This is a genomic window from Isoptericola sp. NPDC060185 (assembly GCF_042728595.1).
Taxonomy (GTDB): domain Bacteria; phylum Actinomycetota; class Actinomycetes; order Actinomycetales; family Cellulomonadaceae; genus Isoptericola.
In genome coordinates this window covers 1-44,763 of record NZ_JBHWYY010000035.1, presented here as the reverse complement: position 1 = coordinate 44,763, position 44,763 = coordinate 1, and the positions used below count along the sequence as shown (strand labels likewise).

Genomic DNA, 44,763 nt, shown 5'->3' with positions numbered 1-44,763 from the left:
GTTGCGCACGTTCTGGAGGCTCAGAACGTGCGCAACCGCCTGTTCGGCGGAAGCAGCCGGATCCTGGATGCCCGCTGGGGGCGAGGTGCACGGGCCAGTACTCTCCGCGCATGGCCATCTTCGACAAGATCCTCGAGTCCAAGTTCGTGGACCAGTACGGCGCCGACCTCGCGCCGTCGTTCGGCTTCGTGAACTCCTCCGCGTCGGCGGAGGGTGAGCTCGCCGCGACCCCGGAGCAGGTGAACGCGGCCGTGCACGCCGTCATCGCCGCGAACGGGCACCAGCTCGCAGGGGAGAGCGAAGACAAGCGCGCGATCGCCCTGATCACCAAGAAGACGTGGCTGAGCTGGGAGCTCGCCACCGGCATCGACATCACGCCGTCCACGCAGGGCTCGCACGTGGACATCTTCCTCGCGAACATGCCCGGCCGGCCGACGGCGCTGCTCGACGGCAAGAAGAACAAGAAGGTCGCGCAGAAGCTGATCGAGCAGATCCGCGCTGCGCTCTGACCTCAGCGACCCGATCAGGTGACGTAGCGCCTGGTGACGGTTCCTTCGTGGGGACCGTCACCAGGCGCTACGTCGTTCTCAGCAGGTGCTGTGGCCGTCGAGGTCGTCGCACACGAGGCGGGTGCGGGCTTCGGTGACGGTGGTGGGGGTGGTGGTGCTGGTGGTGGTGAGGGTGCCGGGGATGTCGGTCCAGGTGCTGGAGCCTTGGACGCGGAAGCGGCCTTGCCAGGTGGTGGTGAGGGTGACGGTGACGTCGGTGCGGTAGGCGTTGCCGTGTTCGTCCTCGTGGGTGCCGGGGTCGGTGCCGGGAGTGCCGAGGCGGGTGTAGGTGTGTCCGACCCAGGTGGCATCGGGGAGCGGGTCGCCGGTGTGCCAGGGGTGTCCGGGGTCGGTGGTGACCAGGGTGGTGCCGCCGGCGGAGTAGGGGTCGTCGAAGTCCCAGGTGAATTCCGTTGGCTCGGCCCGGATGATCACGGGGACGGTGAGCAGCTCGACCTGGCGTTCCTGCGGCGCCGCGCTGGTGTAGGCGGGGTAGTGCACGTTGACGACCATGGGTGGGTTGCCCTGGAGCGTGGCTTTCGGGGTGGGGATCTTCATGGTGCGGAACTCGCGGCGGGCGGCGGCGGCGATGTCGGCGGGGGTGACGCACTGGTCGTCCGTGAGCTGCTCGGGCTTGTCGTAGGTGCCGTCCTCCCGCACGCGCTGAACCCATAACGCGTCGAGGGCATACTCGCCCTCCTTGCACGGCGTCGTGATCTCGGCGATGTCGGAGCCTTCCGGGCAAGCACCTGGAGCCTTGAAGACGTCCTTGAGCGAGTCCAATTCCTCGCCCAATGTCCCGCAGGTCACCGAGTTGGTGCGGGTGTAACGGTCCTGAAGTTCGTCCTTGACGGGCTCGCGGCCCTCAGTGCCCTGCTTCCAAGCGTTGCCGTCAGCGCTGACGTTGACGTTGTCACGGTCGTCATCGGCTGCACCTGCGATCGTCACTGGAGCCTTGGTGCTGGGCGAGGGTTCGGGCGTCTCTGTGATCACAGAGCCAGCGAGCGCCAGGATGACCCCTAGCGCGATCACGGCGCCGACACGAGCAATCGTCATGACTTCGGCTGGTCAGCGATGCCAACAATGCGCCATTGTTTGTCCGCTCGAGCGATCTCCACGCGGTACTTCGTGCTTGTGCGCGGATCGGAGAAGACATCAGCCCCGGATGGATCGGTGACCGAAACGGCAGCGATTGTGGCATCGATGTCGATGGGCCAGATTCCCGTGGTCGCATCTTGTTCGTACGTGTGCGTGACCCGGGCCGCCATTTCGCCGCCATGCCAGACGAGATCGTTGGCGGTGATCTCTCGAGCCTGGTCGACCCGGTTGGCGCAGAATTTGCAGCCTTTGAGCGACATCGACTCGTACTCGGTGGTGTCTCCCGTCTTCATGATGTACGGGTCGAGTTCGAGGAAGTACACCGCCGCAGCTTCGGCGCCGGCGGGGCCGTCGTCGTCCATCGCCTTGGGGCGTTCGGGGGCCTTGACGGTCGGCGTCGGGCTGGGCGTGGGGGATGCGGACGCCGTCGGGCTGGCGCTCGTCTGCGTGGGCTCAGGCGACGGGTCGGCGGGCTGGTCCGAGTCGCAGCCGGCGACGAGGAGCGCGGCGGCCGCGGCGATGGAGGTGGCGGCGAGGATGGCCCGGTTGCGGGTCATGGGAGCTCCCTGTCGGCGGTGACGTCGGGCGTCACTGTAGGCCAAAGGGTCAGATGGTTGCCCGGGTGTCTGTGGACAACCGTGTCTGCGCAGGTGGGCCCCCGGTCGCTCGTCGCCTTCGGGCCAGGAGCCGGCACCAGTTCAGCAGGAGGGGTTGCGCGTCTCCGAGGACCTGTGGTTCATTAGTCGAGTAATGAACCCCTGAACCACTGAACCTGTGTGAGGAGGTCCGCGTGTTCGACGGACCCGAACCCATCTACGTGCAGATCGCCCAGATGATCCGCGCGCAGGTGCTCGCCGGTGAGCTCGCGGAGGAAGAGCAGGTCATGTCGACCACACAGTTCGCCACGACGTTCCGCATCAACCCCGCCACCGCCGCCAAGGCCTTCGCCGGCCTGGTCGACGAGGGCGTCCTGTACAAGCGCCGCGGCCTGGGCATGTTCGTCGCCCCCGGGGCGCGCGAGCGGCTGCTGGAGCGCCACCGCACCGCCTACTTCGACGAGGTGCTCGCCCCCGCGCTCGCGCAGGCCGACATCCTCGGCATCTCGACCGACGAGCTCGTCGCCTACGTGCTCGGCACGAACGGCCACCGCAAGCCCACGACCACCACGGAGGAGTCATGACCCCCGCACCCTTCGGCGCCCGTCTCGACGACGTCGTCGTCCGGTTCGGAGCCCAGCGCCGCATGACCGCGGAGGGCACGACCGTCAAGAACGACGCAGGCACCGCGCTGGACGGCGTCACCCTCGACCTGCGGCCCGGCGTCATCACCGGGATCCTCGGCCGCAACGGCGCCGGCAAGTCCACGCTGCTGTCGCTGCTCGCGGCGTTCAACCGGCCCACCGCGGGCACGGTCCGCGTGGGCCCCGGCGAGCTCATGGAGGACCCGTGGGAGAACCCGTGGGCCACCGCCAACGTCCAGCTGGTGCGCGAGAGCGGCGACCTGATGGACGAGGAGCGCGTCGCGACGTCGCTGAAGTACTACGCCGACCTGCGGCCCTACTGGGACGCCGACCTCGCCGGCCGCCTGCTCGACCTGTTCGAGGTGGACCCGCGCAAGAAGCCGTCCGCCCTCTCGCGCGGCAAGCGGTCCGCCGTCGGCGCCACGATCGGCCTCGCGGCCCGCGCACCGCTGACCGTGCTCGACGAGGTGTACCTCGGCATGGACGCCCCCACGCGGTACGCGTTCTACGACGAGATCCTCGCCGACTACGCCGAGCACCCCCGCACCATCCTGCTGTCGAGCCACCTGGTCGAGGAGGTCGAGCGGCTCTTCGAGGACGTCGTCGTGCTGCACCGCGGCCGCGTGCTCCTCGCCGAGCCGGCGGAGGACATGCAGGCGCGCGGCTTCAGCCTCACCGGCCCGGTCGCCGCGGTCGAGGAGCTCGCCGCCGGACGCCGCGAGCTGCACCGCCAGCGCCTCGGCGCCACCGTGCAGGTGACGATCGAGGGCGCGCCCGACGCCGGCGCCGCCGCCGCGGCGCGCGCCGCGGGCGTCGAGATCGGCTCGCTGCCGCTGCAGGACCTGTTCGTGCGCCTCACCCAGCCGCGGGACGGCGACGGCCAGGTCGCGCCCGCCGCCGCGACCCGGCGCACCCAGGACCGGACGGAGGAGACCCGATGACCGCCGCCACCGTCACCCCTGCCGAGCACGACGCCTTCGCGGCCCGGGCACGCTCCCGCGCCGCGCGCCGCGTCGCACGGTCCGTCGGCTCGGCGACTCTCCTGATCGGCTCCGGGTTCTGGGGGCTCTTCCTCGTCGCCACTGTGGCCGTGCCCCTGGTGGTCCGGCAGGCCGGCGGCGTCATGGGCGGGGGAGCGATGACGGGCGCGGAGTACGCGGCGTCGTGGTTCGCCCTCTCCCTGGGCATGATCACCGTCGCGGGGCTCACCGTCCCGCACCTCGCCGCCGGCGGCACCCGCCGGTCGATGTTCAGCGGCGCGCTGTCAGCGTCCCTGGTCGCGGGCGTCGCGTACGGCGTCGCCTACGCGGTGCTGCTCCTGGTGGAGCGAGCACTCTTCGACGGTCTCGGCTGGACCTGGGACCGGGTTGGCAGCGGGCTGGACGCCGGCGGCGCGTGGGTGGTCGTGAGCGGCGCGGCGGAGGCGATCGGCGTCGTCGTGTACATGCTCGTCGGGATGGCGGCCCAGGCCTCCTACCGCACGCACGGCGTCTGGGCCGGCACCGCGCTCCTCGTGCCCGGCTTCGTCCTCGTCGTCCTGGTCGACCACGCCACGCGCCTGGGGACCTTCTCCGACGCCTTCGGCACTCTCGGCCTCGGCGGCGACCACGCGCCCGCCGCCCTCGGCCTCGCGCAGGCGCTCGTCGTGCTGGCTCTCGCCGCAGGGTGGCTCTGGTGGCAGCTGCGCGACGTCCGCCTGCGGCCGGCGGGGTGAGCGCGATGACCGCAGCCACCACCACGAGCGCGGCCCCCGCCATCGAGGCGCCCGCCCGCGCCCTGCACCGCCATGCGGTGCGCGCGACCCGACGCCGGTACCTGCGGATGCTCGCCTTCGCCGGCGGCTGGTTCTGGGCCGGCTGGGCCGCCCTGGTGATCGGCCTGCCCGTGATCGTCGACCGCTGGGGCGGCGTCGCGGACGGCCTCACCTACGACGCCGCCGGCGGCCCCGTGCGGTGGGTGGCCTTCGCCGTCGGCGTCCTCACGACCGCGAGCACGCTCACCGTGCACGTCGCGGCGGGCGGCACCCGCCGGTCCGTCCTCGAGGGCGGGCTGCGGGCCGCCGTCGTCGCCGGGCCCGTGTTCGGCGTCCTCGCCGTGGCGCTCACCCTCGCCGAGAAGTCGGTCTACGCCGACCTCGGCCGGTACTGGCAGGGCCCCTCCGCGCCGCTGGGCGTGGACACCGTCACCGGCGTCGTCGTCCAGGTGGTGGGAGAGTCGCTCGTCGTCGTCACCTACCTCCTCGTGGGCACGGCCGTCATCGCCGGGTTCCGGCGTGCGGGGATGTGGCGCGGCGCCCTGCTCGTCCTCCCGCTCCTCGTCCCGGCGGCCCTGGCCGACCTCGCCACCCGCACCGGCCTGTTCGGCCTCCCGCTGCGCGGCGGGTACGACTCCGTCGCCGTCGGCGCGGTCGCCACCGTCGTCGGCACCGTCGTCGCCGCGGCCCTCGCCGCCGTCGTCGCGGCGCGGATGCTCCGCGCCGTCCCGCTCCGCCCCTGACCAGCCCACCTGCTCGATCACAACGAAGGAGGCCCGACATGGCCGACCCCGTGGTGGAGGTGCAGCACCTCCGCAAGACGTACGGACCGAAGGTCGCCGTCGACGACGTGTCGTTCAGCGTCGCGGAAGGCGAGATCTTCGGGATCCTCGGCCCCAACGGGGCCGGGAAGACCACCACCGTCGAGACGCTCGCCGGCCTGCGCGACGCCGACGGCGGCACCGTGCGCGTGCACGGCATCGACACGCAGCGCGACCCCGCCGCCGTGCGGGACATCCTGGGCGTCCAGCTCCAGGAGGCCGCCCTGCACGACAAGATCACCGTCGGCGAGGCGCTCGACCTGTTCGCCTCCTTCTACGCCGACCCTGCCGACCCCGCCGAGCTCCTGCGCCTGCTGGACCTCACCGAGCACGCCGGCAAGCAGTTCGCGCGGCTCTCCGGCGGGCAGAAGCAGCGGCTGTCGATCGCGCTCGCCCTCGTGGGCAACCCGCGCATCGCGATCCTCGACGAGCTCACCACCGGCCTCGACCCGCAGGCCCGGCGCGCCACCTGGGACCTCGTGGAGCGTGTGCGCGCCACCGGCGTCACCATCCTCCTCGTCACGCACTTCATGGAGGAGGCCGAGCGGCTCTGCGACCGCCTCGTCGTCATCGACGCCGGCCGCGTCGTCGCCGAGGGCACCCCTGCCGAGCTCATCGACGGGCTCGAGGGCGGCCGCACCGTCGTCGTGCGCTTCGCCGCCGCCGACGTCGACCGCGGCCGCGCCGCGCTCGACTCCCTCGCCGAGCGCGACCCCGACGTGCACCGCGTCGAGGTCGTCGAGGGCACAGGCGGCGCCTCCGCGGAGGTCGCCGTCACCGGCAGCCGCCGCGTGCTGTTCTCCCTCGTCCCCGCCCTCGCCGCCGCCGACCTCGTCCCCGACGACGTCCGCACCGTCACGCGCTCGCTCGAGGACGTCTTCCTCGCCGTCACCGGACGCACCTACGACCCCGAGGCCGCGCCCGCCCTCGCCACCGAAGGAGCCCCGTCATGACCACCGCCGTCCCCGCCGCACCCGCCCGGCCCGCCGGCCGCGCCTGGCGCGGCTTCGGCCGCCTGCTCACCACCGAGGCGCGGGTGTGGCTCCGCGACTTCGCCGCCCCGTTCTTCGGGATCCTCTTCCCGACCGTCATCCTCGTCGGCGTCGGCTTCGCGATCCCCGGTATGCGGGACCCCATCACCGACGCCCCGCCGAGCTCCGTCTGGTACGGGCTCACCCCCATCGCCACCTACCTGCCCACCGTCGTCGCCATGGCCGTCGGCACCGCGTCCCTCACCGTCATGCCGGTGACCATCGCGACCTACCGCGAGAAGGGCGTGCTGCGCCGGCTCTCCACGACGCCGATGCGGCCGCAGGGCATCGTCCTCAGCCACCTGCTCATCAACGTCGGCACCACCGTCGTGGGCGTCGCCCTCGCGCTCGTCGTCGCCCAGCTCGCGTTCGGCATCGCCGTCCCGCAGCACCTCGGCGTCGTGCTCCTCGCGTTCGTCCTCGGGCTGTGCGCCATGTTCTCGCTCGGCATGCTCGTCGCCGCCCTCGCGCCCCGTGCGTCCGCCGCGAACGCCGTCGCCATGTCGCTCTACTTCCCGATGCTGCTGCTCGCCGGGCTCTGGACCCCCGGGCCGATCATGCCCGAGGTGCTGCGCCAGATCGGCCAGTTCACGCCGCTCGGCGCCGCCGCGCAGGCCATGACCACCGGGTGGTTCGAGTCCGGGTTCCCGCTGCTGCAGTGCATCGTCATGGTGGTGTGGACGGCGGTGCTGCTGCCCGTCGCCGTGCGGGTGTTCCGCTGGACGTAGCTCGTTGCCGGGTCCGCGGCTCTTGGCTGGGGTCGGGCGGGAGGGAAGTCCGTGTCGCGAGGCGTCCGTCCGGTCGCTCGTTCCTCGCGACCTCCCGCCAGGCCCGGCCAGCCTCGCGACGCGAGACTTGCCGGTAACGTGCGGCGGATGCGCAGAGTGGCAGAGCTGGCCGGCACGTGGTTCGCGGTCCTGGTGGTGCTGGGCGGGGTGGCGGGGCTCCTGGCCCCCACGGCGCTCGCGCCCATCGCGGCGCAGACGCCGCTGTTCCTCGGGATCATCATGTTCGGGATGGGGCTCACGCTGCGGGGCTCCGACTTCGGGCTGGTCGCCCGCCGGCCGTGGGCGGTGCTGCTCGGCGTGGTCGCGCAGTTCACGATCATGCCGACGCTGGCGTGGGCGATCGGGCACCTGTTCGGGCTCGAGGGCGACGCGATGATCGGCATGATCCTCGTGGGCGCCGCGCCCGGCGGGACGGCGTCCAACGTCATCGTCTACCTGGCGAAGGGCGACACCGCCCTGTCCGTCGCGCTGACGTCCGTGTCCACGCTGCTCGCGCCGTTGCTCACGCCGGCGCTCGTGCTGTGGCTCGCGGGGTCCGCGCTCGACGTCAGCTACGGCTCGCTCGTCACGTCCATCGTGCAGATCGTGCTCTTCCCCGTGCTCGCCGGGCTGCTGGTGCGGACCTTCGCCGGCGGGCTCGTCGAGCGGTACCTGCTGCCGTACCTGCCGCTCGTGTCCGTCGGGGGGATCGTCGTCGTGGTGGCCGGCATCGTCGCCGCCAACGCCGACGCGGTGCTGGGCACCGGGATCGCGGTGGCGCTCGCCGTCGTCGTGCACAACGGCCTCGGCCTGCTGCTCGGGTACGGCGCCGCCAGCCTCGTCCGCCTCGACGAGGCGTCGCGGCGGGCCGTCAGCGTCGAGGTCGGGATGCAGAACTCCGGCCTCGCTGCCAGCCTCGCCACCACGTACTTCACGCCCGCGGCGGCGCTGCCCGCAGCACTGTTCTCCGTGTGGCACAACGTGTCCGGGTCCGCGCTCGCGTCGTTCTGGGCGCGCCGCCCCACCGCCACCACCACCCGCTGACCCGGCCGGGCGGGAGCGAGCACATGAACGGCTCAGGCTCTGTGCGCGTCGCCGCGCACAGGGCCTGAGCCGTGCGATTCCGTGAGATGCCGGGTGAGCCGTCAGGGCGAGCGCGGGGTCACCGCGCCCGCCCCGACAGGTCTCACTTCGCGGCGGGGCCGGTGACGGACACCGACATCACGCCGTTGTTCTTGTTCACGGAGTTCACCGTGATCTTCGTGCCGGTGCCGCCCACGATCACCGAGCCGCCCGGGTTGGCGGGGTCGTAGTAGGCGTTCGGGTCGGTGTCGTCGAAGGTGCTCTTCGCCTTCGTGCCGCCCGCCTGCAGCGTCGTCATGCCGTTCTCGGTCTCCCGGTGCAGGCTGATCTTGTCCATCGTGCCGAGGCCGAAGGTCGCGTCGAACGACTGGATGCGGCTCCGGGCCAGCGTGCCGTCCGACCACGTGAGCGCCGCGGAGTTCGCGTCGACCGGCAGGGCCTGGCCGCCGCCCGGGTGCTTCGACGTGTTGTTGTCGGCGAAGAAGCTGTTCTTGTACCAGACGAGCAGGCCGTCCTGGTAGGGGAACTGCTCCACCGTGTTCGGCTTCGTGAGGGTCCAGCCGAAGTTGTACGGACCCTCCTTCAGCGTCGTGTCGTAGCCGGCGTACTGCCGGTTCTCCGCGACGTAGTAGTGCGAGAACTGCGCCTCGTAGGTGCCGTCCTCGCCGACGATCGTGAAGCCGTCGTTGGTCCAGCCCGCCGCGTCGTCCGCGAAGTCCTCGCTGAGCGCGTCGCCCACGGTGACGTCGTCGACCAGGAAGCCGAGCTCGTTCGTGCCCGGGTCGCTGGTGTAGCGGAACCGCACCTGCACGGACTGGCCGGCGTACTGCGACAGGTCGGCGGACAGGTCCACCCACGCCTTCTCCGACGAGCCGGTGATGCCGTTGTCGGCGTCCGCGGCCGAGAGGTTGGTGGGCACGGTCGCCCACGTCGACCCGCCGTCGGTCGAGACCTCGACGTAGGCGTAGTCGTAGTCCTCCTCGATGGAGTACTGCACCTTCGCGGCCAGGGCGCCGCCCGAGGGCACGGTGAACGCCGGCGAGGCGAGGGTGTTGTTGAGGTCGCTCGCGGAGCCGGAGAACGCGAACTTGCCGTCGATCGGCTCGACGCCGAGGTCGACGTCCCGGACGCCGTCGGGCAGGTTCACGACCACGGCCTGGTTCTTCTTCGTGGCGTGGTAGGACGGCCCGAGGTCGACGTCAGCCTTCTGCCCGGGCTGCACCGTGGTGTAGTCCAGCCAGCCGAGGAACATCTTCTCCGTGGCGCCCATGTGGTTGGGCGTGGTGCCGATCGTCCCGTCGCCGTGGCCCAGCCAGGAGCCGGAGCTCATGAGGTTCCAGAACGCGGTGCCGTTGTCGCCGCCGGCGGTGTCGTAGTAGTCCGGCAGCCCGAGGTCGTGGCCGAACTCGTGCGCGAAGACGCCGAGGCCGCCGTTCTCCGGCTCGGTCGTGTAGTCACGGATCCAGACGTCGGAGTCGCCGATCTTGATGCCGCCGACCTTCGGGAAGTCCGCGGGCCCGACCTTGCCGAGGCCGGCCTGGTTCACCGCCCAGCGGTGCGACCAGATGGCGGACTCCGGCGCGCCGGCCTCCTCGCCCTCTCCGGCGTGGATCGCCTGGAAGTGGTCGATGTAGCCGTCGGGCTCGTTGGTGATGCCGTCGCCGTCCAGGTCGTAGCGGTCCCAGACGTCGAACGACTGCAGGTAGGCGTCGATCTCGTCCTTGGTCTTGCCCTGGGCGATCTGGTCGGCGTACCAGGCGTCCGCCGTGTCCTGGATGAAGCGGGTCATGTCCTCCTGGGACTCGGTCTGCCCGTAGGAGGCCGAGCTGTAGGGGACCGTGACCCAGTCGGACACGTCGCCCTGCAGGTCGAACCGGCCCGAGGACATCTCGTCGTAGACGTCGGCGAACGACTCACCGCCCTGGTCCTTCAGCCCGGTGAAGAACATCTCCTTGTAGTGCTCCTGGGAGAAGTCCGACTCCCAGTAGGTGGAGTTGTCGTCCGCGTCCGGCTCCGCGATCTGGTTGTGCACGGGGCCGGAGGCCGGGGCGTCGGGGAAGCGGTCGTCCGCCTTGTCGCCGAAGTCGACGAGGAAGGTCAGCAGCTGCGCCGTCTCCTGGGTGCCGTACTCGACCCACTGGCCGCCCGGGACCTTGACCGCCTTCGACGCGTTGGCGCCCTTGCCGCGCGTCTGGACGGTGGCCTCGCCGGTCGCGACCCGGTCGACGGCGTCCTGCTTGAGGTCCTGCCGCTTCGCCGCGAGCGGGTCCGGGCGGTCGTCGTCCTTGACGTGCGCCGCGGGGTCGGACGGCGGGGCGTCGGCCGCCGGTGCCGCGGCGGCGATGCCAGGCACGAGGACGGCGGCGGTCAGCAGCGCTCCCGCCGCGCCGAACGCGCTGGTGATACGTGCTCTCACAGCTATTTCCTCCAGGGGTGTCGGAGAGGCCCGGCCGCCGTGGCCGAGCACCGAGTGGCCCGAGACGTGCCCGGGCGAACTGTGGCGTGCACAGGTAACCAGATTCACGTTTCAACCGCTCGACTCGTCCAGGTGTGTCGGGCGACACGTCTCCCGGGCGACCGTGCCGGGCCGCACCGACCGGATCGTGGACGCGGTGGACGAGAGGGGCGGGGGCGACGTACCGTCGTCGCCGTGAACCCCCGTTGGTATTGGCGCTTTACGCCGGCTCCGTGTGCGAAGTGCACGGTGCGGCGGGCGAACGCCTGACCGACACCCTTCCTCCGGAGCCAGCACAGGGCCTGGGACGCATCGCGCGTCCGGGCCCTTCGTCGTCAGACGGGCCGCTCCGGTCGGGCATGGACCCACGGTTCGTCGACGACGCCGAGCCCCATCCCGACCGCCCCGCCGCCGACACCCTCCAGGAGCCCCGCGATGAGCACCGCCACCCCCGCCACCCCGAGCACCACCGACCGCACCGCGCCGTCCGATACCGGCCGGCCGCATACTGACCTGATGGCAGAGACCTCCGACCTGCGGGTCCGCGCGCTCGACCCCCTGCCCGCGCCCGGCGAGATGCGCCGCGAGCTGTCGCTGGGCACCCCCCGCAGCGACCTCGTCACCACGTCCCGCCGCGAGGTGCGCGACGTGCTGCGCGGCGAGGACGACCGCCTGCTCGTCATCGTCGGCCCCTGCTCCGTGCACGACCCGGCGGCCGCGCTCGACTACGCCCGCCGGCTGGCGCCGGTGGCCCGCGAGCTGTCGGACGACCTGGTGGTCGTGATGCGCGTGTACTTCGAGAAGCCGCGCACCACGGTGGGCTGGAAGGGCCTCATCAACGACCCGCACCTGGACAGCTCCCACGACGTGCACCACGGCCTTCGCCTGGCGCGCGAGGTGCTGCTGGGTGTGCTCGACGCGGGCGTGCCCGCCGCGTGCGAGTTCCTCGAGCCGACCAGCCCGCAGTACATCGCCGACGCCGTGACCTGGGGCGCGATCGGCGCGCGCAACGCGGAGTCGCAGGTGCACCGGCAGCTGGCGTCGGGGCTGTCGATGCCCGTGGGGTTCAAGAACGCGACGGACGGCGACGTGCAGATCGCCGTCGACGGCTGCATCACGGCGGCGAGCGAGCACACCTTCTTCGGGGCGGACGCGCAGGGGCGCGCGGCGGCCGTCGAGACCACCGGCAACCCGGACTGCCACGTCATCCTGCGCGGCGGGCGCGGGGGCCCGAACTACGGCGCGAAGGACGTGGCCGACGCCCTGGCGGTGGCGCGCACGTCCGGCCTCGGCGGGGCCGTGGAGGCGGGTGTCGTGGTGGACGCGTCGCACGGCAACTCCGGCAAGGACCACGTGCGGCAGGCGGAGGTCGTGCGCGAGATCGCCGCGCGCCTCGCCGAGGGGGACCGCGACATCACGGGCCTGATGATGGAGAGCTTCCTGGTGGCCGGCGCGCAGAAGCCCGGCCCGCTCGACGGACTCGTCTACGGCCAGTCCGTGACGGACTCGTGCCTCGACTGGGACACCACCGCCGACCTGCTCGCCACCCTCGCCGCCGCCGTCCGCGCGCGCCGGGAGGGCTGAGGCCGGTCGACGTAGCACCTGGTGACGGTTCCCGGCACGGAAGCGTCACCAGGTGCTACGTCGATGCGCGAGTTGACGACCGCGGCCGTTGTCGATCCCTCGAGCGGGTGAAAAACGATGCCGGGGTTCCGCGGAAATGTGCCGTATCGATAGGTTCCGGACGGGCCTGTCCGGGAGGGGCGGCCCGGGCGGCCGCACGACGGCCGCCGCGTGCCGCGACGAACGGTGGACAACGGTGTTTCGACGACGTCAGGCCCTGGCCACGCTCGCGCTCGCGGGCCTTCTCGTGACGGGAGGGGTCACGTCGGCGGGCGCGACCGTCGCCGCCGCCTCCGCGACACCGAGTGGGTCGACGACGGTCGCGGCGCATGACGCCGCCCCGGTGACCCTCGACGGCATGCCCCGCGCGTGGACCGCGCTGCGCAACGGCCTGCCGGCGAGCGCGAGCGGGTTCGGGTTCGACGGGGAGCGGTTCGTCGGGCAGTGCGTCGGGGAAGGCGGTCCGGGGTGTGCGGCGTCGGGCGTGCAGCGCGTGGCCTACGACTTCGGCGACCTGGGCGACCCGGCGGCGCTCACCGACGGCTCCGTGGTCGCCGCCACGCTGTCGCTGCCTGTCGGTCAGGACCAGGGGTGCGGCGTGCCCGGGGTCCGGGTCGACGTCGTCCCGGCGGTCACGCCGGAGACGACCTGGGCCGGCACGGCGGCGAGCTGGCGCGCGACCGGCACGGACCTGTCGGCGGCCGGGTGCGGAGGCGACCGCGTCGTCGAGGTCGACGTGACCGCCGCCGCGCGGCAGGCCGCGCGGGCCGGCCGGCCCCTGGCGTTCGGCCTCGCGGGCGACGAGGACTGCCGCGGGTGCGGCCGGGCGTCCTTCGGCCCCGGGGCGACGCTCGCCGTCGAGCTGCGCCCGAGCGACACCGTCGTCGCGCTCGGGACCCGCGACCCGGAGACGCCGTGCGTGGTCGGCGACGACCGGCCGGCCGTGCGGAGCACGACGCCCCTGCTGGCCGCCGAGCTCTCCAACGACCGGGAGCCGTTCGCGACCGCGATGAGCGCGGTGTTCTCGCTGCGCGACCTGGCGTCCGGCGACGAGCTGTGGCGCAGCGACCCCACGACACCGCAGGCCTCGGGCTCGGTGCACACCGTGCGCGTGCCCGCCGGCGCGCTCCAGCCCGGCGGCACGTACGCGTGGTCCGCGCAGGCGGTGCTTCCGAGCGGCGCGCTCTCCGGGGAGGAGGTCTGCGAGCTCCGGGTCGACGTGCAGGGCCCGGGGGAGACGGTGGTGACACCGGTCGAGGGGTACCCCGCCCTCTATCTCGAGGACCAGACCGCGGGCGGGCTCTTCCAGACCGGCGGCTTCCGGTTCGACGTCCCTGGGTCCGAGGGCGTGGCGTACGTCCGCTACTCGTTCCACGGTGACGCGATGCTGGACCGCGCGGCACCCGGAGAGGTCGTCGAGTTCACGCCGGGCGCCGCCGGCTCGGTCGTCCTGTACACCCAGGCCGTCGACGAGGCCGGGAACGTCGGCCCGCGAGGCGCGTACCGGTTCGTCGTCGCCTCCCCGGTCGCGCAGGGCGGCACGTGGTGGTTCGACGAGCTGGCGGGTACGACGGCGGCCAGCTCGCTCCCCGCCGACCACCCGCTCGCGCTCTCCGGGGCGGACCTGTGGTCGCCGGGCGTGCTCGGGACGCCGGACGATGGTGCGCTGACCTTCGACGCCGGCACCGACGTCGCGACCACCGACGACGCCGTCGTCGACCCGGCGGGCAACGTCACGGTGGCGGCGTTCGTCCGTCCTGCGTCGGACGGGGGCGTGGCCCCCGTCGTCGCGCAGGGCAGCCCTGCCCGCACCGGCTTCGCCCTCGGCACGGTCGCCGACGGGTCCTGCACCTCGCCCACCGGCACGTGCTGGGCGTTCTCGGTGGCCACCGGCGACGGGTCGACGTCCGCCACGGCGGTGTCGACCGTCGCCCCCGAGCCGGAGGCATGGACGTTCGTGGTCGGGATGCGCAACGCGACGACCGGCACCGTGGAGATCTGGACGTGCCCGCTCTCCGGGTTCGGCGACGTCACGCGGACCGGCCAGGCCGCGGCCGCGTCGCTCAGCGGTGGCGCCGAGGGGCCCCTCACGGTCGGGGGCGGCGCCTGGCGGGGGAGCATCGACGGGCTGCGCGTGCTCGACTCGGTCCAGGACGTCTCGAAGCTGCGGCGCTGGTGCTCCGGGGCGCGCTGACGCTCAGGACCAGCCCTCGGCCCCCTGCACCCACGGGCTGACGCGCACGGTGGCCCCGTCGAGCACGTCCAGCTCGGCGGGGCCGCCGCCGTCGGGGTCCCGGGACGTGAGCCGGGCGGGGTGGGCGTCGGGGACGGGGACGACGTCGACAGCGGTCGTCACGTCCGGGTCGTTCGCGGTCGACATCGCGCGCCACTGCACCGTGGCCAGCGCCCGCTCGCCCGGGGGCACGACGACGCGGGCGGGGACGACGCCGGGGTCCGACGGCTCGACCGTCACCTCCTGAGGCGCGCCGTCGGCGTCGCGGAACACCAGGTCGGGGACGCCGTCGAGCGCGCACGGCCGGCCGGACACGTTCTCGGCGTGCACGGCAAGGTACCGGCTGCCGGCGGCGGCGTCCGGCGGGCCGAGCGTGAGGCGCAGGTCGTCCGCCGTGCAGCCCGGGGCGCGGTCGTCCGCCGGCCACGGGACGACGTCGCCGGGCACGGGCGTGGCGTGCTCCGCGGGCTTCGGCGGTGCGGCGTCCCCCACCCAGCCGTCGAGCATGGTCGCGTACCCCGGCTCGGCCAGCGAGTAGGCCACGGGACCGGCCAGCCCGGACGCGCGGGCCGGGTCCTCCAGCCAGCGCACGAGCTCCCGGGCCTCGGGTGACGACGTGGGCACGGCGAGGGCCACGGTCAGCCGGGGCGCCGTCGACGCGGCGAAGGCGGTGTGCGCGACGCCGCCGCGGCCCGAGGTGCGCGCGGCGAGCCCGACCGCGGCGACGTCGGGCACCGCGCCGTAGGAGTCGTACGTCACCGTCCCGTCGGCCGTCCCCAGCGACACCGGGAGGGACTCGCGCGCCGCGAGGCTGGCCAGGCCGGGCAGGCCGTCGGCGTCGGCCGCGTCGGCGGTCGCCGTGCCGACCCGCACCGCGCCCCCGTCCCGCAGGGTCACGGCGGAGGCGACGGCGTCCGTGGCCCGACGGGCCGCCCCGGGGGCCGCGTCCTCGGACAGGCTCGCGGCGGTGCCGCCCTGGATCTCGTCCCGGACGGGCACCGACACCGACACGGGCGGGACCGGGAGGCCGCCGAAGGACCGGGGCTTCCCGACCTCGACCTCGAGCGACGTCGCCAGCTCCGTGCCGGGGACGGCGACGTCCTCGACGACGCCGGCGGCCTTGCCGGCGGCGCGTCCGGCCTCGTCGGCGTCGAGCGCGTCGTCGAGCCGCACCGTCATCGTGGAGCGGGCCACGACGACCCCCAGGTGGGCCGACCCGGCGACCGCGTAGTCCGCTGTCGCGTCGACGACGCCCGGCACGCGCTCGATCTGCCGCTCGGCGGCGCGCAGCTCGTCGGGCACCGGGTCCCAGGGCCGCCAGACGGCGAGCAGCGTCGCGAGGCCGGTCAGCAGGAGGGCCGCCGCCACCAGGGCGGACGTGCGTCGTCGGGTCACGACGGGAGCCTGCCAGAGCAGCCGGGCGGACCTGGGCGCAGCCTGTGCAGATGCGCGGGAGGGTCAGCCCGCGAACGCCTCCAGCTCGGCGCGCGGCACCTTCCGCCGCGACCGGATGAGCTCCTCGACGTCGTCCATGCGGTCCCACACGTTGACGGCCATGCCGGCCTGCACCTCGCCGTCGCGCAGCCAGAACGCGACGAGCTCACGGTTCTCGGCCGAACCGCTGAGCACCACCTCGGTGTCGTCGGCGCGCGGGTCGACGAACCCCTTGTACTCCATGCCCACGTCGTACTGGTCGCTGAAGAAGTACGGCAGGACGTCGTAGGCGGCGTCGTCGCCGAGCATGGCGCGGCCGGCGTGCGCGCCGGTGTCCTGCGCCACGGCCCAGTGCTCCACGCGCAGCGGGCGGCCGTAGTGCGGCGACGGCACGGACGCGATGTCGCCCGCGGCGAAGACGTCGGGCGCCGACGTCCGCAGGGAGCCGTCGACGACGATGCCGCCGCCGAGCTCGCGGCTCCGGAGCTCCAGGCCGGCGGCCGACGCGATGCCGACGTTCGGCGTGACCCCGACGCCCATCACCACGAGGTCGGCCTCGAGGTGCGTGCCGTCCGCCAGCTCGACGCCGTTCACCCGGCCGGACTCGCCGGTGAAGGCGACCACGTCGCCGCGGTGCCGCAGCACCCCGCGCTCCTCGTGCAGGCGCCCGTACAGGGACCCGAGCTCCGCGCCGAGCGGCGCCTGCAGGGGGTGCTCCAGCTGGCCGACGAGGCACACGTCCAGCCCCAGCATCCGGGCGGAGGCGGCGACCTCGGTGCCGATCCAGCCGTCGCCGACCACGACGACCTTGCCCTCGCCCTCGAGCGACGCCGGCAGGAGGATCCCGGCGAGCAGGTCGGCGTCGTCCACCGTCCGCAGCGTGTGCACGCCGATGAGGCTGCGCCCCGGCACCTGCAGCGCGCGGGGCGTGGAGCCGGTCGCGAGCAGGAGGCGGGAGTAGCCGAGCGTCGAGCCGTCGGCGAACGTCACCTCGTGGTCGGCGGGGGAGAGGTCGACGACGGTGGTGAGCGTGCGCAGGTCGATCGCGTGGTCGTCCCACCACCCCGCCTTCAGGGGGTAGATGACGTCGGCCTCGGCCTGCCCCCGCAGGTAGTCCTTCGACAGCGGCGGGCGCTCGTACGGGCGGTGCCCCTCCGAGGTGACGACGACGAGGTCGACGTCGCCGTCCTGCTCGCGCACGGCCTCGACGGCCCGGGCGGCGGCCAGGCCCCCTCCGACGACGAGCAGGGGTGCGGTGGACGACTCGGGCATGGTGACTCCTGACCGGCGGTGACGAGGGCTCGACCCCGACATTTCCACAGTTCGGGGATGCTGGCGACCGTCCGCCCGGGCGAGGTCAGGGCAGCTCGCGGACCGTCGCCATCGTGCGCGCCATGAGCCCCGGGACGTCCGCGTCGCGGACCCCGTCCAGCAGCCACTGCCCGAGCTGGACGGAGGCGTCGACCACCGCCCGCACGCGGGGGGCGCGGCGCGCGGCGTAGGCGTCGAGGAGCGCGTCGTCCCAGGTGTCGGAGCCGGCGAGGAGCTCCGCGAGCACCGTGGCGTCCTCCAGGCCCAGCGCCGCACCCTGGGCGAGGGTGGGCGGGCAGCAGTGCGCCGCGTCGCCCACGAGGACCACCCGCCCGCGGTGCCAGGCGCCGTCCACGACGAGGCGCGAGAACTCGCTGTAGTTCACGGCTGCCGGGTCGGTGAGGGTGGCGGTGATCGCCGGCCAGTGGCCGCCGTACGCGCCGGCGAGGCCGCGCACGTGCGCGAGCGCCTCCTCGGGAGCGGGCAGGGCGCCCGGGTCCGTCACCAGGTACGCGTAGATCGACGAGGGCCCGGTGGGGCAGTAGCCCGCGATGTAGGCGGGCCCGCCGTAGGCAAGGTCCGTGCGGTCCAGCCCGTCCGGGCGCGGGGCGACGGCGCGCCACACCGCCATGCCCGTCGGCTCGGGGACGTCGGGGATGCCGACCGCCGCCCGGGTGCGCGAGCCCACGCCGTCGGCCGCGACGACGAGGGCGAACCGGCGCTCCTCGGTGGTCCCGTCGTCGCCGTCGAGCCGCACGAGGACCCCGTCGGCGTCCTGGTCGAGCACGTGCGCGCGCACGCCCTCGCGCACCCGTGCCCCGCCGGACCGCACCGCGTCCGCGAGGACCCGCTGCAGGCGCGGGCGCTCGGTGCCGAACGTCGCGGGCAGGTCGTCGCCGCCGGCCCGCACGCTCTGCTCCTCGAACAGCACCGTGCCGTCCGGGGTGGTGATCCCGGTGGTGTCGAAGCCGCACCCCGACGCCAGGACGTCGTCCCAGACGCCGACCTCGCGCAGCGCCCGCAGCGCGTTGCCCTGCAGCGTGATGCCGGAACCGGCGGCGGTCGCGCGTCGCGCCTCGACCAGCTCGACGTCGATCCCCGCGCGCCGCAGCAGCACGGCGGTGGCGCTCCCGGCGATCCCGCCCCCGACGACCAGGACGGTGGATGGCTGGCGCATGCGGGATCCCCTGACTCGAGCGGATGGGCGACCGAACCGGTCAAACAGAGGATAGAGGACAGAACGGTCGGACGGGTGGCTAGTGGGTGGTGACGGGAGCCGTGTAGAGGCCCGGTGTGCAGCCCAGCTCTCCGGGCTCCAGGAGGATCCGGTCGAAGTCGGTGAACCGCCACGTAGGTCCGCCGTCCGGCCGCACCGCCACGATGCAGTCGCGCGCCTCCGTGACGCCCACGGCTGCGACGAGCTCGTCCTTCGCACGATCCGCCCGGATGACGTCGACTCCGGGGAAGACCGCTCGGAGAGCCGCCTCCGCGTCTTCTGGGCTCGCGCCGTCGGGGAGCTCGTCCAGCACGCGCCGTGCCTCGTCGCTCGCTCTGACGTCGAGGGACGGTGGCGTCGTCGGCAAGGGTTGAGCAGGCGACAGGTCGGTCGGGCACTCGACCTCGTCGTAGTCGGCGACGTCGTCCGGGTCGGGGGCCCGGACGGCGAACCGCCAGCACGACGTCGAGCTGCCCGAGTCGCGACCCGCGTCGCCCATGACGCTGTCGATCTGCGCCACCTCCACCGAGACGGCGACGTCGATCAGCGCTCCGTCACGGTCGCCAGAGGCCCCTTCCCACGCCAGGGGGACGACCGAGAAGGTCACACCGACCTCGTCCTCCGGCAGCCGGGGCGACACCACGGCACGCCGCTGGACGATCGTGGCGGCGTCCGCGGGTTCGTCGTAGGACGGCTCGATGTCGTCGGCGATCCCGATCGCGATCCGCTCCCCGAGCTCCGCGGCCAGAGCGTCGCCGTCGTCCGCGACGAAGGCGCCGGCCGCGACGCGCAGGGGGCCGTTCACCGCTCTGTCCACGATGATGACGGTCGCGACAGCGGCCACGACCGCCAAGAGCGCGATGAGGCCCAGCATCTTCGCGACGAGGCCGGCCCTGCGACGTGTGCCCTCGGCGTCGATCACGCGACGATCCTGGCGGACCGGTGCCCGGAGCGCCAGCCCCCGCCCAGGTGCGGCTGCGCCCCGACCCGCGCGGCCCAGGCTTCTCCCGACACGTCACCCCCGACCCGCGCACGGACACTGCGGCGACGGTGCGGTGCCGCTGGGCGGCGCCGCACCGTCGCGGTCGGAGCCGGGCTCAGCAGCTCCTCTCGGGCACGGATCCCGGCCCGCACAGCGGCGGGTCGGCCGCGGGTGCGGAGTCCCGGACGCCCTGCTCCAGCAGGGTGTCGCGCATGAGCTGGTCGCCGTCGCCGTCGAGCCAGCGGTGCTCGAGCATGCTGCCGTCCGCCGGGTCCAGGACGATCACCTCGTGTCCCATCCCCTCGTCGGACGCGTCGCGCTCGATGGCGGTGCCGCGCCGGCCGGAGGCGGTGGTGGCCCGCCCGACCAGCTCGACGTCCGGGATCGTCGCCGCGACCTCCCACAGGGCGCGGCGCACGGCGGGCGGCGTGGGGCTGCTGCCCAGCAGGCTGATGGCCTGCACCCACAGGTCGTGCTCGCTGCCGTAGCCGGACGGGGGGATGCGGTCGAGGAGGTCGTGCCGCAGCTCCGTGGCGTCGGTCGGCAGGTTCTGGAGCTCGTCCCAGGTCAGGGACACCCCGTCGCCGTACATCGGGGCGCCGCCCGAAACCAGGTCCTCGACGAGCACGGTGCCGTCCTCGTCGGTGGACGACCCGTCGCGCATGACGCCGCCGTCGGGGGACAGCCAGATCTCCCTCGTGAAGACGCCGCGCTCGTCCGCCGTCTCCTGGCGCGAGTACCAGTACTGGCCGGGGCCGACCGCCGGCTGCTGCGCCGCGGCGGCCGCGGTCTCCAGGAGCACCGCCTCGGCCGACGACGCGGGCGTGGTGGTGAGCACCCCCGCCGTGACGACGGCCGCCACGGCGGCCGCGGCGGCGGCGAGCCGGACGCCGAGACGCCGCCGGGACGTCGTGCCGCGGCGGACCGTGGGCACCCCGCCGGTCCGTGGCGGGGCGGCCGTGATGCGCTGGAGGAGGGCCTCGGCCCGGATCGCCTCGGCGTCGGTGAGGGTGGGCGTGCCGGGCACGGGGTCGGCCTCGGCGAGCATGCGGAGGACGGGGTCGGACGTCAGCTGGGTGTTCACGGCTTGCCTCCGGGGGCGACGGCGTGCGCGGGGCGTGGTGCGGGGGACGGGTGCGGCACGGACGCGGCGGGGCCGGCGTCGACGTCGCCGACGAAGCCGCGGAGGCGGCGTCGGGCGCGGGTGAGACGGACGGAGAACGCGGCGCGCGTGCAGCCGAGCACCTGCGCCGCCTCCCGCCCGGTGAGCCCGTCCCAGGTGACGAGGGCGAGGACCTCGCGGTCGGCGTCGCCCAGCCGCCCCCAGGCGAGCCGCAGGTCCATGGACGCGGCGGCGGACGCGACGTCGTCCTCGGGCAGCGGGTGCTCGGCGGCGGCGCGCAGCTCGAGGCGGCGACGGCGGCCCTGTCGCCGGCGGTCGTCCGCGAGCAGGTTGCGCGCCACACCGAACAGCCACGGGCGCACCTCGCGCGGCACGCTGTCCCACCGGTCCCACGCGATGGTGAACACCTCGGCGGCGAGGTCCTCGGCGACCTGGTGCTCGACGCGGCGTCGGAGGTAGCCGAGCACGTCGGGATACGTGCTGCGGAACACCTCGCTGAACACGTCCTCGGGGCCCGGCGTCACGGGCTCATCTTCTTCGTCATACCCCTGCATGGTCCGGAGGCGCTCAGGTGCAACACAGGTTTCCTGCGCGGCGTCTCACGTGGTGTAGCCCACCGGCGTCGCACGCGGGCGCGGAGGATCATGCGGCCATGCGATCCGACGACCTCGACCTGGCGCTGCGGGCGGCGCTCTCCGGCGCCGCGCTCGGCCTGGAGTTCTTCGCGCACGTGCAGGACCTCGCGGTCGAGCACAAGCTCGACCGGTCGGTGGTGACCCGGGCCGACCTCGAGGTCGAGGAGGAGGTGCGTCGCGTGCTCCTCGCCGAGCGGCCCGACGACGCGTTCCTCGGCGAGGAGACGGGCGAGCTGGGGTCCGGCCGGCGCCGGTGGATCCTCGACGGTATCGACGGGACGCTCGTCTTCGTCGAGGGCGACGACCGGTGGCAGACGCTGGTCGCGCTCGAGGAGGACGGCGAGGTGACCGTCGGCGTCGCGATCGTGCCCGCGCAGCACCAGGTCTGGTACGCGGCACGAGGTCGGGGGGCCTTCGTCGCGGACGTCGCCGGCGGGACCGTGGTCCGGGAACGGCGCCTCCGCGTCGCCGAGCCGCCGCGGTCCCTCGGGGAGGCGCGCACCGCGGTGCTGCCGCCGGTCGCGATGGTGCCGGCTCCGTACCGGGCCGACGTCGACCGGCTGGTGCCCGCCGTCGAGCCGTCCGTCGACCCGTCGGGGTGGCGGGCGCACGGCGCGCTGCTCGTCGCGGCCGGCGAGCTCGACCTCGCGGTCCAGGTGGGCGGCAAGGTGTGGGACTACGCGCCGCTGTCGCTGATCGTCACGGAGGCGGGCGGCGAGTTCACCGGCGACCGGGGACAGCGGCACCCGGTCACCGGCACCGGCGTGTTCGCCTGCGACGACGCCACCGCCTCGGCCGCCCGCGCCGCCGTCGTCACGGGGTGACGTCAGCGGGTTCCGGCCCGGGCACGGCGTCCGGGGGCAGGGAGTCGAGGACGCGCCGGCGCAGGAGCTCGTACTGCTCCCGGTGGTACCGGGGGGCGTCGGGCGGACGGACGACGACCTGCCCGCCGACCACCGTCTCCTCCGGGCGGAACTGGTCCCCGGTCAGGTCCACGTCCGAGCCGTCCGGCAGCCTGTTCCAGTAGTGGTGCCCGATCTGCGCGCCGTCCACGTGCACCTCGGCGAGGACGAGGTCGCCTCCGAGGATGTCCTGCACGACCAGCGCCGTCATCCCGCACTGGTCGCGGGAGGGCGTGGCCGGGTCCCACTCGTCCTTCATGTGCGGGTAGCAGGTGTCCGGCCCCCAGGCCGCGAGGAAGAGCTCGCGAAGCTCGTCAACGGTGATCGTCATGCCCCGATCCTGGTGGCGGGCACCGACACGACCGCACCGGCACGACCTCACCGCCGCGCGCTGCGGCGTCTTGCTCGGTCCCAGACGAGGTAACCGGCCGCGAGCACCGCCGGGATGCCCGACGCGAGCTGCAGCAGCAGCGGCGGTCCCGGCACGGTGGGCAGGTCCGGCCACCAGGCGGTCAGCTCCTGGAGCCGGGGCACCTCGGCGATCACCTGCGGCACCACCCGGAGGAACGCGATCGTGAGGTTGATCAGCACCCCGACGACCAGCGCCGTCCACGCGGCGAGCCGTAGTCCTGTCTGCGGGTTGTCGTGCCCGCGGTCGACGCCTTCGTGCATCGTGACCTCCTCGGGACGGTCGCACGGTGCGCCGTCGAGGACGACGCTAGGCAGCGCGGAGTCGCGGACCCATCCCGCGCGATGCACTCTTCGTGGTGGTGCAGGCGCTACCTTCTGCCGCTCCAGGCCGTCCCGGCGGAGGTGTTCGCCTACCGTGTGGCGGGAGAGAGACGAGGGCTTCGTGCGGCGCGACACGACACCGTGGACCAGGGCGGCAGGGCGGCTGCTGCCTGCCGTCGAGCTCCTGGGCGGCGGGCTGGTCACGAACGTGCTGGCCTTCGGCGCCACGCTCCTCGTCGTGCCGGTCCTCGTGACGTCCCTGATCGGCATCGGGTACCTCGCCTGGCCGGCCGCGGCCGCCCTGCTGCGCCGTGTGAGCACCATCGAACGGTCCCGCATGGCGCGCGCGGGGGTGCTCGTCCCGGCGCCGTACGGCCTGGCCCGGACGGGCACCCCGCGGTCCGAGGCCGGTGCCCGCGCGTCGGTCGTCCGGGACCCGGCGACGCGGCGCGACCTCGCCTGGTGCGTGCTGCACGGGACGGTCGGGCTGCTGCTCAGCATCCTGACGCTCGTCATGGTCGTCCTCGCGCTGCGGGAGGTGAGCTTCGTGCTGTGGTGGCGCACGGTCCCCGCCGGCGAGGCCGGCACGGCGCTGGGCCAGCCCGTCACGACCTGGGGCGGGGCGCTCGCGGTGCTCGCGAGCGGGATCGCCTGGTCCGTCGCGGTGGTCGCGGTGACGCCCGGCGTGGCCGCGCTCCAGGTGCGGCTCGCGACGTCGCTCCTCGCGCCCGCGCCCTCGGTCGACGCCTCCCTCCGCGTCGCGGAGCTCACGCGCACGCGGGCCGACGCGCTGGCCGCGCACGCGGCCGAGCTCGAGCGCATCGAGCGGGCGCTGCACGACGGCGTCCAGAGCCGGGTCGTCGGCGTGAGCGTCATGCTCGGCCTGGCGCAGCGGCGCACGGCGGCGCTGGCCCCGGGCCCGGAGGTGGGGCCTGCCCTCGAGGCGCTCGTCGCCGCCCAGTCCGCGGCCGAGGACGCCCTGCAGCAGCTGCGCACCGTGGTCCGCGACCTGCGGCCGCCCGTCCTCGCCGAGCGCGGGATCGAGGGCGCGCTCGCCGGGCTGGCCGCGGCGTCGGACGTCCCGTGCCAGGTCGTGTGCGACCTGCCGACGCCGCTGCCCGCGGCCGTCGAGTCCGCCCTGTACCAGGTCGCCGCCGAGGGCCTCGCGAACGTCGTGCGGCACGCCTCGGCCACGTCGTGCGCGTTCGACCTCAGGGTCGTCTCGGACCGTGGCGCGTCCGTGGCGCGCCTGGTGATCGAGGACGACGGTGTGGGCGGCGCGGAGGCCCGCACCGGGACGGACGCGGCCGGCGGGGGCGGGCCGACGACGCCCGGCACGGGACTGCGCGGCATCGCCGCGCGCGTCGGTGCGCTCGACGGCACCCTGCGGATCAGCAGCCCCGAGGGCGGCCCGACGCGGCTGGAGGTGGAGGTGCCGTGCGCGTCCTGATCGCCGAGGACGACACCCTGCTGAGGGAGGGGCTCGCCATGCTCCTCGCCGGCGAGGGGCACGAGGTCGTCGCCGCCGTCGGCGACGGGGAGTCGTTCCTCGCGGCGCTGCGCGACGAGGTCGCGTCCGGCCGCCACGTCGACGTCGCCGTCCTCGACGTGCGCATGCCCCCCTCGCACACCGACGAGGGCATCCGGGCGGCCGTCGCCGCCCGCGGCCTGCAGCCGGGCATCGGCCTCGTCGTGCTGTCCGCCTACGTCGAGCAGGCCTTCGCCACTGAGCTCTTCCAGGCCAGTTCGGGCGGCCTCGGCTACCTGCTGAAGGAGCGCGTCGGCCGTGTCGACGACTTCCTCGAGTGCTTCGCCCAGGTCGCCGCCGGGGGCACCGCCGTCGACCCGGAGGTGATCGCGCAGCTGCTCGTGCAGCGCTCCCGCGCCGACCCGCTCGCGCCCCTGACGCCGCGAGAGCTCGAGGTGCTCGGCCTCATGGCCGAGGGCAAGGGGAACGCCGCGATCGCGGCCCGCCTCGTCGTCTCGCCCGGAGCCGTGCACAAGCACATCCGGTCCATCTTCGCGAAGCTCGGCCTCGCCCCGGACGACGACGCGGACCGTCGCGTCATGGCGGTGCTGCGCTACCTCGCGGCCCGTCGCTGAGGGGTTGCGGCGTCGTGCTCTGACACGCCCGGCTCTGCGACGGGCGGTGCGGGACGACCGCCTAGGCCGAGTGCCGGGGGATCGATCCCGGCGGCGGGCCGGGGCTCTTGGGCTCGTCAGGGGTGTCGTCCGCGGGACGTGAGGTTTCGTCGGGCCGGCGGGCCAGGGCTCTTGGGCTCGTCGACGGGGTCGCCGGCGCGACGTCTGCCGGGGTGCGCGGGAGCCCCGGGGCTCGTCGGTTCGGTGGGATCGGTGTTCTCTGGACCGCTCACGACGTGTCTCCTTCGGACGTGGAGTGCGAGCTGCGCTCGTACCTCGATCCTCGTCCGGTGGCACCATGCCCGCACGGGCGACGACCAGGACACGTCGTGGTGCACACCGGGCGCCCCTCTGTGACCGTTCCGGCGCCCCCCGTGGGCAAGGCAAGAGGCCCTCCGTCCAGCGTTTCCGCTGGTCAGAGGGCCTCTCGGCTGGTCGGGGTGACAGGATTTGAACCTGCGACCTCTTCGTCCCGAACGAAGCGCGCTACCAAGCTGCGCCACACCCCGAAGGACTCGCCCACGCACGGAGAACCGAAGCCCTCCTGCGGAAGCCTGCCCAGAATAGCCGACGATCGGGCCTGGACGAAAACGAGATCCGCCTACCGGGCGGTGAACGTGAGCAACGTCGCCTCGGGGCGGCACGCGAAGCGTACGGGGGCGTACGGCGAGGTGCCCGCGCCGGCCGACACGTGCAGCCAGGCGGAGCCCCGTCCGCCCGTCTCGTCGGGCCGCGGGCCGGGCCAGCCGTGCAGGCCGCTGGCCCGTCGGCGGTCGATGTCGCAGTTCGTGACGAGGGCGCCGATGCCGGGCAGCCGCAGCTGCCCGCCGTGCGTGTGACCGGCGAGGACGACGTCCGCGCCGTCCGCGTGCATGCGGTCCAGCACGCGACGGTACGGGGCGTGCGTGACGCCCAGGTGCAGCACGGCGTCGTCCCCCTCGGCCGGCGCGGGGGCGGGGAACTCGTCGCGGTCGAGGTGCGGGTCGTCCACGCCCACGAGGGACAGGAGGCGGCCGTCGGCCTCGACGACGTCCCGCCGGTTGCCGAGGTCCTTCCACCCCGCGGCGCGCATCGCGTCGGCGAGCTCCTCAAAGGGGAGCTCGGCGGGGCGCGTGTGCGCCACCCGGGTGTCGCGCTTGAGGTAGCGCGCGGGGTTCTTCGGCACGGGGGCGTAGTAGTCGTTCGAGCCCATGACGAACGCGCCCGCCGCGGTGGTGAGCAGCGGCGACAGCGCGTCCAGCAGCGGCCCCAGGGAGTCCCGGTGCGCCATGTTGTCGCCGGTGTTCACCACGAGGTGCGGCTCGAGCGCGGCCAGCGACCGCACCCACGCCACCTTGCGGTTCTGCGACGGCGTGAGGTGCAGGTCCGACACGTGCAGCACGCGCAGGTCGGGCTGGCCCGCGGGCAGCACGGGCACGGTGTGCCGGCGCACCGTGAAGAGCTTCGTCTCCACGTGGGCGTACGCCAGGCCCGCGATCCCGGCCGCGGCGACGCCGCCCGCCACCTGCCAGCCGCTCACCGCGGTCAGTTCTTGCCCCACTCGTCGGCGAGCGCGTCGGTGATCTCGTTCCAGGCGGTGTTCGCGTCGGCGCGGCCGCTGTTGCCCTTGCCGTTGCCGCCGCGGTCGTTGCCGCCCTTGTCGCCGCCCTTGTCCCCGTTGTCGCCACCGGAGTCGCCGTGGTCGCCGCCGTTGTCGCCGTCGTCCCCGGAGTCGCCGCCGTCGTCCGACGTCGAGGGCGGGGGAGCGGTCACGCCGACCAGCTTCGGGTCCGCGGCGCCGAAGTCCTCGACCGGCAGGTCGGCGACGGCCTGGTCCATGTAGGCCTTCCACGCGGGGGCCGCGACGCTCGAGCCGAAGAGGTGCGGGTAGCCCGTCCCGTTCACGTAGATCGGGCCGTGGTAGTGGTCCTCGTTCGGCTTGTCGGCGTTGCCCACCCAGACGGACGTGGAGAGGTTGGGCGTGAAGCCCGTGAACCACGTCTGCGAGGACAGCTGCGAGGTTCCGGTCTTGCCGGCCACGGGGCGCCCGTCGGACAGGCCGCCGCCGAGCCCTGCCGCCGTACCGCTGCTGGAGAAGACCTTCTCCATCGCGTACACCACGGTGTTGGCGACGTTCTCCGGGAGGGCGTTCTTGTCGCAGTGCGCGCTCGGGACCTTGTAGTCCTTGCCGCCGGGGCCCGAGACGGACGTGATGGCGACCGGCGAGCAGTACGTGCCGCCCGAGGCGAGCGTCGCGTACATCGCGGCCATGTTCAGCGGCGACGACTCCTGCGTGCCGATGAGCATCGGCGCGAAGATGTCGATGCTCTTCTCGGTCGGCTTGGTGACCTTGCCCTCCTTGGAGTTGGTCGGCCGGAAGCCCATGTCCCAGGCGGTGCTGCGCAGGTCGCAGAGGTTGAGCTGGTAGCCCATCGCCGCGAACGCGGTGTTGATGGACTTGTAGGTCGCCTCGAGGGCGGAGATGTACCCGACCTCGACGCCCTCGGAGTTCGCCGGGGCCCAGGCCGTGCCGCCGAGCCGGCCGATGCACGGCGTCTGGAAGTCACCGGGCAGCCGCGCGACCTTGGTCGCGTTGACCCGCTCGGACAGCGTGTGGCCCTCCTTCAGCCACTCGGCGAGCACGATCGGCTTGAAGTTCGACCCGACCTGGAAGCCGCCGGACGCGCCGTGGTTCGCGTCGGCCGAGTAGTTCACGCGCGTCGTGTTCTTCCCGCCCGCTGACGGCGTGTACGGGATGTTCTGCGCCATCGCGATGATCTTGCCGGTGCCGGGCTCCACCGAGGCGATGGCGGACTGCAGGCCGCTCGAGTCGTCGGCGGGGACCGCGTCGCTCACGGCCTTCTGCGCGGCCTTCTGCTTCTTCGGGTCCAGCGTGGTGTGGATCTCGAGGCCGCCCCGGTACAGCAGCTGCTGCCGCTCGGCCTTCGTCTTGCCGAACGCCTTGTTGGTGACGATCTCCTTGGTGACGTAGTCGCAGAAGAACGCGGCGTCGCCCGCGGCGCTGCACCCGATCTCCGTGGGGTTCACGTCGAGGGTGTCCTTGACCTTGGTGGCCAGCGCCTCGTCGCGCTCCTGCGTGGAGATGTACCCGAGGCTCCACATCTTCTGCAGCACCAGGTCGCGGCGCTCCTTGGCGTCCTTGCGGTTCACCGTCGGGTCGAAGCGGCTCGGCGACTTCGTGATGCCCGCGATCGTGGCCGCCTCGACGACGTTCAGCTCGGAGGCGTGCTTGTTGAAGTAGTAACGGGCCGCGGCCTCGACGCCGTAGATGCTGCGCGAGCCGAACTGGGCGGCGTTGAGGTAGCCCTGGAGGATCTCGTCCTTGCTCATCGTCTTCTCGAGGGAGATGGCCATCTTCGCCTCGGTGAGCTTGCGGGAGATCGAGTCCTCGCTGGCCTGGATGACGGCGAACTTGTCGCCGTCCTGCAGCGCCTGGTCGATGAGCATGTTCTTCACGTACTGCTGCGTCAGCGTCGACGCACCCTGCGTGGCGTGCCCGGCGACGTTGTTCGCCATCGCGCGCGTCATGCCCTGCACGTCGATGCCGCCGTGCTCGTAGAAGCGCTCGTCCTCGATGGCGATCACGGCGTGCTGCATCGTGTCCGAGATCTCGTCCAGCGGGACGACGATGCGGTTCTGCGCGTAGAACGTGGCCAGCAGCTTCCCGTCGGCCGCGTAGATGCGCGACTGCTGCGACATCGGCCGCGGCTCCAGCTCGGCGGGCACCTCGTCGTAGATCGCGACGGTGCTGTCCGCGGCCACGTTGGCCCCGGCGACGAGCGGGATGACCAGCCCGGCGGCGAGCACGCCGCCGACACCGGCCGCGAGGACGAACGCGAGCAGGAGGGCGACGAGCTGGGTCGCCGGCATCGTGCGCGTGATGCGACGGGGGTCGGATTTGGCCATGCCCACCAGGGTACGGGGTGGGCCTGAGGCGGCACGGCCGCGACGGGCGTCCCGCTGTGCAGATCGTGTGGACCCGTCGTGGGAGCGAGGGGACGGCGGCACCGGCGGTCGCTGGTTACGATCGCGCCATGGCTACCACGTGGGAGTACGCGACCATCCCCCTGCTGATCCACAACACCAAGGCGATCCTCGACCAATGGGGTGCCGACGGCTGGGAGCTCGTCCAGGTCGTCCCCGGCCCCGACAGCACCAACCTGGTGGCGTACCTCAAGCGCCCCTCCGGCGGCCAGTGATGAGCGCCACCTCGCCCGAGGCCCGCCTCGCGGAGCTCGGCATCTCCCTGCCCGACGTCGCCGCGCCCGTCGCGAGCTACGTCCCCGCCGTCCGCTCCGGCCGCTACGTCTACACCGCGGGCCAGCTGCCCTTCGTCGACGGTGCGCTCCCGCTGACCGGCAAGGTCGGCGCGGGCGTCACCCCGGAACAGGCTCAGGACCTCGCGCGCACCTGCGCGCTCAACGGCCTCGCGGCCGTGCGGTCCCTCACCGGCACGCTCGACGGCGCGCGGATCGTCAAGGTCACCGGCTTCGTCGCCTCGGACCCGTCGTTCACCGGCCAGCCGGGCGTCATCAACGGCGCCTCGAACGTCCTCGGCGAGATCTTCGGCGACGCGGGCATCCACGCGCGCAGCGCCGTCGGCGTCGCGGTCCTCCCGCTCGACGCCCCGGTCGAGGTCGAGCTGATCGTCGAGCTCGAGGGCTGATCGTCGAGGCCGTGCTCCTGGCCGCCACCTGAGAGCGGAGCAGACGGAAGGGGCGTTCTTCGCCCGGTCGTAGAAGTTCCCGAAGTGGAGCGCCCCCTGGGGCGCGTGAACGCGACCGGGCGAAGAACGCCCCTTCCGTCTGCGGCCGGCACCGTGACCCGGCGAGGCGCTACCGGGCGCGGCGCTCCAGACGGTCGATGTCGAGGAGGACGACGGCGCGGCCCTCGCGGCGCACCCAGCCGCGGGTGGCGAAGTCCGCCAGGGCCTTGTTGACCGTCTCGCGGGAGGCGCCGACGAGCTGGGCGAGCTCCTCCTGCGTGAGGTCGTGCGCCACGCGGATGCCGTCGTCGTTGGGCTCGCCGAAGCGGGCGGAGAGGTCGAGCAGCGCCTTGGCGACGCGACCGGGCACGTCGGAGAAGACGAGGTCGGCCAGCGTCTCGTTGGTGCGGCGCAGGCGGCGGGCCAGCGCGCCCAGCAGCGTCGTGGCGACGCTGGGGTGCGCGGCGATCCACTGCACGAGGGCGTGGTGACGCAGCTCGTAGACGAGGGCGTCGGAGACGGACGACGCCGTGGCGGTGCGGGGGCCCGGGTCGAACAGCGACAGCTCGCCGAACATCTCGCCGGGGCCGAGGATCGACAGCAGGTTCTCCCGGCCGTCGCTCGACCGGCGGCCGAGCTTGATCTTGCCCTGCGCGATGACGTAGAGCCGGTCGCCGGGCTCGCCCTCGCGGAAGAGGACGTCCCCACGGGTCAGCTCGACAGGGATCATGGACTCGAAGAGCGCCTTCGTCTCCTCGGTGTCCATGTCCGCGAAGAGGGGGGCGGAGAGCACGACGGTGTCGTCCACAGGATTCCTCACGTGGTTCGGGGGCGTCCTTCCCGGTGCGGGGCCGGTCGTCCATATGGTGTCAAGAGGGTGTGTTCCGGTTCTCAGTCTGCCTCACGGGACCAAATCGCGGCGCGGCGAAGCGCCGGGGTGCGGTGTCGGAGGCCGTCTATAGGCTCGGCACGTGCCGACGACGCGCTCCACCACGACATCCGACGAGACGCCCACGGGGGAGTCGCGCGTCGCGCTGGTGCGGCGCGCGCGCCGCATCGACCGCGAGCTCGCCGTCACCTACCCGGACGCGCGCGCGGAGCTGGACTTCACGACGCCGCTCGAGCTGCTGGTCGCGACGGTGCTGTCCGCGCAGACGACGGACGTGCGGGTCAACGCGACGACGCCCGCGATCTTCGCGCGGTACCCGGACGCCGCCGCGTACGCCGGCGCCGATACCGCGGAGATGGAGGAGCTGTTCAAGCCGCTGGGCTTCTTCCGCGCCAAGACGCGGTCCGTCATCGGGCTGGGGCAGGCGCTGGTCGAGCGGTTCGACGGCGAGGTCCCGGGGCGGCTCGACGACCTGGTGACGCTGCCGGGCGTGGGTCGCAAGACGGCGAACGTGGTGCTGGGCAACGCGTTCGGGGTTCCCGGGATCACGGTGGACACGCACTTCGGCCGTCTGGCCCGCCGGTTCGGCTGGACCGACCAGGAGGACCCGGTCAAGGTCGAGCACGAGGTGGGCGCGCTGTTCCCGAAGAAGGACTGGACGATGCTCAGCCACCACCTCGTGTGGCACGGGCGGCGGCGCTGCCACGCGCGGCGGCCGGCGTGCGGCGCCTGCCCGGTGGCGCGGTGGTGCCCGTCGTTCGGCATCGGCGAGACCGACCCGGTCGCCGCGCAGAAGCTGATCAAGCCGGGGCCGCGCGGCTGAGGACCGAGGGGTGCCGAGGCTCCGGACTCGGCGGACCTGGGCTCAGCGGGACTGCGCGAGCGCGTGCTGCAGCCAGTCGGCGAGCAGCTTCCCGACCTCGTCGGGGGCCTCCTCGGGCAGGAAGTGGCCGGCGCCCTCGACGAGCTCGTACCGGTAGTCGCGGGCGAGCGCGGCCCCGTCGACGTCGGCGTACCGGGGATCGATGAAGCCGTCGAGCGCGCCCTGCACCTGCAGCACCGGGACGTCGACGGGCTGCCGGAGCTCGGCCAGGTAGCGCCGGCCGTCCGGGCGCGGGGTGGAGCGGACCATCCAGCGCAGCGACTCCATCACGGTGTGCGCGGCGAACGGGATCCGCATGACGGTGCGGTAGAGGTCGTAGGCCTCGGTGCCGAGCGGCCGCGCGGCGCCGTCGCGCAGCACGCGCGCCACCTGGTCGCCGTCGGTGAGGCGCCGTTCGGGCAGCGTGGGCAGCTGGTAGGCGGCGAGCTGGCGGCGCGCCAGCGAGGTCAGCAGCCGCCGGCCCGAGACGTGCAGGCGCGCGGGGTGCGGCGACGAGACGGCGGCCACGCCCGCGGTGACCGCCGGCTGCAGCCGCGCCATCGCCCACGCCGTCACGCCGCCGGTGCCGTGGCCGACGACGACGGCCCGGTCGTGCCCGAGGGAGCGCACCACGCCGGCCACGTCCTGCGTGCCGGTGGGGACGTCGTAGCCCGACGGCGGCTTGTCGGACGCGCCGACGCCCCGCAGGTCCATGGCGGCCACGCGGTACCCGGCGTCGGCGAGCTGCTCGACCTGGTGGCGCCACGCCCACCAGAACTGCGGGAACCCGTGCAGCAGGAGGACGAGCGGGGTGCGGCCGCCGTTCGACCGGTCGGGTCCGGCCAGCGCCACGTGGAAGCGCGCGCCGTTGGCGGGCACGAGCTCGTGCCGCCAGGGCCCGCCCACGAGGGCGCTGGAGAAATCGCTGGAGTCCGACATCGCGGTCACCGGTCGAACCTACCCGCTGCGTCGCGCCCCGGCCCGGGGCGGCGCGCAAGGCGCACGTCCGGCGAGGTCCGCGAGCGAGGTTCTGCGGGCAGCGAGGTTCAGCGGGCCGTGGCGCGCCCGGTCGCGCCGTCGACCGCGGCGCTGCCGTCGGCGCCGTCGGCAGCGGCGTCGGCGTCGTCGGAGGGGCGGGGCTCCTTGGGCGGGTCGAACCGGTAGCCGACGTTGCGGACGGTGCCGATGAGCTGGTCGTGCTCCGGCCCGAGCTTGGCGCGCAGCCGCCGCACGTGCACGTCCACGGTGCGGGTGCCGCCGTAGTAGTCGTAGCCCCAGACCTCCTGCAGCAGCTGCGCCCGCGTGAAGACACGGCCCGGGTGCTGCACCAGGTACTTGAGGAGCTCGAACTCCTTGTAGGTGAGGTCGATCGGCCGCCCCCGCAGCCGGGCGGTGTAGCCGCCCGCGTCGATGGCGAGGTCGCCGGCGGAGATCTCCTGCGGGCCGTCCTCGACGGGCCCGCGGGCCGAGCGCTCGACGACGAGCCGCAGCCGGGCCTCGACCTCGGCCGGCGACGCCCCCTCGAGCAGCAGGTCGTCGGCGCCCCACTCGTGCGTGACGACGGTCAGGCCGCCCTCGGTGAGGACGAGCACCAGCGGCACGGTGAGGCCGGTGGCGTGCAGCAGCCTGCAGGTGGTGCGGGCGGCGACCAGGTCGCGGCGGGCGTCGAGCAGCACCACGTCGGAGTCGGGCGCGTCCACCAGCGCGGACGGCTCCATGGGCAGCACCCGGACACGGTGGTTCAGCAGGCCCAGCGCGGGCAGCACCTCGACGGAGCCGCCCGACGCGGGCGTGAGGATCAGCAGCTCGGCCACCGGCACCTCCTCCCGGTCGTATGACGGTCCGTTCGACAGCGTCCGACAGGTGCGTCCGCCAACGTACCGCGGCGCGGTATCCGTCACACCGCGGCCGTCCCGGCACGATGTCCGGTCCCCGCAGTGTGCCCTGAACCATGTTTCCGGCGCGTGAAGAACCGTTGACCGGACTGTGTCGCGGGTCGTCCTGCCGAGGACTCCCGGGGCAGGTCGTGGCCGCGCCGTCTGCGACACTCGTCGTCGTGACCGTGACCACCCGTGCCGTCTGGACGGCCGTCCTCTCCGCCGTCGTCGCGGCCGCCGCGTCCCTCGACGCCTACGGCGTCCTGCCCCTGACCGGTGTCGCGGCGGTGCTCGTGGTGCTCCTCGCGGCCGGGTGGGCGCCGCTGCTGCGGCTGCCCGCGCAGGGCGGCACGACGGTGGTCGTCGCGATGGCGGGCCTCGGCGCCGTCGCCGTCGCGTGGGCCACCAAGGGGGAGCCGGTGCTGCGCAACGTGCCGCTGGTGCTCGCCATGGCGCTGGTGCTCGCGTTCGTCGCGGAGATGCTGCGCCGCGGCGGCCGGCCCCGCCTGGTGGAGTCGGTGAGCGGCACCGTGACCGGCGCGGTCGTCGCCGTCTGCTGCTCGGGCTGGGTGGCGGCGGGGCGCTCGGAGGCGGGCGCGTCGCTCGTCGTGGTGAGCGCGGTGGGCCTGGCGGTGGCGTCGGCCGTGTCGGCGACGCCGGTGGCACGCGGGTGGGCCGGATCCCTGGTCGGGGTGGCGCTCGGCGGCGTCGCGGCCGGCGCGGTCGCGACCGTGCTCCCGGGGATCGACCCGGTCAGCGGCCTGGTCTCCGGCGTCGTGACCGGCCTGGTGGTCGCCGTCCTGCGGCTGCTGTTCGAGCGGCAGCCCGCGCTGACCGGCCGCCGCGCGGTGCTGGCGGCCGTCACGACGCCCGTCGCGGTCGCCGGCATCCTCGTGTTCGTCGTCGGGCGACTGGTGATCGCGGTCGCCTGACCGACCGCTGAACGCTGACCGGTGACGGGGCCGGCGACGGGCCGGTCAGGCCTCCGGCTCGGCCGGGGCCTGGCGGATGGCCTCGCCCGCCAGCTCGATGCGCACGGTCTTGGAGACGAGCACGCCACCCGCCTCGAGCGCGACGTTCCACACGAGGCCGTACTTCTCGCGCTCGAAGTCGGCGGAGGCGTTGAAGCCGAAGATGTCGTTGCCGAACGGGTCGCGGCGGGCGCCGCCGAACTCCGCGTTCAGCGCGATCGGGTGCGTGATGCCGCGGATCGTGAGGTCGCCGTGCATCACGAACTTCGCGGAGGTGCGTTCCTTGCTGGCCTGCGGCACGGCGGTCCGACCGGGGGCGCGGCCCTTGAGGCGGGCCCAGGAGAACATCGGGTCCTCCTCGGCGCGCCACTCGAGGCCCGTGCTGCGGAACTCGATCGTCGGGTAGTTCTCGACGTCGAGGAAGTCGGGGCTGCGCAGGTGCGTGTCGCGGTCGGGGTTGTGCGTCGTGATCGTCGCGGTCTCGAGCGTCGCGGACACGGACGACAGGTGGGGGTCCTCGGCGACGTGGATCGTGGCGGTGCCCACGGGGAACTCGCCGCGCACCGGGCTGACCATCATGTGCATCGCGAGGAAGCCGAGCCGCTTGTGCGCCTCGTCGAGCACGTACGTGCCCGCCGCCGGGATGACGAGGTCGTTCCAGGTCCGGGTGGGCGAGGTCATGAGAAGTTCTCCGGGATCGCGACGTCGGGGGCCGGCGCCCGTCGTGGCGGCGGGGGGAGGCCTCGGGAGGGGCACGCCCCGCGCCGGGCGGACCGGGCAGGGCGTCAGGGGTGCTTCAACGTTGGTGCTTCAACCTTCAATCTACGGCACGTGCCCCGGTCGACGGGAGTGGCTTTCCGTCGCGTGGTCGGCCTCACACCGCGGGCGCGCACGGTGTGACGCGCGGTGTGATCAGTAGACGAGCGCCTGCGCGCCGGGGCGCAGGACCTCCTCGGCGAAGACGGCCGCGCCCGCGATCCGCACGCCCGGCAGGACGTCGTCGGGCCCGAGGCCGCGCCGCGCCGCGCACTGGGTGCAGAGGGTGACGGAGCCGGCGGCGAGGACGGCGGCGAGCAGGTCGGCGGCGGGCGCCGCGTGCTCCAGCTCCAGCTCCGCGACCCGGCCCGGCGCCGCGAACCAGGCCGACTCCCCGGTGAGCCACAGGCTGACCTCCGCGCCCGCGGCGACGGCGGCCGCGGCGACCGTCAGGGCCTGGTTCGCCGCCTCGGGACGGTCCAGCCCGGACGTGGTCTTGATCACGAGCGAGCGCGCGGGGGCGGCGGTGTGCGAGGTGCTCATGAGCGGCGACCTTACTCACGCCCTCCCGCGCGACGTCCAGCCGGCGCCGCGCGCGGTCGCGGCGGTGGGTGCGGGCGGGGTCGGCTGGGTAGGATCGCGGCATGTCGATCCAAGCTCTCGAGGCAGTGTTCACCGGTCTTCTGGTGGTCGTGACCGTCACGATCCTCTGGTTCGCCGGATACGTCGTCTACAAGCTGTTCCAGGGCCAGCGCTGATGCCCTTCGCCTTCCCCGAGGGCCTCGCGCCCGAGGTGTACCCGCTCGCGTGGCTCGTGGGCCGCTGGCGGGGCGAGGGCGTGATCGAGTACACCGGCATCGACGAGACGCCGTTCGTGCACGACCTCGTCTTCGACCACGACGGCGGCCCATACCTGCGCTTCGAGTCCATGCTGCGCGTGCGCTCCGCGGCGGCCGCCGACGGTGAGGGCACGGACGAGGCCGGGGACGAGCCCGACACGGTCTGGTCGACGGAGACCGGCTACTGGCGTGTGTCCAGCGACCGGCCCGAGGGCCTCGAGGACGACCGGCACGCGCTCGAGGTGCTCGTCACCGACGCGTCGGGCCGGCTGTCCCTGTTCCTGGGGGTGGTCGGCAACGGCCGCGTCGACCTCGCCACCGACTTCGTGGCCCGTACCTCCACCGCCGCCGAGGTCACCGCGGCGAAGCGGCTGTACGGGCTGGTCGAGGGCCGGCTCATGTGGGTCGAGGAGCTCGCGGCGTTCGGCCACCCGCTCGGCTCGTACGCCTCCGCCCAGCTCGACCGCGTCGAGAGCGACTGAGGAGCCGCGCGATGGACTCACCCCTGCTCGACCGCCACGGCGCGGTGCCCGCCACGGGCGCCGACGAGGGCGTGGCCTGGCACTACGGCGACCCGGTGGCCGAGCAGCGCGCGCTCGCGCGCGGCGGCGCCGTCGTCGACCAGTCGCACCTGGGCGTCGTGCGGGTCGCCGGGCCCGACCGGCTGTCCTGGCTGCACTCGATCACCTCGCAGGACGTGCAGGCGTTGGCGCCGCGCACGTCCACCGAGCTGTTCGTCCTGTCGCCGCAGGGGCACGTCGAGCACGCCGCGGGCGTCGTCGACGACGGGGAGGCCACCTGGCTGGTCACCGAGGGCGACCACGCCGCGCCGCTCGCCGCCTGGCTCGAGCGCATGAAGTTCATGATGCGGGTCGAGATCGACGACGTCTCCGGCGAGTACGCCGCGCTGGGGGAGCCCGTCGCCGCCGAGGGCGCCGAGGGCGAGCCCGTGACCTGGTGGGACACCTGGCCGCGCGTCGCGCAGGGCGGCACCCGGTACGGCCCGCCCGAGACGGAGCACCCCGGGCTCGACCGCCCCTGGCGGCTGGTGCTCGTGCCGCGTGCCGACCTGGAGGCCGCCGTCGCCGAGCGGGAGGCCGCCGGCTGGACGCTCGCCGGCACCTGGGCCACCGAGGCGCTGCGCGTCGAAGCGTGGCGCCCGCGCCTGTCGCACGAGGTCGACCACCGCAGCGTGCCGCACGAGCTGGACTGGCTGCGCACCGCCGTCCACCTGCACAAGGGCTGCTACCGCGGGCAGGAGACCGTCGCACGCGTGCACAACCTCGGCCGTCCGCCGCGCCGGCTCGTGCTGCTGCACCTCGACGGCTCGCAGCACGTGGTCCCCGAGGCGGGGGCCGAGGTGCGCGTCGGCGGCGGCGAGGGCCGCGCCGTCGGCACCGTGACGACCGTCGCGCGGCACCACGAGCTGGGCCCGGTCGCCCTCGCGGTGGTCAAGCGGTCCGTGCCCGAGGACGCCGAGCTCACCGTCGTGGGCGACGTCGGCGGCCAGGAGCTGCAGGTCGCGGCGGCCCAGGAGGTCGTGGTGCCGGGCGACGGCGTCTCGGCCGACCGGCCCGAGGCCCACGGCCCGCTGACGCGCGGGCTGACCCCGCGCGGGTCGGACGCCCCGCAGAGCCTGCTGTGACTCCCGCCGCCGGGTCGCGCGCCCGGCCGACACCCGGGGTGCCGGGGCCGGCGTGAGCGCGGCCGCGGGGGGCGAGGGCGGCACGCCGGTGTCCCGGCGCGCCGGGGCCGCGGCGCGCGCGGCCCTGCGCACCCTGCCCCGGCGGATCCGGTTCCGCCAGGGCATCTCACGGGTCCGGGTCGCCTTCTGGCCGATCGTGCAGGCCGCGCTCGCGGCCGGTGTCGCCTACGGCCTCGCGACCGTGGTGCTGGGCCACACGCAGCCGTTCTTCGCCGCCGTCGCCGCGTGGGTGTGCCTCGGCTTCAGCTTCGACCGCGACCTGCGCAAGGTCGCGGAGGTCGCGGCGGGCGTCGCCCTCGGCGTCGGCCTGGGCGATGTCATGGTGCACCTCATCGGGTCCGGCTGGTGGCAGATCGCCCTGGTCATGGCCGTCTCGGCCACGATCGCCCGGTTCATCGACCGCGGCCCGCTCGTGACGATCCAGGCGGGGGTGCAGGCCGGCGTCGTCGTGGGCCTGCCCGCGTCGGTGGCCACGAACGGCGCCTTCGGGCGGTGGACCGACGCCCTCGTGGGCGGCGGCGTCGCCCTGCTCGTCGCGCTGCTCACGCCCGGCGACCCGCGCCGCCGCCTCCGCGCGCTGGCTCAGGAGGCCACGCGCGAGCTGGCCCTGACGCTGGAGTCCGTCGCCCGCGGGCTGCGCGACGGCGACCCGGACGAGCTCGCCGCCGCGCTGGTGCGGGGGCGAGCCGCCGAGAAGGTGCTCGAGGACTGGCAGGACGTGGCCCGCACCTCCGACGACATCGCGCGGGTGAGCGTCAACCGGCTGGTGCGCGCCGACATCACCCGGCTCTCGGCGCAGGCGGTGCTCGTGGACCGCGCCATGCGCAGCGTGCGGGTGCTCGCGCGCCGCACGCCCGCCGCGCTGCGGTCGCTCGGCGTGCTGGAGGACGACGTCGGGGACCACCGCGTGGCCGCGGCGTCGCTCTCAGGGACCCTCCCGCCGCCGCCGCAGGTCGACCCGGTGGCCGACCCGGTCGCGGACCTGGTGGTGCGGTTCGCCCACGGCGTGCGGCTGCTGGCGAGCGCGCTCGGCGCGGGCGACGACCCGGCCGACGCCCGCCGGGTGCTGGCCGAGGTCGCCGCCGACGCCGACCCGCGCACCCTGGGGGAGGGGTACTGGCAGGTGCAGTCCCTGGTGCTGCTGCTGCGCTCGCCGCTCGTCGACGTGCTCGAGGCCGCGGGCATGACGCCCGACGTCGCGCGCGCGACGCTCCCGGAGATGTGACCGCGAGGTAGTCCGGTCCGCGCCGAGGTAGTTCGAGCCCCGCCGTGGTAGTTCGAGCCGCGCTGAGGTAGTTCGGCTCAGCGCGTCTCGACGACGTCGGTGTCGTCCGCGAGGAGCTGGTGCGCGAGCTCCTCCACGAGGTCGTCGACCTCGGGCTGGTCGCCGCCGGGCCACTCGGCGACGTACCGCCGCAGCCGGCGTCGTTCGGCCTCGCGGATCGACTCGGCGACGGCGTCGCCGTCGGGCGTGGCCAGGACCGCGTCGCCGTCCACCTCGACCAGCCCGCGTGCCTCGAGCGACCGCGCGACGCCGAGCACGGTCTCGGGCGAGACCTCGGTGCGCTCGGCCATGAGCCGCACGGACCGCTTCCGCTTGAGGGAGACGCGGGTGACCATCCACGCCTCCTCGGCGGAGAGGTCGTCGTCGCGCGCGATCGTCTCGTACACCTTGAGCGGGTCGAGCTTGCCGACGCGCCGCCAGAGGATGAGCCGCAGCTCGTCGAGGGAGGTGCGGGCCGAGCCCACCGCGAAGGTGTCGCCGGCCGCCTGCCCGGTGCTGCCCGGCCCGGCGCCGCGGGTGGCGCTGCGGAGCTCGACCTCGGGGAGCAGCCACGTGAGCAGGAACGCCAGGACGGCCACGGGCACGGCCCACAGGAAGACGACGTGCAACGACGTCGCATACGCGTCGAGGAACCAGCTCTGCACCTCGGGCGGGCACTGGGCGAGGGTCTGGGTGGACGCCGCGAGCGACTGCGGCCCGCACGGTCCCTGGGCGGTCGGGGGCACGCCGGTGACCAGCTCGTCCGCGAGCCGGTTGGCGAAGACGGTGCCGAAGACGGCGACGCCGACCGACGAGCCGATGGTCCGGAAGTAGGTGGCGCCGGACGTCGCCGTCCCGAGGTCCTTGTAGGCGACCGCGTTCTGCACCGCGATGACCAGCACCTGCGTCACCATGCCGAGGCCCGCGCCGAGCACGAACATGCTCAGGCCCGCCTGGAGCGTGGACGTGTCCCGGCCCATGAGGGACAGCAGGTAGAGCCCGCACGACGTGATCGCCGTCCCCAGGATCGGGTACACCTTGTACCGGCCGGTGCGCGAGATGAGCTGCCCCGACCCGATCGAGGTGATCAGCATCCCGAGCATCATCGGCGTCATCTCGAGGCCGGACTCGGTGGGCGTGGAGCCCTTGACGGTCTGCAGGTACAGGGGCAGGTACGTGATCGCGCCGAACATCGCGAACCCGACGACGAACCCGACGATCGCCGAGACCGTGAACACCTTGCTGCGGAACAGGTGCAGCGGCAGCACCGGCTCGGGGGCGCGGCGCTCGACGACGACGAACGCGACCACCCCGAGCACGGCCGCCGCGATCATGGCCCAGACGGCGACCGAGTCCCACGCCCAGGTGGTGCCGCCGAGGCTCGTGACGAGCACGATCGCCGTCGAGACCGTGGCGAGCAGGATGATGCCCGCGTAGTCGATGCGCGGCTTCTTGCCCGCCTCGATGTGGGGCAGGACGGACGCGACGACGAGCAGGGCGACGATCCCGATGGGGATGTTGATGTAGAACACCCAGCGCCAGTCGAGGTTGTCCACGAAGAATCCGCCCAGCAGCGGCCCCGCGACGGAGGAGACGCCGAACACGGCGCCGAAGAAGCCCTGGTACTTGCCGCGCTCCCGGGGCGGGACGACGTCGCCGATGATCGCCTGCGACAGCACCATGAGCCCGCCGCCGCCGACGCCCTGCACGGCGCGCCACGCGATGAGCTGGCCCATCGTCTGCGACGTGCCGGACAGGATCGAGCCGACCAGGAAGATGACGATGCACGCGATGAACAGTGCCTTGCGCCCGTACAGGTCGCCGAGCTTGCCCCAGAGCACGGTGGTGGCGGTGCTGGCGAGCATGTAGGCCGTCACGACCCAGGACAGGTGCTCCGCGCCGCCCAGGTCCGAGACGATGGTGGGCAGCGCCGTCGCGACGATGGTCTGGTCGAGCGCGGCGAGCAGCATGGCGAGCATGAGTCCGCCGAAGATCGCCAGGACCCGGCGCTGGGGCAGGGCCTGCGGCTCGGCGGTCGGTGCGTTCGGAGCGGCCATCGGTTGCCCTCTCGGCTCGGGCGGACGACGGCGTCCGCGCGGTGGAGCTTGCGTCCCGCTTCGCAGGCTCGCACGGTCTACGGCGGACGGCGCGGCGAACTACCTCAGCGGGATCGGGACTACGTCGGCGGGACGCGGACCACCTCGGCGAGGAGGGGACTACCTCGGCGGGAGGGGGACTACCTCGGCGAAGTGGTGCACGTGCAGCACCTGTTGTCGTCGAGTAGTTGATGAGATACAGTACTTGTCGTGATGCAGCGAGACGAACCTTCGACGGCGGACGACGCGTTCTCCGCCGACCTGCTGCGTGGCCACACCGACACGATCGTGCTCGCGACGCTCCGCCGCGGGGACCGCTACGGCTTCGAGATCTACAAGACGATCCGCGACGCCACGGGCGGCGCGCACGAGATCAAGGAGGCCACGCTCTACGCGACGTACCGCCGCCTGACCAAGGACGGGCTGGTCGAGGCCTACTGGGGCGACGAGTCCCAGGGCGGGCGCCGCAAGTACTACCGGATCACCGACGCCGGCCGCGCCGTCTACCGGCGCAACGTCGCCGCGTGGGTCGCCACGCGGGACGTCATCGACTCCCTCCTCCGCACGGACCGCACAGACAAGGACACCCCGCGATGACCACCGTCCACCGCCTCCTCGACGACGCTTTCGCCGGCGTCGAGCCGTCCCCCGAGGTCCAGGACCTCAAGGAGGAGATCCGGGCGAACCTCGAGGCGCGCGCCGCCGAGCTGCAGGCCGGCGGCGCCACCCCCGACGAGGCCGCCCGCCGCGCCTTCGACGAGCTCGGCGACGTCCGCGCGATCGTCGCCGAGGCGCAGGCGGACGTCGCCGCGCAGACCGGCGGCGAGCCGCGCACCCCGCTGCAGGAGGCGTTCGCCGTCGCCCAGCAGCAGCGCGTGCGCCCGAAGCCCCGCTTCGTGCTCGGCGTCGTGCTCGCGTCGGTCGTGCTCGTCGCCGCGCTCGCCTTCGCGGGCCTGGCGGCGGCCGGCGCCTTCGCCTTCGGCCTGCCGGGGATCGCGTACGCCGCGCTGCTGCTGACGGCGGCCAGCGCGGCCGGGTTCGTCGTGGGGCTCTCGCTGTCGCAGGAGACCACCACGAACCACCCGATGCCGTCCCGCCGCGCCGGTGGCTACTACCTCGCCACCGGGCTCACGGTCCTCGCGCTGCTCCTGGCGCTGTTCACCGTGCTCGGCGTGTTCGACGCCTGGATGTACGTGGTCGCGGGCGCCGGGTTCGTCGTCGGCGGCACCCTGTTCACCCTGCTCGGCGTCACGCAGACCAACCGGAAGAAGGCGTGGGTGCGGGACGTCGCCCGGGCGCACGCCACCGGGCACCACTACGACCGCTTCGAGCACGACCCGGCCGCCGCCGCGCGGTTCGGCGTCTACACGGTCGTCATCTGGCTGGTGGCGTTCGTCGTGTTCGTCGTCCTCGGCCTCACCGTCGGCTGGGCCTGGTCCTGGCTGACCTTCGTCGTCGCCCTCGCGGTGATGATGCTGATCCTCGCCCGGATGCTCTTCACGACCGTCGGCGAGCAGCAGAAGAAGTGACACAAGAACGGTCCCGGGCGACTGCCATCGCCCGGGACCGGTGGCTCGGGTCCGGTGCACGACCGCACCACGAGACGCACTCCCACCCTAGGGCGTGCGCCGGACCCTCCGACCGCGGGTAGACCCGCAAGGAGGAAACATGTCCACGACCCCGCAGGGGTCGGCCCCGGCGATCGACGTCGCCGGGCTGACCAAGACCTATGGCCCCGGCCGAGCCGGCGGACGAGGCGCGCGCAGCGTGCGCGCGCTCGACGGCCTCGACCTCACCGCCGCGCCCGGCAGCGTGCTCGGCCTGCTCGGCCCCAACGGCGCCGGCAAGTCCACCACCGTGAAGATCCTCGCGACGCTCTCCGCCCCGGACGGCGGGACCGCGCGCGTCGCGGGCCACGACGTCGTGCGCGACCCGGCCGCCGTCCGGCGGTCCATCGGGTACGTCGCCCAGCGCCCCGTGACCGATCCCATGGGCACCGGGCGCGAGAACCTCGTCCTGGCCGGCCGGCTCCAGGGCCTGCGGGCCGGCGAGGCCCGGTCGCGCGCCGACGAGCTGCTCGAGCGGTTCGGCGTCGCGCACGCCGCCGACCGCCTCGTGAAGACCTGGTCCGGCGGGATGGCGCGCAAGCTCGACGTCGCTGTCGGCCTCGTGCACCGGCCGCAGGTGCTGTTCCTCGACGAGCCCACCACCGGGCTCGACCCCGAGGCGCGCGCCGCGATGTGGGCCGAGATCGAGCGCATGGCGGCCGGCGACGGCATGACGATCCTGCTCACCACGCACTACCTGGACGAGGCCGACCGGCTCGCCGACCAGGTCGTCATCGTGGACGCCGGCCGCGTCGTCACCGCCGGCACCCCCGACGCCCTCAAGGACGAGCTGCGCGGCGACGGCGTCACCGTCGAGCTCGACGGCGCCGCGGCCGCCACCGCCGCCGCGCCGGTGGCCGCGCGCGTGCCCGGCGTCGTCGACGTCGCCACCGAAGGGCGCACGCTGCGGGCGCGCGCCGACGCGGGCGCCACCGCCCTCCCGGCGCTGCTCGCGGCGCTCGACGCCGCGGGCCTGGGCGTCCGCGCGGCGGGGCTGTCGAGGCCCACCCTCGACGACGTCTACCTGCGGCACACCGGCCGCAGCCTGGAGGCCGCCAACCGGGCGGCCGGGACCGCCGGCGAGCGCGCCGGCGCCGAGACCACGGAGGTGGCGGCATGAGCACCACGACGATCGACCCGACCGCGGCGCGCCCCGCCCGGCGCCCCGCGCCCCGCCGTACCGGCGCGCTCACGCAGGCGCGGCTGCTCACCGCCCGGCAGGCCCGGCAGGGCATGCGCATCCCCGTCTTCATGGTGATGAACCTGCTGCAGCCGATGATCTGGCTGCTGCTGTTCGGGCAGCTGTTCCGGTCCGTCATCGAGATCCCCGGCTTCGCCGGCGGCGCGGACGTCAGCTACCTCGAGTACCTCACGCCCGGCGTCGTCATGATGACCGCGATGGGCGGCGCGGCCTGGGCGGGCACCACGTTCGTGCAGGACATGGACCGCGGCGTCATGGACCGCTTCCTCGCGTCGCCCACCAGCCGCGGCGCCCTGCTGTCCGCCACGATGGCCTGGTACGCGCTGCTCGCGTGCGCCCAGGCGCTGGTGGTCGTGGGCGTGGCATGGCTCGGCGGCGCACGGTTCCCCGGTGGCTGGGCGGGCGTGCTCGTCATGCTCGTCGCCGTCGCCCTGCTGAGCTGCCTGTTCGCCGCGCTCTCCGGCGCGGTCGCCCTGCTCACCCGGCAGCAGGAGGCACTCATCGGCGTCTCCCAGCTGCTCACCATCCCGCTGATGTTCCTGTCGTCGGCCGTGATGGACCCGTCCCTCGCGCCCGACTGGATCGCCACCGCCGCGAAGGTCAACCCGTTCGACTGGGCCGTCGTCGTGGCCCGCGACGCCCTGCAGGGCTTCGCCGACCCCGGCACCGTGTGGCTGCACCTCGGCCTCCTCGCCGCGGCCGTCGCCGTCATGGGTGGGCTGGCGTCGCTCGCCTTTCGTGCCTATCGACGGGCCATCTGACGGGTCGTGCGGGCGGGACCGCGTGGGGCGGGGGTGTTCGTGTCGCGAGGCGCACCATCCGCCGCTCGTCCCTCGCGGCTCCCGCCAGGCCCGGCCAGCCT

44 protein-coding genes and 1 tRNA gene are annotated in these 44,763 nt (G+C 73.9%); 24 read left to right on the top strand and 21 right to left on the bottom strand.

The window, feature by feature from the left end; translation table 11 throughout:
* Positions 1–110 precede the first annotated feature (110 nt).
* Positions 111–509: a hypothetical protein gene (locus ACFWDO_RS12885; protein WP_380346975.1), complete on the top strand. Its 399-nt coding sequence runs from the start codon at positions 111–113 to the stop codon at positions 507–509.
* 78 nt (positions 510–587) lie between these two features.
* Here the strand turns inward: ACFWDO_RS12885 and ACFWDO_RS12880 are convergent, their stop codons facing one another.
* Positions 588–1,496 (bottom strand): hypothetical protein, encoded by a 909-nt coding sequence (locus ACFWDO_RS12880; protein WP_380346973.1) that lies wholly within the window; start codon positions 1,494–1,496, stop codon positions 588–590.
* Between the two features lie 104 nt (positions 1,497–1,600).
* Positions 1,601–2,203, bottom strand: coding sequence for a DUF6318 family protein (locus tag ACFWDO_RS12875; RefSeq protein ID WP_380316756.1), 603 nt, complete (start codon positions 2,201–2,203; stop codon positions 1,601–1,603).
* A gap of 233 nt (positions 2,204–2,436) precedes the next feature.
* Between ACFWDO_RS12875 and ACFWDO_RS12870 the strand changes: the two genes are divergently transcribed.
* The 7 genes from ACFWDO_RS12870 to ACFWDO_RS12840 all read left to right on the top strand — a co-directional run bounded on the left by ACFWDO_RS12870 (position 2,437) and on the right by ACFWDO_RS12840 (position 8,302).
* Positions 2,437–2,826 carry a GntR family transcriptional regulator gene (locus ACFWDO_RS12870; RefSeq protein ID WP_380316753.1) on the top strand — a complete coding sequence of 130 codons (390 nt, stop codon included), beginning with the start codon at positions 2,437–2,439 and terminating at the stop codon, positions 2,824–2,826.
* Positions 2,823–3,827 (top strand): ATP-binding cassette domain-containing protein, encoded by a 1,005-nt coding sequence (locus ACFWDO_RS12865; RefSeq protein WP_380316750.1) that lies wholly within the window; start codon positions 2,823–2,825, stop codon positions 3,825–3,827. Before ACFWDO_RS12870 ends, ACFWDO_RS12865 begins: the two co-directional genes overlap by 4 nt.
* The gene (locus tag ACFWDO_RS12860) at positions 3,824–4,600 is read left to right on the top strand and encodes a hypothetical protein (RefSeq protein WP_380316747.1); all 777 of its coding nucleotides are present in this window, start codon (positions 3,824–3,826) and stop codon (positions 4,598–4,600) included. The genes ACFWDO_RS12865 and ACFWDO_RS12860 overlap by 4 nt, the downstream gene beginning before the upstream one ends.
* Positions 4,601–4,605: 5 nt before the next feature.
* Positions 4,606–5,382 (top strand): hypothetical protein, encoded by a 777-nt coding sequence (locus ACFWDO_RS12855; RefSeq protein ID WP_380316744.1) that lies wholly within the window; start codon positions 4,606–4,608, stop codon positions 5,380–5,382.
* Between the two features lie 38 nt (positions 5,383–5,420).
* Complete coding sequence (locus ACFWDO_RS12850; RefSeq protein WP_380316741.1) at positions 5,421–6,413, top strand: ABC transporter ATP-binding protein; 993 nt, start codon at positions 5,421–5,423, stop codon at positions 6,411–6,413.
* Complete coding sequence (locus tag ACFWDO_RS12845; RefSeq protein ID WP_380316738.1) at positions 6,410–7,219, top strand: ABC transporter permease; 810 nt, start codon at positions 6,410–6,412, stop codon at positions 7,217–7,219. The genes ACFWDO_RS12850 and ACFWDO_RS12845 overlap by 4 nt, the downstream gene beginning before the upstream one ends.
* Positions 7,220–7,366: 147 nt before the next feature.
* Positions 7,367–8,302 (top strand): bile acid:sodium symporter family protein, encoded by a 936-nt coding sequence (locus tag ACFWDO_RS12840; protein ID WP_380316735.1) that lies wholly within the window; start codon positions 7,367–7,369, stop codon positions 8,300–8,302.
* A 142-nt stretch (positions 8,303–8,444) separates the two neighbouring features.
* On the opposite strand, the gene ACFWDO_RS12835 is transcribed toward ACFWDO_RS12840, so the two are convergent.
* Together ACFWDO_RS12835 and ACFWDO_RS12830 are read right to left on the bottom strand one after the other, a co-directional pair.
* Positions 8,445–10,757: an immune inhibitor A domain-containing protein gene (locus ACFWDO_RS12835; protein ID WP_380316731.1), complete on the bottom strand. Its 2,313-nt coding sequence runs from the start codon at positions 10,755–10,757 to the stop codon at positions 8,445–8,447.
* A gap of 374 nt (positions 10,758–11,131) precedes the next feature.
* A complete protein-coding gene (locus ACFWDO_RS12830) occupies positions 11,132–11,266 on the bottom strand; it encodes a hypothetical protein (RefSeq protein ID WP_380316727.1) in 135 nt (44 codons plus the stop codon).
* Positions 11,267–11,312: 46 nt separating this feature from the next.
* On the opposite strand from ACFWDO_RS12830, the gene ACFWDO_RS12825 reads away from it, so the two are divergent.
* Complete coding sequence (locus tag ACFWDO_RS12825) at positions 11,313–12,380, top strand: 3-deoxy-7-phosphoheptulonate synthase (RefSeq protein WP_380316724.1); 1,068 nt, start codon at positions 11,313–11,315, stop codon at positions 12,378–12,380.
* Between the two features lie 235 nt (positions 12,381–12,615).
* Entirely contained in the window at positions 12,616–14,613 is a 1,998-nt protein-coding gene (locus ACFWDO_RS12820; RefSeq protein ID WP_380316722.1) for a LamG-like jellyroll fold domain-containing protein, read from the top strand.
* Between the two features lie 3 nt (positions 14,614–14,616).
* Here ACFWDO_RS12820 and ACFWDO_RS12815 read toward each other — a convergent pair whose 3' ends face one another.
* From ACFWDO_RS12815 to ACFWDO_RS12790, 6 genes are all read right to left on the bottom strand, one after another.
* The gene (locus tag ACFWDO_RS12815; RefSeq protein WP_380316719.1) at positions 14,617–16,047 is read right to left on the bottom strand and encodes a DUF4232 domain-containing protein; all 1,431 of its coding nucleotides are present in this window, start codon (positions 16,045–16,047) and stop codon (positions 14,617–14,619) included.
* Between the two features lie 63 nt (positions 16,048–16,110).
* Positions 16,111–17,358, bottom strand: a complete 1,248-nt coding sequence (locus tag ACFWDO_RS12810; protein WP_380316716.1) for an NAD(P)/FAD-dependent oxidoreductase — start codon at positions 17,356–17,358, stop codon at positions 16,111–16,113.
* An 85-nt stretch (positions 17,359–17,443) separates the two neighbouring features.
* The gene (locus ACFWDO_RS12805; RefSeq protein ID WP_380316713.1) at positions 17,444–18,574 is read right to left on the bottom strand and encodes an FAD-dependent monooxygenase; all 1,131 of its coding nucleotides are present in this window, start codon (positions 18,572–18,574) and stop codon (positions 17,444–17,446) included.
* A gap of 79 nt (positions 18,575–18,653) precedes the next feature.
* Positions 18,654–19,535 carry a hypothetical protein gene (locus ACFWDO_RS12800; protein WP_380316710.1) on the bottom strand — a complete coding sequence of 294 codons (882 nt, stop codon included), beginning with the start codon at positions 19,533–19,535 and terminating at the stop codon, positions 18,654–18,656.
* A gap of 175 nt (positions 19,536–19,710) precedes the next feature.
* Complete coding sequence (locus ACFWDO_RS12795; RefSeq protein WP_380316707.1) at positions 19,711–20,679, bottom strand: CU044_5270 family protein; 969 nt, start codon at positions 20,677–20,679, stop codon at positions 19,711–19,713.
* Positions 20,676–21,242, bottom strand: coding sequence for an RNA polymerase sigma factor (locus ACFWDO_RS12790; RefSeq protein ID WP_380316704.1), 567 nt, complete (start codon positions 21,240–21,242; stop codon positions 20,676–20,678). The genes ACFWDO_RS12795 and ACFWDO_RS12790 overlap by 4 nt, the downstream gene beginning before the upstream one ends.
* A gap of 128 nt (positions 21,243–21,370) precedes the next feature.
* Here ACFWDO_RS12790 and ACFWDO_RS12785 point away from each other — a divergent pair, with 128 nt between their 5' ends.
* Positions 21,371–22,177 carry an inositol monophosphatase family protein gene (locus ACFWDO_RS12785; RefSeq protein WP_380316701.1) on the top strand — a complete coding sequence of 269 codons (807 nt, stop codon included), beginning with the start codon at positions 21,371–21,373 and terminating at the stop codon, positions 22,175–22,177.
* Here ACFWDO_RS12785 and ACFWDO_RS12780 read toward each other — a convergent pair.
* Both ACFWDO_RS12780 and ACFWDO_RS12775 read right to left on the bottom strand, forming a co-directional pair.
* On the bottom strand, positions 22,167–22,586 hold the full coding sequence (locus ACFWDO_RS12780) for a hypothetical protein (protein ID WP_380316698.1): 420 nt from the start codon (positions 22,584–22,586) through the stop codon (positions 22,167–22,169). The two genes, ACFWDO_RS12785 and ACFWDO_RS12780, sit on opposite strands and share 11 nt — an antisense overlap.
* A gap of 47 nt (positions 22,587–22,633) precedes the next feature.
* The gene (locus ACFWDO_RS12775; protein ID WP_380316695.1) at positions 22,634–22,927 is read right to left on the bottom strand and encodes a hypothetical protein; all 294 of its coding nucleotides are present in this window, start codon (positions 22,925–22,927) and stop codon (positions 22,634–22,636) included.
* 154 nt (positions 22,928–23,081) lie between these two features.
* Here ACFWDO_RS12775 and ACFWDO_RS12770 point away from each other — a divergent pair, with 154 nt between their 5' ends.
* Positions 23,082–24,437 (top strand): sensor histidine kinase, encoded by a 1,356-nt coding sequence (locus tag ACFWDO_RS12770; RefSeq protein WP_380316692.1) that lies wholly within the window; start codon positions 23,082–23,084, stop codon positions 24,435–24,437.
* Positions 24,425–25,090: a response regulator transcription factor gene (locus ACFWDO_RS12765; protein ID WP_380316689.1), complete on the top strand. Its 666-nt coding sequence runs from the start codon at positions 24,425–24,427 to the stop codon at positions 25,088–25,090. Before ACFWDO_RS12770 ends, ACFWDO_RS12765 begins: the two co-directional genes overlap by 13 nt.
* Before the next feature lie 471 nt (positions 25,091–25,561).
* Here ACFWDO_RS12765 and ACFWDO_RS12760 read toward each other — a convergent pair.
* The 3 genes from ACFWDO_RS12760 to ACFWDO_RS12750 all read right to left on the bottom strand — a co-directional run bounded on the left by ACFWDO_RS12760 (position 25,562) and on the right by ACFWDO_RS12750 (position 29,035).
* Positions 25,562–25,638, bottom strand: a tRNA-Pro gene (locus ACFWDO_RS12760).
* 92 nt (positions 25,639–25,730) lie between these two features.
* Entirely contained in the window at positions 25,731–26,648 is a 918-nt protein-coding gene (locus ACFWDO_RS12755) for a metallophosphoesterase (protein ID WP_380316686.1), read from the bottom strand.
* 5 nt (positions 26,649–26,653) lie between these two features.
* The gene (locus ACFWDO_RS12750; RefSeq protein WP_380316684.1) at positions 26,654–29,035 is read right to left on the bottom strand and encodes a transglycosylase domain-containing protein; all 2,382 of its coding nucleotides are present in this window, start codon (positions 29,033–29,035) and stop codon (positions 26,654–26,656) included.
* Between the two features lie 128 nt (positions 29,036–29,163).
* Here ACFWDO_RS12750 and ACFWDO_RS12745 point away from each other — a divergent pair, with 128 nt between their 5' ends.
* Positions 29,164–29,328, top strand: coding sequence for a DUF4177 domain-containing protein (locus tag ACFWDO_RS12745; protein WP_139820690.1), 165 nt, complete (start codon positions 29,164–29,166; stop codon positions 29,326–29,328).
* A complete protein-coding gene (locus ACFWDO_RS12740; protein WP_380316681.1) occupies positions 29,328–29,795 on the top strand; it encodes a RidA family protein in 468 nt (155 codons plus the stop codon). The genes ACFWDO_RS12745 and ACFWDO_RS12740 overlap by 1 nt, the downstream gene beginning before the upstream one ends.
* Before the next feature lie 169 nt (positions 29,796–29,964).
* On the opposite strand, the gene ACFWDO_RS12735 is transcribed toward ACFWDO_RS12740, so the two are convergent.
* Positions 29,965–30,642, bottom strand: coding sequence for a Crp/Fnr family transcriptional regulator (locus ACFWDO_RS12735; protein ID WP_380316678.1), 678 nt, complete (start codon positions 30,640–30,642; stop codon positions 29,965–29,967).
* Positions 30,643–30,805: 163 nt separating this feature from the next.
* Here ACFWDO_RS12735 and nth point away from each other — a divergent pair, with 163 nt between their 5' ends.
* On the top strand, positions 30,806–31,546 hold the full coding sequence (gene nth / locus ACFWDO_RS12730; RefSeq protein ID WP_380316675.1) for an endonuclease III: 741 nt from the start codon (positions 30,806–30,808) through the stop codon (positions 31,544–31,546).
* 42 nt (positions 31,547–31,588) lie between these two features.
* On the opposite strand, the gene ACFWDO_RS12725 is transcribed toward nth, so the two are convergent.
* Together ACFWDO_RS12725 and ACFWDO_RS12720 are read right to left on the bottom strand one after the other, a co-directional pair.
* Positions 31,589–32,524, bottom strand: a complete 936-nt coding sequence (locus tag ACFWDO_RS12725; protein WP_380316771.1) for an alpha/beta fold hydrolase — start codon at positions 32,522–32,524, stop codon at positions 31,589–31,591.
* A gap of 107 nt (positions 32,525–32,631) precedes the next feature.
* Complete coding sequence (locus ACFWDO_RS12720) at positions 32,632–33,399, bottom strand: winged-helix domain-containing protein (RefSeq protein WP_380316672.1); 768 nt, start codon at positions 33,397–33,399, stop codon at positions 32,632–32,634.
* A 242-nt stretch (positions 33,400–33,641) separates the two neighbouring features.
* Here ACFWDO_RS12720 and ACFWDO_RS12715 point away from each other — a divergent pair, with 242 nt between their 5' ends.
* Entirely contained in the window at positions 33,642–34,394 is a 753-nt protein-coding gene (locus tag ACFWDO_RS12715) for a hypothetical protein (protein ID WP_380316669.1), read from the top strand.
* Between the two features lie 45 nt (positions 34,395–34,439).
* Here ACFWDO_RS12715 and ACFWDO_RS12710 read toward each other — a convergent pair whose 3' ends face one another.
* Positions 34,440–35,114 carry a YceI family protein gene (locus ACFWDO_RS12710; protein ID WP_380316667.1) on the bottom strand — a complete coding sequence of 225 codons (675 nt, stop codon included), beginning with the start codon at positions 35,112–35,114 and terminating at the stop codon, positions 34,440–34,442.
* Positions 35,115–35,345: 231 nt separating this feature from the next.
* Positions 35,346–35,732, bottom strand: coding sequence for a DsrE family protein (locus ACFWDO_RS12705; protein WP_380316665.1), 387 nt, complete (start codon positions 35,730–35,732; stop codon positions 35,346–35,348).
* A gap of 214 nt (positions 35,733–35,946) precedes the next feature.
* Between ACFWDO_RS12705 and ACFWDO_RS12700 the strand changes: the two genes are divergently transcribed.
* From ACFWDO_RS12700 to ACFWDO_RS12690, 3 genes are read left to right on the top strand one after another with little or no spacing between them, the layout of a single operon-like run.
* Positions 35,947–36,510 (top strand): FABP family protein, encoded by a 564-nt coding sequence (locus ACFWDO_RS12700; protein ID WP_380316663.1) that lies wholly within the window; start codon positions 35,947–35,949, stop codon positions 36,508–36,510.
* 11 nt (positions 36,511–36,521) lie between these two features.
* Positions 36,522–37,673, top strand: coding sequence for a YgfZ/GcvT domain-containing protein (locus ACFWDO_RS12695; protein ID WP_380316660.1), 1,152 nt, complete (start codon positions 36,522–36,524; stop codon positions 37,671–37,673).
* 52 nt (positions 37,674–37,725) lie between these two features.
* On the top strand, positions 37,726–38,958 hold the full coding sequence (locus tag ACFWDO_RS12690; protein WP_380316657.1) for an aromatic acid exporter family protein: 1,233 nt from the start codon (positions 37,726–37,728) through the stop codon (positions 38,956–38,958).
* A gap of 77 nt (positions 38,959–39,035) precedes the next feature.
* On the opposite strand, the gene ACFWDO_RS12685 is transcribed toward ACFWDO_RS12690, so the two are convergent.
* Positions 39,036–41,054 carry a DHA2 family efflux MFS transporter permease subunit gene (locus tag ACFWDO_RS12685; protein ID WP_380316654.1) on the bottom strand — a complete coding sequence of 673 codons (2,019 nt, stop codon included), beginning with the start codon at positions 41,052–41,054 and terminating at the stop codon, positions 39,036–39,038.
* Positions 41,055–41,306: 252 nt separating this feature from the next.
* Between ACFWDO_RS12685 and ACFWDO_RS12680 the strand changes: the two genes are divergently transcribed.
* From ACFWDO_RS12680 to ACFWDO_RS12665, 4 genes are all read left to right on the top strand, one after another.
* On the top strand, positions 41,307–41,690 hold the full coding sequence (locus tag ACFWDO_RS12680) for a PadR family transcriptional regulator (RefSeq protein WP_380316768.1): 384 nt from the start codon (positions 41,307–41,309) through the stop codon (positions 41,688–41,690).
* Positions 41,687–42,622: a permease prefix domain 1-containing protein gene (locus ACFWDO_RS12675; protein ID WP_380316651.1), complete on the top strand. Its 936-nt coding sequence runs from the start codon at positions 41,687–41,689 to the stop codon at positions 42,620–42,622. The genes ACFWDO_RS12680 and ACFWDO_RS12675 overlap by 4 nt, the downstream gene beginning before the upstream one ends.
* A 139-nt stretch (positions 42,623–42,761) precedes the next feature.
* Positions 42,762–43,820 carry an ABC transporter ATP-binding protein gene (locus tag ACFWDO_RS12670; RefSeq protein ID WP_380316648.1) on the top strand — a complete coding sequence of 353 codons (1,059 nt, stop codon included), beginning with the start codon at positions 42,762–42,764 and terminating at the stop codon, positions 43,818–43,820.
* Positions 43,817–44,662: an ABC transporter permease gene (locus ACFWDO_RS12665; RefSeq protein ID WP_380316645.1), complete on the top strand. Its 846-nt coding sequence runs from the start codon at positions 43,817–43,819 to the stop codon at positions 44,660–44,662. The genes ACFWDO_RS12670 and ACFWDO_RS12665 overlap by 4 nt, the downstream gene beginning before the upstream one ends.
* The last annotated feature ends 101 nt before the right edge of the window (positions 44,663–44,763 follow it).

Coding starts and splice junctions, on each gene's coding strand:
- ACFWDO_RS12885 (WP_380346975.1), top strand. CDS start 111: ATGGCCATCTTCGACAAGATCCTCGAGTCCAAGTTCGTGGACCAGTAC.
- ACFWDO_RS12875 (WP_380316756.1), bottom strand. CDS start 2,203: ATGACCCGCAACCGGGCCATCCTCGCCGCCACCTCCATCGCCGCGGCC.
- ACFWDO_RS12865 (WP_380316750.1), top strand. CDS start 2,823: ATGACCCCCGCACCCTTCGGCGCCCGTCTCGACGACGTCGTCGTCCGG.
- ACFWDO_RS12860 (WP_380316747.1), top strand. CDS start 3,824: ATGACCGCCGCCACCGTCACCCCTGCCGAGCACGACGCCTTCGCGGCC.
- ACFWDO_RS12855 (WP_380316744.1), top strand. CDS start 4,606: ATGACCGCAGCCACCACCACGAGCGCGGCCCCCGCCATCGAGGCGCCC.
- ACFWDO_RS12850 (WP_380316741.1), top strand. CDS start 5,421: ATGGCCGACCCCGTGGTGGAGGTGCAGCACCTCCGCAAGACGTACGGA.
- ACFWDO_RS12845 (WP_380316738.1), top strand. CDS start 6,410: ATGACCACCGCCGTCCCCGCCGCACCCGCCCGGCCCGCCGGCCGCGCC.
- ACFWDO_RS12840 (WP_380316735.1), top strand. CDS start 7,367: ATGCGCAGAGTGGCAGAGCTGGCCGGCACGTGGTTCGCGGTCCTGGTG.
- ACFWDO_RS12825 (WP_380316724.1), top strand. CDS start 11,313: ATGGCAGAGACCTCCGACCTGCGGGTCCGCGCGCTCGACCCCCTGCCC.
- ACFWDO_RS12810 (WP_380316716.1), bottom strand. CDS start 17,358: ATGCCCGAGTCGTCCACCGCACCCCTGCTCGTCGTCGGAGGGGGCCTG.
- ACFWDO_RS12805 (WP_380316713.1), bottom strand. CDS start 18,574: ATGCGCCAGCCATCCACCGTCCTGGTCGTCGGGGGCGGGATCGCCGGG.
- ACFWDO_RS12785 (WP_380316701.1), top strand. CDS start 21,371: ATGCGATCCGACGACCTCGACCTGGCGCTGCGGGCGGCGCTCTCCGGC.
- ACFWDO_RS12780 (WP_380316698.1), bottom strand. CDS start 22,586: ATGACGATCACCGTTGACGAGCTTCGCGAGCTCTTCCTCGCGGCCTGG.
- ACFWDO_RS12775 (WP_380316695.1), bottom strand. CDS start 22,927: ATGCACGAAGGCGTCGACCGCGGGCACGACAACCCGCAGACAGGACTA.
- ACFWDO_RS12750 (WP_380316684.1), bottom strand. CDS start 29,035: ATGGCCAAATCCGACCCCCGTCGCATCACGCGCACGATGCCGGCGACC.
- ACFWDO_RS12745 (WP_139820690.1), top strand. CDS start 29,164: ATGGCTACCACGTGGGAGTACGCGACCATCCCCCTGCTGATCCACAAC.
- ACFWDO_RS12740 (WP_380316681.1), top strand. CDS start 29,328: ATGAGCGCCACCTCGCCCGAGGCCCGCCTCGCGGAGCTCGGCATCTCC.
- ACFWDO_RS12725 (WP_380316771.1), bottom strand. CDS start 32,524: ATGTCGGACTCCAGCGATTTCTCCAGCGCCCTCGTGGGCGGGCCCTGG.
- ACFWDO_RS12710 (WP_380316667.1), bottom strand. CDS start 35,114: ATGACCTCGCCCACCCGGACCTGGAACGACCTCGTCATCCCGGCGGCG.
- ACFWDO_RS12705 (WP_380316665.1), bottom strand. CDS start 35,732: ATGAGCACCTCGCACACCGCCGCCCCCGCGCGCTCGCTCGTGATCAAG.
- ACFWDO_RS12700 (WP_380316663.1), top strand. CDS start 35,947: ATGCCCTTCGCCTTCCCCGAGGGCCTCGCGCCCGAGGTGTACCCGCTC.
- ACFWDO_RS12695 (WP_380316660.1), top strand. CDS start 36,522: ATGGACTCACCCCTGCTCGACCGCCACGGCGCGGTGCCCGCCACGGGC.
- ACFWDO_RS12685 (WP_380316654.1), bottom strand. CDS start 41,054: ATGGCCGCTCCGAACGCACCGACCGCCGAGCCGCAGGCCCTGCCCCAG.
- ACFWDO_RS12680 (WP_380316768.1), top strand. CDS start 41,307: ATGCAGCGAGACGAACCTTCGACGGCGGACGACGCGTTCTCCGCCGAC.
- ACFWDO_RS12675 (WP_380316651.1), top strand. CDS start 41,687: ATGACCACCGTCCACCGCCTCCTCGACGACGCTTTCGCCGGCGTCGAG.
- ACFWDO_RS12670 (WP_380316648.1), top strand. CDS start 42,762: ATGTCCACGACCCCGCAGGGGTCGGCCCCGGCGATCGACGTCGCCGGG.
- ACFWDO_RS12665 (WP_380316645.1), top strand. CDS start 43,817: ATGAGCACCACGACGATCGACCCGACCGCGGCGCGCCCCGCCCGGCGC.